The sequence below is a fragment of the Oceanobacillus bengalensis genome, from assembly GCF_003628445.1.
GTDB classification, from domain to species: domain Bacteria; phylum Bacillota; class Bacilli; order Bacillales; family Amphibacillaceae; genus Oceanobacillus; species Oceanobacillus bengalensis.
The window spans coordinates 57672-110230 of record NZ_RBZO01000012.1; the positions used below are offsets into that span (position 1 = coordinate 57672).

General features: G+C 35.2%; 38 protein-coding genes and 2 pseudogenes (1 of these 40 only partly in view). 11 read left to right on the forward strand and 29 right to left on the reverse strand.

What is annotated here, in order from left to right:
* The 8 genes from D8M05_RS09360 to D8M05_RS09400 form a co-directional block, all read right to left on the reverse strand.
* Positions 1 to 148: the start of an extracellular solute-binding protein gene (locus D8M05_RS09360; RefSeq protein ID WP_147405170.1), read on the reverse strand. It extends 1430 nt beyond the left edge of the window; the window shows 148 of its 1578 coding nt (coding positions 1-148); its start codon is at positions 146 to 148; its stop codon lies beyond the left edge, outside the window.
* A gap of 117 nt (positions 149 to 265) precedes the next feature.
* A complete protein-coding gene (locus D8M05_RS09365; RefSeq protein WP_121131093.1) occupies positions 266 to 1162 on the reverse strand; it encodes a carbohydrate ABC transporter permease in 897 nt (298 codons plus the stop codon).
* 13 nt (positions 1163 to 1175) lie between these two features.
* Positions 1176 to 2054 carry an ABC transporter permease gene (locus tag D8M05_RS09370; RefSeq protein ID WP_245985274.1) on the reverse strand — a complete coding sequence of 293 codons (879 nt, stop codon included), beginning with the start codon at positions 2052 to 2054 and terminating at the stop codon, positions 1176 to 1178.
* Between the two features lie 123 nt (positions 2055 to 2177).
* Positions 2178 to 3764: a beta-N-acetylhexosaminidase gene (nagZ, locus tag D8M05_RS09375; RefSeq protein WP_121131098.1), complete on the reverse strand. Its 1587-nt coding sequence runs from the start codon at positions 3762 to 3764 to the stop codon at positions 2178 to 2180.
* A 29-nt stretch (positions 3765 to 3793) separates the two neighbouring features.
* Positions 3794 to 4513: a PIG-L deacetylase family protein gene (locus tag D8M05_RS09380; protein WP_245985276.1), complete on the reverse strand. Its 720-nt coding sequence runs from the start codon at positions 4511 to 4513 to the stop codon at positions 3794 to 3796.
* A 739-nt stretch (positions 4514 to 5252) separates the two neighbouring features.
* Entirely contained in the window at positions 5253 to 6614 is a 1362-nt protein-coding gene (locus tag D8M05_RS09385) for an FAD-binding oxidoreductase (protein ID WP_121131101.1), read from the reverse strand.
* An 804-nt stretch (positions 6615 to 7418) separates the two neighbouring features.
* Positions 7419 to 8582, reverse strand: a complete 1164-nt coding sequence (gene nagA / locus D8M05_RS09395) for an N-acetylglucosamine-6-phosphate deacetylase (RefSeq protein WP_121131104.1) — start codon at positions 8580 to 8582, stop codon at positions 7419 to 7421.
* 16 nt (positions 8583 to 8598) lie between these two features.
* Entirely contained in the window at positions 8599 to 9435 is an 837-nt protein-coding gene (locus tag D8M05_RS09400; RefSeq protein ID WP_121131106.1) for a MurR/RpiR family transcriptional regulator, read from the reverse strand.
* A gap of 262 nt (positions 9436 to 9697) precedes the next feature.
* On the opposite strand from D8M05_RS09400, the gene D8M05_RS09405 reads away from it, so the two are divergent.
* Entirely contained in the window at positions 9698 to 12580 is a 2883-nt protein-coding gene (locus D8M05_RS09405) for a peptidoglycan-binding protein (RefSeq protein ID WP_183072747.1), read from the forward strand.
* A 48-nt stretch (positions 12581 to 12628) separates the two neighbouring features.
* Here the strand turns inward: D8M05_RS09405 and D8M05_RS09410 are convergent, their stop codons facing one another.
* The 7 genes from D8M05_RS09410 to D8M05_RS09440 all read right to left on the reverse strand — a co-directional run bounded on the left by D8M05_RS09410 (position 12629) and on the right by D8M05_RS09440 (position 20518).
* Positions 12629 to 13717, reverse strand: coding sequence for a glycosyltransferase family 4 protein (locus D8M05_RS09410; protein WP_121131112.1), 1089 nt, complete (start codon positions 13715 to 13717; stop codon positions 12629 to 12631).
* An 18-nt stretch (positions 13718 to 13735) separates the two neighbouring features.
* Positions 13736 to 14854 (reverse strand): non-hydrolyzing UDP-N-acetylglucosamine 2-epimerase, encoded by a 1119-nt coding sequence (gene wecB, locus D8M05_RS09415; RefSeq protein WP_121131115.1) that lies wholly within the window; start codon positions 14852 to 14854, stop codon positions 13736 to 13738.
* 118 nt (positions 14855 to 14972) lie between these two features.
* A complete protein-coding gene (locus tag D8M05_RS09420; RefSeq protein ID WP_121131118.1) occupies positions 14973 to 15425 on the reverse strand; it encodes a hypothetical protein in 453 nt (150 codons plus the stop codon).
* A 112-nt stretch (positions 15426 to 15537) separates the two neighbouring features.
* Positions 15538 to 16809, reverse strand: a complete 1272-nt coding sequence (locus D8M05_RS09425) for a hypothetical protein (RefSeq protein ID WP_121131120.1) — start codon at positions 16807 to 16809, stop codon at positions 15538 to 15540.
* Between the two features lie 18 nt (positions 16810 to 16827).
* Complete coding sequence (locus D8M05_RS09430; RefSeq protein ID WP_183072748.1) at positions 16828 to 18387, reverse strand: oligosaccharide flippase family protein; 1560 nt, start codon at positions 18385 to 18387, stop codon at positions 16828 to 16830.
* Between the two features lie 35 nt (positions 18388 to 18422).
* Positions 18423 to 19478, reverse strand: a complete 1056-nt coding sequence (locus D8M05_RS09435) for a polysaccharide pyruvyl transferase family protein (protein WP_183072749.1) — start codon at positions 19476 to 19478, stop codon at positions 18423 to 18425.
* Positions 19475 to 20518 (reverse strand): glycosyltransferase, encoded by a 1044-nt coding sequence (locus tag D8M05_RS09440; protein WP_183072750.1) that lies wholly within the window; start codon positions 20516 to 20518, stop codon positions 19475 to 19477. The genes D8M05_RS09435 and D8M05_RS09440 overlap by 4 nt, the downstream gene beginning before the upstream one ends.
* A gap of 382 nt (positions 20519 to 20900) precedes the next feature.
* Here D8M05_RS09440 and D8M05_RS09445 point away from each other — a divergent pair, with 382 nt between their 5' ends.
* On the forward strand, positions 20901 to 21944 hold the full coding sequence (locus D8M05_RS09445) for an LCP family protein (protein ID WP_121131132.1): 1044 nt from the start codon (positions 20901 to 20903) through the stop codon (positions 21942 to 21944).
* A 46-nt stretch (positions 21945 to 21990) separates the two neighbouring features.
* On the opposite strand, the gene D8M05_RS09450 is transcribed toward D8M05_RS09445, so the two are convergent.
* Positions 21991 to 23046, reverse strand: coding sequence for a glycosyltransferase family 4 protein (locus D8M05_RS09450; RefSeq protein ID WP_245985277.1), 1056 nt, complete (start codon positions 23044 to 23046; stop codon positions 21991 to 21993).
* 221 nt (positions 23047 to 23267) lie between these two features.
* Here D8M05_RS09450 and D8M05_RS09455 point away from each other — a divergent pair, with 221 nt between their 5' ends.
* On the forward strand, positions 23268 to 23381 hold the full coding sequence (locus D8M05_RS09455; RefSeq protein WP_121131135.1) for a glycerophosphodiester phosphodiesterase family protein: 114 nt from the start codon (positions 23268 to 23270) through the stop codon (positions 23379 to 23381).
* Between the two features lie 202 nt (positions 23382 to 23583).
* On the opposite strand, the gene tagH is transcribed toward D8M05_RS09455, so the two are convergent.
* From tagH to D8M05_RS09510, 11 genes are all read right to left on the reverse strand, one after another.
* The gene (tagH, locus tag D8M05_RS09460; RefSeq protein WP_121131138.1) at positions 23584 to 24387 is read right to left on the reverse strand and encodes a teichoic acids export ABC transporter ATP-binding subunit TagH; all 804 of its coding nucleotides are present in this window, start codon (positions 24385 to 24387) and stop codon (positions 23584 to 23586) included.
* A gap of 15 nt (positions 24388 to 24402) precedes the next feature.
* Positions 24403 to 25227: an ABC transporter permease gene (locus tag D8M05_RS09465; protein WP_121131141.1), complete on the reverse strand. Its 825-nt coding sequence runs from the start codon at positions 25225 to 25227 to the stop codon at positions 24403 to 24405.
* A 246-nt stretch (positions 25228 to 25473) separates the two neighbouring features.
* On the reverse strand, positions 25474 to 27381 hold the full coding sequence (locus tag D8M05_RS09470) for a CDP-glycerol glycerophosphotransferase family protein (protein ID WP_121131144.1): 1908 nt from the start codon (positions 27379 to 27381) through the stop codon (positions 25474 to 25476).
* A gap of 15 nt (positions 27382 to 27396) precedes the next feature.
* Positions 27397 to 28539, reverse strand: a complete 1143-nt coding sequence (locus D8M05_RS09475) for a CDP-glycerol glycerophosphotransferase family protein (RefSeq protein ID WP_121131147.1) — start codon at positions 28537 to 28539, stop codon at positions 27397 to 27399.
* A gap of 1 nt (position 28540) precedes the next feature.
* Positions 28541 to 29566: a ribitol-5-phosphate dehydrogenase gene (locus tag D8M05_RS09480; RefSeq protein ID WP_121131150.1), complete on the reverse strand. Its 1026-nt coding sequence runs from the start codon at positions 29564 to 29566 to the stop codon at positions 28541 to 28543.
* Entirely contained in the window at positions 29563 to 30276 is a 714-nt protein-coding gene (locus D8M05_RS09485; protein ID WP_121131153.1) for an IspD/TarI family cytidylyltransferase, read from the reverse strand. Before D8M05_RS09485 ends, D8M05_RS09480 begins: the two co-directional genes overlap by 4 nt.
* Positions 30277 to 30530: 254 nt before the next feature.
* Entirely contained in the window at positions 30531 to 31556 is a 1026-nt protein-coding gene (gene rfbB / locus D8M05_RS09490; protein ID WP_121131156.1) for a dTDP-glucose 4,6-dehydratase, read from the reverse strand.
* 3 nt (positions 31557 to 31559) lie between these two features.
* Entirely contained in the window at positions 31560 to 32414 is an 855-nt protein-coding gene (gene rfbD / locus D8M05_RS09495) for a dTDP-4-dehydrorhamnose reductase (RefSeq protein WP_121131159.1), read from the reverse strand.
* A gap of 4 nt (positions 32415 to 32418) precedes the next feature.
* Positions 32419 to 32985, reverse strand: coding sequence for a dTDP-4-dehydrorhamnose 3,5-epimerase (gene rfbC / locus D8M05_RS09500; protein ID WP_121131162.1), 567 nt, complete (start codon positions 32983 to 32985; stop codon positions 32419 to 32421).
* A gap of 11 nt (positions 32986 to 32996) precedes the next feature.
* Entirely contained in the window at positions 32997 to 33875 is an 879-nt protein-coding gene (gene rfbA, locus D8M05_RS09505) for a glucose-1-phosphate thymidylyltransferase RfbA (protein ID WP_121131165.1), read from the reverse strand.
* 294 nt (positions 33876 to 34169) lie between these two features.
* Positions 34170 to 37484 carry an SH3 domain-containing protein gene (locus D8M05_RS09510; RefSeq protein ID WP_183072752.1) on the reverse strand — a complete coding sequence of 1105 codons (3315 nt, stop codon included), beginning with the start codon at positions 37482 to 37484 and terminating at the stop codon, positions 34170 to 34172.
* A 569-nt stretch (positions 37485 to 38053) separates the two neighbouring features.
* Here D8M05_RS09510 and D8M05_RS09515 point away from each other — a divergent pair.
* Entirely contained in the window at positions 38054 to 40723 is a 2670-nt protein-coding gene (locus D8M05_RS09515) for an N-acetylmuramoyl-L-alanine amidase (RefSeq protein WP_183072753.1), read from the forward strand.
* Between the two features lie 187 nt (positions 40724 to 40910).
* Here D8M05_RS09515 and D8M05_RS09520 read toward each other — a convergent pair whose 3' ends face one another.
* Both D8M05_RS09520 and D8M05_RS09525 read right to left on the reverse strand, forming a co-directional pair.
* Positions 40911 to 41126 (reverse strand): hypothetical protein, encoded by a 216-nt coding sequence (locus D8M05_RS09520; RefSeq protein ID WP_121131174.1) that lies wholly within the window; start codon positions 41124 to 41126, stop codon positions 40911 to 40913.
* 12 nt (positions 41127 to 41138) lie between these two features.
* Positions 41139 to 42728 carry a glycosyltransferase gene (locus tag D8M05_RS09525; RefSeq protein WP_121131177.1) on the reverse strand — a complete coding sequence of 530 codons (1590 nt, stop codon included), beginning with the start codon at positions 42726 to 42728 and terminating at the stop codon, positions 41139 to 41141.
* Between the two features lie 511 nt (positions 42729 to 43239).
* Here D8M05_RS09525 and tagD point away from each other — a divergent pair.
* From tagD to D8M05_RS20175, 7 genes and pseudogenes are all read left to right on the forward strand, one after another.
* Positions 43240 to 43638 carry a glycerol-3-phosphate cytidylyltransferase gene (gene tagD / locus D8M05_RS09530; RefSeq protein WP_121131180.1) on the forward strand — a complete coding sequence of 133 codons (399 nt, stop codon included), beginning with the start codon at positions 43240 to 43242 and terminating at the stop codon, positions 43636 to 43638.
* A 112-nt stretch (positions 43639 to 43750) separates the two neighbouring features.
* A complete protein-coding gene (locus D8M05_RS09535) occupies positions 43751 to 44815 on the forward strand; it encodes a CDP-glycerol glycerophosphotransferase family protein (RefSeq protein WP_245985278.1) in 1065 nt (354 codons plus the stop codon).
* A 383-nt stretch (positions 44816 to 45198) separates the two neighbouring features.
* The gene (locus tag D8M05_RS09540; RefSeq protein ID WP_121131183.1) at positions 45199 to 45933 is read left to right on the forward strand and encodes a WecB/TagA/CpsF family glycosyltransferase; all 735 of its coding nucleotides are present in this window, start codon (positions 45199 to 45201) and stop codon (positions 45931 to 45933) included.
* A pseudogene (locus D8M05_RS20910) lies at positions 45930 to 47468 on the forward strand (putative polysaccharide biosynthesis protein); the annotation flags it as partial. The gene D8M05_RS09540 and the pseudogene D8M05_RS20910, both read left to right, overlap by 4 nt.
* A 150-nt stretch (positions 47469 to 47618) precedes the next feature.
* Positions 47619 to 49385, forward strand: a pseudogene (locus D8M05_RS20915) (DUF5693 family protein); the annotation flags it as partial.
* Entirely contained in the window at positions 49385 to 50482 is a 1098-nt protein-coding gene (gene csaB / locus D8M05_RS09550) for a polysaccharide pyruvyl transferase CsaB (protein WP_121131190.1), read from the forward strand. The pseudogene D8M05_RS20915 and the gene csaB, both read left to right, overlap by 1 nt.
* A complete protein-coding gene (locus D8M05_RS20175) occupies positions 50458 to 52188 on the forward strand; it encodes a glycosyl hydrolase (RefSeq protein ID WP_183072754.1) in 1731 nt (576 codons plus the stop codon). The genes csaB and D8M05_RS20175 overlap by 25 nt, the downstream gene beginning before the upstream one ends.
* Positions 52189 to 52559: the final 371 nt, after the last annotated feature.

Consider the following 52559-nt stretch of genomic DNA (forward strand, 5'->3'; position numbering starts at 1 on the left):
TAGGCTCATCAACAACTGGATAACCTGTCGCATTAAAATTATCTGATGGTTCACTATCTTCTTGACTATTCTTCTCATCGTTCGAACATGCTGCAATGACAACTGCAGTGATTAGCAATACAATTAATCCTAATAAACGCTTTTTCATCCTCACTCTAATTCTCCCCTTTTAAAGTAAATTGATTAGAAAATGTAAAGCTAGTAGTGAATTCTCCACCTCCATCGTAGGATAAATCGGTAGGTAAACCAACTTATCCTATTGTCTTTATTCTTTAATCGATCCAATCATAACGCCTTTAAGAAAGAAGCGTTGTAGGAATGGATAAACTATAAGTAAAGGTGCAGCAGATATAATCATAACAGCATATTTAATGATGTCAGCAATTCTAGCGTGTTCACTCAATGCCTCTACAGCTCCACTTTGTTGCATCAGTTCAGTTGTAAGTTGCTGTTGTACAAGTATTTCCCTTAGGAATAATTGCAATGGGAATAGTTCTCTATCTTGCAAGTAAATTAATGCATTAAAGTATTGATTCCAGTGACCAACACCGTAGAATAGAGCCATAACTGCTATGATTGGCGCAGATAATGGTAAAACAATTTGGAGAAATGTCCTTATCTGTGAAGCACCATCTATTTCAGCAGCTTCTTCCAATCCTCTTGGAATCGTTACTTTAAAGAATGTCATCGTAACAATAATATTCCACATCGCTGCCGCATTCGGTAGCACCATTGCCCAAATTGTATCAATCATGCCAAGGTCACGAATTAATAAATAGGTAGGAATTAAACCACCCTCGAAAAACATGGTAAATACTAGCATAGCCATTATGACTTTTTTCCCTACTAGTTGCTGTCTTGATAGTGCATATGCCATTGGCAATGTTACGAATAGGTTAATAAACGTTCCAAACAATGTGTAAAAAATGGTATTGCGGTAGCCAAGCCAGATTTCACTATTCTGGAAAACCCTTTCATAACCTTCAAATGTAATTCCTTGTGGAAAAAGCCACATCTTACCCGAATTCACATATTCAGGATCACTTATAGAAGCACTGACGATGTAAATCAATGGGTACGAAATAATAATGATGAAAAACCATACTAATAGTTTGTTACAAATATCAAATACTTTATCAGACTTCGTTTGTTTTATGCTCATTATGGATACTCCTTTACCATAAGCTTGTACCCGTCCTTCTAGCTAATCGGTTGAAGAATATTAATATTAAGAAATTTATAACTGAATTAAATAACCCTACTGCTGTTGAATAACTATATTGTCCATGTAACAAACCAGATTCATATACATATGTTTGAATTACTTGTGATGATTCTAAATTCAACTCATTTTGTAGTAATAAGATTTTTTCAAATCCAATTGACATCATATTACCCATATTTAATATTAGAAGGATAATAATCGTTGGTAGTATACTTGGTATATTGATGTACCATATTCGTTGAAGCCTTGTGGCTCCATCAATTTTAGCCGCTTCATGTAACTGTGGATCAACCCCTGCTAATGCAGCCAAATAGATAATTGCTCCCCATCCAAGATTTTGCCACTCATTCGACCAAACAAAGATGGATTTAAACCAACCAGGTTCTGTCATGAAGTTAATAGGTTCAAAGCCTAGAAGCTGGATAAAATTATTGATAATCCCTGTTGCTGGGTCCAAAAAGGCAATAATCATCCCTGAAAATACAACAATGGATATAAAGTGTGGTGCATATGTAATCGTTTGAGCGGTTTTTTTGAATTTACTATCTCTTAACTCATTAAGCGCCAATGCAACGATTATAGAGATTGGAAATAACGCTAAACCATATAAGTTTATTCCTAAGGTATTTTTTATTAAATCCCAAAAGTAGTAGGAATCAAAAAAGCGAATAAAGTGATCAAAACCAACCCACGCACTACCAAATATTCCATCAATTGCTCGGAAATCCTTAAATGCTATTTGCACACCATACATTGGATAATATTTAAAAACTAGAAAGTAAATAATACCCGGAGCTAATAGTAAATATAGCTGCCAATTTAGTTTCATTTTCCTCCAATTATATTTTCTTTTTTTAGGAGGACTACTAGAAATGGTGTTTTCCGCCATTTATGATACAACCCCTTTCTTGGAGGTTAAGATTAAACAAATTCTTTTCTTATCCCATGAAATCTATACAATCTTAATCGGAAGCCTTCCACTTACAATTTCTTTCCCAAAGATGGCACCCGCAGCTACTTTTAATGCTGGATAAGTAAATTCATACGTATTGATGTATGCTGGTACATTAGGGAAATATTTCAGATCATAAGGACTCCTCATCGCGATAACAATAACCGGTTTACCTGTTTCAAGTAATTTTTCAACTAGGATAATCTGCTTGCTTCCCGGAGAAACAGTTAATGTACCAACAATGAATGCGTCGTAGTCTTGTGACCGATTAATAATTGACTCAACTTCTTCTAACGTTGCCGCATTTGTTATTTGTAGTACATCTGCATCTTGGTCATGTTCTTGAATAGCTGCCCCTAAGGACAAATTAGCATATCTCTTGTCTTCTACTTGCATCGTTGTTCCATTATTCGGATGGATGACAAGAATACGTTGATTACCGACAAGTGGAAATACATCTTCATTTTTCACAATGGTTACACTTTCTCTATAAATCTCATAAGCAAGTTCTTTATGTTCATTGCTACCAACTATTGTTGAAACGCTTTGATTCTCGTCTAAAGAAATATTATTCCAGTTTACATATTTGTCTTTAAGGTCATTTATCCGTTGATTAGATTGATTAATTCTTTCCTCTGATATTTCTCCTTTAGTGATGGATTCTAAGATTTCCTTGATCGTCCCAACTTGTTTCTTATGTGTATGTGAAATCATAACTAAATCAACGCCTGCCTTGATTGCAGCAACTCCGCCCTTTTCGGTTCCAATTCCATTAGCAATCGCATTCATTTCCATGCAATCCGTTGTAACAACACCATCAAATCCAAGTTCTTCTCTTAATAGCCCTGTTATAACTTTTTTAGAAAGTGTCGCAGGTACATCTGCTTCATTTTCAATAGAAGGGAAGTATACATGTGCAGACATAACTGTATCGGCACCAGCATTGATACTCTCTTTGAACGGGAGTAATTCAATTTTATCTAGTCTTTCTTTTTCATGAGAGATAACTGGAAGGTCTAAATGAGAGTCTACGCTTGTATCCCCATGACCTGGAAAGTGCTTTAATGTAGTAATAACTCCAGCATCTTGCATTCCCTTCATGGCAGCCTGTCCAAACCTAGTAACTTTTTCAGGAGATTCTCCGAATGACCGAACGCCAATTACAGGATTATTGGGATTATTATTTACATCAAGAACTGGTGCTAGATTCCAATTTATTCCTAATGCTTTTAGTTCTTTTCCAGTTGCTAGACCAATTTTATAAGCATTGTCTGGATTATCTGTTGCACCTAATGTCATTGCACCCGGAAAAATTGTCGCCCCATCTCCTAATCGTCTTACAACACCATTTTCCTGATCCATACAGATTAAGAGAGGGTATTTATACCCCGCTTCTTTCGCCTCACGTTGTAATGATGTTGTTAAGTGAAGGATTTCTAAAGGTGTTCCTATATTACGACCGAATAAAATTATTCCACCTACATGATAATTATGTATCATGTCCTTTATCTCCTCAGGAACGGTCTTTCCATCAAAACCAACGACTAATAATTGCCCTACTTTTTTCGCTAGATTACTAGATTCCATGTCTATCCTCCCTTCTAATTAGAAACATTTTAGATTTCATACCCTGGGATGAACCCGCCTCTTCGTACATTTCCTCCGGTTGGGAATTTAAGTGTTTGCGCATATTGTACACGACTTACACAACCTCTTACTGTACCCAATGCCTTATAATAATCATAGTAACGGAAGGATGAAGAGTTCATGATAAACCAATAATTGGATAACGCTTCTAAATATGTATCAAATTCTTCTGATACATCAACGAAAATATCAGGATTATAGCCTTCCATATCTTCCCAATTTTCACTATGATAGAACGGATAATAATGAGGTGCTAATCCTTCTAAATCAAATCCTGGAAGACCAGCCTTTAACTGAGCAGCTTCTACCAATCTTGGGCAAAGTGCGTGATCAGGATGAATACTGTTTACCCAGTGTGTAATAACTACAGTCGGTCTTAATTTACGCATTAATGTTGCAATATGTGTAATAATTTCATCATTAAATTCTAATTCAGCATCTTTGTAGTCTAATGTAATACTTTTAGCCCCTAAAATTTCTGCAACTTTTTCAGATTCCTGAATTTTTTGCTTCGTATAATCCTCTACTGAAATATGTGGCGGGTTTCCTTTTTCCCCTGCTGTTAAATGTAAGAATGTTACATCCCATCCTGCTTTTGCATATTTATGTGCAATTGCTCCTGCTTGAATTTCTGCATCACCACAGTGAGCTCCGACAACAACTAAATGTTTTTTCTTATCCATTTTCATTACACCTCTCCTAAGAAATAATCTCATGCTAACTATCACTTATTTAATTTGGGTAAAATATTTAAATTAAGCGTTTTCTTTTTTTGAAAGCGATTAATTAATAAGCATGATGTTACTGAATAATATAACACAGAATATTTTGATTTGAAATATAAATTTAAAAATATTATCAATAAATTGTAATTTAATTTCAATTCATATCAGATTACCTTACTCGGCATCTATGATAAGTTAATTTGCCGTCACATTTCTATGATAAATTGGATAACCTACATTACTTTCCAATTCATCTTAATCAATTTCAATCCTTCGATTAATTCCCTATATAACCTATGAAATTTAATTTCACTAAATCCCCCCTCCTTTATATTATTGTTAGCGTTTTCATTATTGTTCGTAGAAACGCCATTCTATTTTCATTTACTGCTATAAATGATTATTCTATACTATCTTCTAAAAAGCATTTAGAATTTATAGAAACAATATAACATAAATAGACTAAAATTGAAATATAATTTCGTTAATTTATAAAATATATTGTATTTATATTTTAAAACCTATATGCTAATCATTTATGAATGCCTTGTTATTTGCATGAAAAGGTTTATTTACATGTGAATATAAAAGAAGAAGGCATAACTAACTAGATAAAATCTGTTAGTTATGCCTTTTTTAGCAAAACTTCTTATTGCCCTTAAACTTTCCATTGGACATGGTTCACATCCCCATTGAATGTGCGCTAGAATAATTTTCCTGGATTCAAACGATTGTTGGGGTCGATGGCGTTTTTTATTTTCTTCATTAATTCTATTTCAATATTATCGCTCATTTTTTCGAAATAGGATTTCTTAATGATTCCAATTCCGTGTTCTGCAGAAGGTCGGCCACCTAGTTCGGCAACTTTTTGATATAAATCATCTAATAATGCTTCACGTTTCGCTTGCCATGTTTCTTCATCTAAATTTTCTTTCATCAGCACCGTATGAATGTTTCCATCACCTGCATGTCCAAAATTAATTACTGAAAGTCCATGTATCTCTTGTAATTCTTTTGTGTATTCAATCATTTCAGCGAATCTATTAATTGGTACAACTTCATCCAACATTTCATATTCCGTAAACTCCATAAGTGCTACTAATATATTATCTCGTAATTTCCAAACCTTATCTTCCTCTTCTGGTGTTGTTAGTGGAACGATTTCCAAAACTTTGGTTTCTAAAATACTATTTAAGGTTTCAACCTTGTTCGAAATTGCCCCTTCATCATTGCTATCAATGGTCATTAATACATACGCGTGTCCCTTCTGACTTTGTAATTTGTAACCTGAAAATTTTTCACTATATTCAATGGTACTTTTCTCAAACATTTCTAAAGCTGTTGGACCTATGCCGCTCTTTAATATAGTTAATACACCGTCTGTCGCTTCAGCTAAAGTATCAAAGGCTAACAAAACAGATTGCTTATATTTAGGTAATGGTAAAATTTTTAATTTTATTTTTGTCGTAATTCCTAATGTACCTTCAGAACCAATAAAGAGATCTTTTAGGTCATATCCAGAACTATTTTTTATGTTAAGACTACCTAAATTCACCACTTCACCAGTTGGAAGTACAATTTCTAATTCACGAATATAATCTCTTGTCGTTCCATATTTAACTGCACGCATCCCACCTGCATTCGTGGCAACGTTTCCACCAATGGTCGAATGTTTAGAACCTGGATCCGGTGGATAGAAATATCCTTTACTTTCTACAAACTCCTGAATCTCTTGTAGTTGTACACCCGGTTCCAAAGATAATGTCATTGTCTCTTCATCTAACTCAAGGATATGATTCATTAAATGAACATCAATAATTAATTCATTTCCTGTAATCGGAACTTGAGCTCCAGCTACACCTGTTCCCCCTCCACGGGCAATAATAGAAAGTTCTTTCTCATTTGCATAGTGAACCAATGCCACTACTTCTTCTGTTGTTTCCGGTAATACTACTGCATGTACTTTTGCAACACCTTTAACAAATAAGTCAGTTTCATAAACTTCTGGTACCTCACTACCGAAAAAAAGACGTTCCTTTTCTTGAATAATATTTTGTAATTGCATTATAAAATCCTCCTCTAATAGTAGCGGGATTTTTCCGCTTATGATAATGGTGCTAAAAACATTAATTCTCCGTTATAGTTTTTCGATAATACACTAATCTACTAACTTTTTGAAATCTGCTATCTAACTAATGAATTCTATTCACAGGAACTACTGAACTGAATTGAAGCGAGAGACTCGTCCACACGCTCCAGTTCTGCCTTACTCTCTCCAGAAACCAGCAACACAATCTCCTTGCTATCCATGATGGTCTCAATCCCATAGTAATTGCCCTTGTCGGAGCCTCATCGATGGAAGGGAAAAATCTTGCATTGGCTTTTCCGGTGGAATCATCTAATGCGACAACATCGGTTCTACTTGTAAAAGCTGTACCAGGCTTATTAAATCCAATGTGCATTCAATCCTAATCCTAAAATTTGCACATCCACATGGCCTGCTTCCAGAACTAACCTCTCGTAGATACGGCATTCTTCCTCCAGGTCCTCTGCAATCCCTTTGGGCAGATGGGCATTCCCTTCAAGATATCGATATGACGGAACAATTTATCATACATATAAAATTGATAGCCAATAGGATTTCCCCTAGACAAACCAACATACTCATCTAGATTAAAGCTTGAAACATCTTTAAAAGATACTTTTTCTTTGTTATATTTTTCAATCAAACGTTTGTACAAACACTCTGGAGTTAACCCTCTGGCTAGTCCTCAGCACAAGATGACTCAATTTCTGAAGCTAATTAAAAAATCACATGCATGTTCACTTATCGCTTCATAGTCTCTTAATCTGATACTCTCCATTTGAGCTACTCTCCTCTAAACGCAATATCACCACGGCAAATGGTGTATTTTATATTCAAATCATTATCAACAAGTAAAATATCTGCGTCTTTCCCTATCGCAATGCTTCCCTTTCTGTCATACATCCCCATTTGCTTTGCAGGGTTTACGGATGCCATTTGCAGGATATCCTCCATTGTTACTCCTTCTAAACCAAGCATTCTGCGTGCGCCATCATCCATTTTTAAAATACTCCCAGCAAGTGTCCCGTCTTCAAGAACTGCACGACCATCAGCTACCTTTACTGGTTGGCCCCCAAGTTCATAATCACCTGTAGGTAAGCCTTTCGCCCGCATTGCATCGGTGATTAAGATGATTCTTTCACTTCCCATATTATTGTATATAAGTTGTAGCATTTCAGGAGCGACGTGTACCCCGTCAGCTATCAGTTCCGCTCCCAATTCCTTCAGCACGAACGCAGCTCCGACCGCCCCGATGTCACGGTGATGAATCCCGTTCATCGCATTACATAGATGCGTTAATTGGCGCACACCTTTTGCGACCGCCTTTTTCATTCCAGTAAAATCAACATCAGTATGCCCAGCAGATACGTTGACACCGTTTTCAATTAAGTATGGAATAAAAGATCCATCTTCATCATGTTCTGGTGCCATTGTAATGGTCCTGATGTTATTTCCAGATAATTTCTGCCACTTGCTAAATTGCTCGATATTCGGCTTCGTTATGTATGGAACAGGTTGTGCACCAGCCTTCAATTTTTCAACATAAGGCCCCTCTAAGTGCACACCGATTATTTGTGCATGCCTCGGTTTATTTTCATAGGCTGCAACATTTTCTAGTGCCTTCTCAATGCTCTCAGGTGACTGGGTAATCGTTGTTGCCAAAAAACTTGTCGTGCCCTCCTTTGGCAAAATACTCGCTACTCGATCAAGCGCTTCTTCTGTAGCATCCATCGTGTCTGCACCGTTTGCACCATGAATATGTCCATCAATGAATCCTGGGATAGCGTTCAAATTTGTAGCGTCAATTACATCTACATCTTTAGGCAACTCAGGTAATTCATCTGCATATATTGCTGAGATTCTTCCATCTTCTAATAGTAGTGATCCCCTTACAAGTTGATTTTCTGTATATATATTGGCATTTTTTATGAAAAGTGACCTGCCCATGGGCCTTCCTTCCTCCCTAATACAATTTACTTGCTGTGTTTTTAATTATCTCCATTTTGGTTTTCTCTGCTTGCTCGTTATTTTTTATTGTAATCCCTGTACAAATTAAATCGATGAGAAATAGTTGCGAAATTTTCGATACCAACAAACCTCTGTCAATCGGACTCTCCTTTGCAGATGAAAGTAAGACGTGATCCGCGAACTTCGTTAAAGGCGATTTTATGTAATTCGTTAAAACAACTACCTGCGCATTTTTACCCTTTGCAATGCTTACGGAATCAACGATATCCTTCGTGCTTCCCGTTAAACTAATCGCAATCACTACTGTATTGTGATCAGATGTTGTTGCCCGCATAATCTGGGCATGTGAATCCGTTACAACTTGAACATTCTTCCCAATACGCATAAGCCTGTTCTGCATATCTAAAGCCGCTATCCCAGAAGCCCCGATTCCAAATATAACAACATCACTCGAAGCATTGATCACATCAATTACTTTTTGCAATTCTTCTAAATCAACCAATTCATAGGATTCTTCTAGCGCTTGCATCACATTATCCTTTACCTTCTCAACAAATGTCGCTTCATTTTCAGGTTTGGCTTCACGTGTTACCTCTTGTGCAAATGAAAGCTTGAAATCCTGAAATCCTTTATATCCTAGCTTCCGAAAAAAGCGTAATGCCGTTGCTTCTGCCACCTCACTCGCATCGGATAACTCTGTTAAGGAATGATAAATCACCTGATCTTTATGATGTTGAATATAATCGAATATCTTATGCTCCGATTTCGTTAAACTTTGTTTGTTTTGTTGCATACGAAGTGTTGGCTTTACTGCGTTTGCTTGCTTTTCCATCTTTTGTCCCTTTCGAATGTTTCCTTTATTCTGTAATTTTACTATAGCATTTTGATAATTGATAATCAATTGGTTTTTATGTCTGATAGTTATTAATCATTTAAACTTGAGGGAGCGAAAGTAAATGGTGCACTGGTCGTTGAAGTCAGACTAACTGATTTGTCTTCACGCATCGTTCATAGACATAATTGTTTATCCCCCACAGAATGAACCAGCAAAAATTACAAATACTATCCGTAAAGTTATGCTTAGGAGTGTCTGTATGAGCTTATTTATTAACCATTCCATTGAGGAAAAAAATAATGAAATAATTGTGACTTTATATGTGGATAAACGCTATGGAACCGAGGAATTCAGTGGGGAATTCCTCGCGAAAAGTAAAAAATGGCTGCTTGAAAATGAAGCTAGAAGCTATGTTTCATCCCACCTACCTAGCGTAAAAGGCGGGCTTGTGAAAGTAGCATTTGGTAGCCTTATTCTTACGACTATACCATTGCAAGTATTTGCCGAGGAAGATCAGCAAGAACAAGTAGAAGTCAGTGCATATACGGTTCAAGCTGGTGATACACTTTCACAGATTGCGAATAAATTTAATGTTGGGATAGACGCAATTAAAGATGCTAACGGACTGACTAGCGATATGATCTATGTTAATCAAAAATTATTGATACCGAGTACTAATCCAGTAAATCAAGACCCGGAAATGGAATCTCCCACTGATGAGAATCAAGCAACAGGGAACGAAACGTCAGAACCTGCAACTGAGCCTAGTCAAGCACCTGTAGTGGATAGAAGCACATATACGGTCCAGGCTGGTGATACGCTATCTCAAATTGCGAATGCATTTAATGTAACTGTAGATCAAATAAAATCAGCTAATGGGCTTACAGGTGATACGATTTATGTTGGGCAGGAGTTGGAAGTACTCGGAACTGCAGTGACTCAAGATACAGTTAACTTTCGTGTTGGCGATTACAAAAAAGAGGTAATTCAGCTTAAAAAAGACTTAGAGAAGGTTGGTTTTAAGGTTTCTGATAACCCAACGGATTATTATGGGCCAGTTACAGCAGACAAAGTAAAGCAATTTCAAAAAGCCTATCATCTTAATCAAACTGGCGTCGTCAATCAAACAACACTGCAAACACTTCAGGAGGCTGTTCGTGAAACAGAATCATCTACTATCCTTCGGGAAGGGACATACCATCGGTCGGTAATCCAGTTAAAAATGGACCTTGAAAAAGCTGGGTTCAACGTTTCAGATAACCCAACCGATTACTACGGGCCAGTTACAGCAGATGCCGTTAAAGCATTTCAAAAGCGGTATGGACTAGTAGCTGATGGGATAGCAGGTCCTAATACATTAGAAAAATTAGGAGAAGTGATCTCTGTTTTGAAAGTTGGAGATTACCGTCCAGAGGTAATCGAGCTCAAGATGAATCTTGAGAAAGTAGGATTGAAAGTATCCAACAATCCAACCGATTATTATGGGCAGATTACAGCGGAAAAAGTAAAGGAATTCCAACGAAAATACGGGCTCACAGTCACTGGTATGGCTGATAGTAATACAATTAATACATTAAAGGGCATTGTTGCTGGAAATGCGGAAACCGATAATCAGACAGATATTGTTTTAAAAGATGGTGTATACCACGATAAGGTGATCCAACTCAAAATAGATTTAGAATCGATTGGAATAAAGGTATCCGATAATCCAACAGACTTCTATGGCCCAGTTACGGCGAGTAAAGTAAAGGAATTCCAACGGAGATATAATTTAACAGTTGATGGGATTGCTGGTAAGGAAACACTCGATAAATTACAGGAAGTTATGGGTGAAGCGATTCCAGCTCCTTTCAAGCGTATCATGCAACTAGAAACAACAGGTGAAGATGTCAGACTACTGCAAACCTATTTAAATGAAGCTGGTTTTAAGGTGGTAGATCAGCCAACAACTTATTACGGAACACAAACAGCAAATAAGGTAAAAGAATTTCAACAACAAAATGGGCTTACGCCAAATGGAGTTGCTGATGCAAGAACACTGCAAAAACTTATTACAGCACGTGAAGGTGTAGTCGAAAAGATAAGCAGTTTTCGAATAACTGTTAAAGGATACGGTCACTCCGTCGGTATGACACAATGGGGTGCTTATGGAATGGCTGCGAGTGGGCACACGTATGAAGATATTTTAAAGTACTATTACACAGGAACTGGAATAGGTATGCGAGATACAAGCAACCAAAACGTTCGAGTGTTATTAGCCGAGAAGAAGGACGTTCTATCCATTTCAAGTAATCAGCCTTATCAAGTAGGTGACAAGGAATTCTTACCACAAACTACTACTACGATTAAATATCTAAATGGCAAATTTGTCATTGAAAATAGTGGAAAAACCTATCAACTAACAACCCCTTTCCAGATTTCTCAAGCGAAAGAGGGCGTGTTATATTTTAACAATAAGCAATATGAGGGTACATTCTCCATTTCTACCACAGATAATAAACTTAATCTTGTTAACCATTTAAATGTAGAGAATTACCTTAAAGGCGTTGTACCATATGAGATCATTCCAAGCTGGGATAATCTTAATTTATTTAAAGTACAGACATTAGCAGCGAGAACGTATGTATTAAAGGAAATCCAAAGAAATCAAAGCAAGCATTTCGATGTATATGACACGGTTAGATCACAAGTATATAACGGCGTTCCAAACAGCATACCAGAAAGATATGTCACTAAAATAAACCAAGCAATCTCAGATACCAAAGGAGAAGTTGTCTTATACAACGGAGCATTAATTGATGCCGTATATTCTGCATCTGCAGGAGGTCATACCGTTGATGCAGTAGATGTATGGGGGAATCATGTGCCATATTTAATCGGAAAAGAAGATCCATATGATCAATCTAACTATGCCAGTAATTGGTATAGCTACTCTATCTCGAAAGCAGAATTAGAAAAGCTATTTCCTACGGTTGGGAAGGTTATTCATGTTAGTGTCATGGAGACAAAATACAATCGACCGACCAAAATTAAAATTGCTGGTGAGAAAGCAGAAATAATCGTATCCGGAACAACATTCAGGCAAAAAATAGGAACAGATAAAATTGCTTCATCAACATTTACGATTGAGGGGATGCAGTAAAAATCAAATTTCACCATATATAGAGGGCTTAAAACATAATGAAAGGTTTTAAGCCCTAAATATATCCACTAAAATAGGTTTTATATTGCCTAATTCATACTTTTCTGCAGTATTTATTGCTTGAATAGACATTTCTCCCTTTTCCTTATCACTTAGCTTCATAAACTTTTCTATTTTGTTTTTCAAATCGCTAGGATCACCAGGCCTAAACAAGAAACCATTTAGATCATTTACCGTATAGTCCAAGATGCCACCCATCTCACTTCCAATGACAGGCCTCGCACAAGCCATAGCCTCTAAACCAACTAGTCCAAGACTCTCTCCTTCTCTCATTGTAGGAAAACAAAACACATCGATTGCATTATATGCATATTTTAAGTCATTCTGGTTCATAAAATCAAAATAGACTATCTTATCATCTAATCCACTTTTATTAATCAGTTCATGGAGTTTCTGAATTTGCAATCCATTCCCTATCATAATTGCTTTTGTATTTTTCAACTTGCCTTCATCATTTAACATTTTAAGAGCTTGTAGAAAGATATCCCATCCTTTTAACACATCAATTCTCCCCACATAACCAATGTAGTTAACATCATGTGAAAGGCCTAACTTATTCATAGCCTTACGCTTATCCAATGGATGGAACGTATTAAAATCAATTCCCCCTGAGGGAAACACCCTTATCTTTTGTGGATCAATATTATACTTTTTCGTAACGACCTCTTTGTAATAGTTGGAAGGAGTGATAATTCTATCTGAATGGTTTAATAGGGTATGAACATGTTTCTGCAATTTCTCACGCTTACGGAATTCAGGAACCACATCACTTCCATGTACATTCGTAAATATCCTAACAGGCTTTATCTTATACAAGAAATTTAACGCTAAGGAGTTATGCGCCGCATAATGTACATAGATAATATCGTATGTTGAAAACAAACCCTTCCAAATAATTTTTATATAATAAATGATATATAAAAGTAATTTTTTCAAATGACCCTTTTGCTTAAAAAACACAACTTTATCTACTTCAAAGCCTTCGTCGAGAAGTATATTTTCCGTATTTTTAACGAATACACCATAATTTGGGTTATCCTTATCGGGATACATATTTGATATTAATAATAGTTTCAATATACTTCCCACTTTCAGCTATTTTTTATTAAAATACTCCACAACCGCATCAGCAATTCTTCTGGAAGCTTCCCCGTCTCCATAAGGATTAGATGCTTTTGCCATTTTAGCATGAGCTTCTTTATTACTTAGCAACTCGTTCGCTAGATTAAAAATCGTATCTTCATCTGTACCTGCTAATTTTAATGTTCCTGCCTCAAGTCCTTCTGGGCGTTCGGTTGTATCACGTAAAACTAATACAGGCACTCCTAGTGAAGGGGCTTCCTCCTGTACGCCACCTGAATCCGTTAAAATGAGATGTGCACGTGCAGCAAAGTTATGGAAGTCCACTACATCAAGTGGTTCAATTAATTTAATGCGATTGTCATTACCAAGAATCGTGTTAGCTGTCTCCCGAACAACGGGATTCAAGTGCACAGGATAGATAACCTGTAGATCATCATGAGATTCAACCAACCGCTTCACTGCCCGAAACATCTGCTCCATATTGGATCCTATATTTTCACGGCGATGTGCGGTCATTAAAACAAGTCTGTCATCCCCTAGGCTATCAAGAATAGGACTGGAGTAATTCTCATCCACCGTTGTTTTCAAAGCGTCTATTGCTGTATTCCCTGTGACAAAAATACGCTCTTCCAACTTATTTTCACGTATCAGGTTTTGTTTGGACTTCTCCGTGGGTGCAAAATGAAGATCGGCAATCACACCTGTTAATTGACGGTTCATTTCTTCTGGGTATGGGGAGTACTTATTCCATGTACGCAATCCTGCTTCCACATGCCCTACAGCAATTTTGTGATAATAGGCGGCAATAGATGCTGCAAAAGTCGTACTTGTATCTCCATGTACTAAAACGATATCTGGTTTTGTTTTGTTTAATACTTCATCCAAGCCTTCTAGTGCCCGGGTAGTAATTTGTATTAAAGATTGTTGCTTTTTCATAATGTTTAAATCAAAATCTGGGGTGATCCTAAAAATATCAAGAACTTGATCTAACATTTCCCGATGTTGTGCCGTTACCGTGACTAATGATTCAAATTCCGATGAACGTTTGTTTAACTCCTGGATAAGCGGTGCCATTTTAATAGCCTCTGGCCTTGTACCAAAAACAGTCATCACTTTAATTGGTTTATTCACTCTTTTTCACTCCATTTTTGTTATCATACTAAATCTAGTATAGAGGAAAAACATAATTAGTTGTAGAATATTTAGTTTAAGAAATCGTTAAGTTTCCTTTTAACGAAAGCTCTTTTCCTCAACTTTGTTGCTTTTTAAACATCGCAGTTGATAGAAACTGTGAGCTAACAATAATTTGGGAAATTTTCTTGAGAGAGCTTATCAAGTTCATTTGAAGAGAATTTTGCTCTATTTTAATCTTGAGAAGGCTTATCAAGTTCATTTGAAGAGAATTTTGCTCTATTTCAATCTTGAGAAGGCTTATCAAGTTCATTTCATGAGAATTTTGCTCTATTTCAATCTTGAGAAGGCTTATCAAGTTCATTTCATGAGAATTTTGCTCTATTTCAATCTTGAGAAGGCTTATCAAGTTCATTTCATGAGAATTTTGCTCAATTTTAATCTTGAGAGAGCTTATCAAGTTCATTTGAAGAGAATTTTGCTCTATTTTAATCTTGAGAGAGCTTATCAAGTTCATTTCATGAGAATCTTGCTCTATTTCATTCTTGATAGCTCCGTTGAGTATTGGCATTCATAATTCTTTATTAATCTTGAGAGTACAAGCAAGATATTTTTTTAAGTTCGATGTTACCTCGCAGTTTATATCTATTATGACAATAACAACAATCCTTTAGAAAAGAGACTTAACGAAAGACCTCTTTGCCTACTCTTACTGCCTTGCGTTTTATACGTTGCACGCCATCTAAAAATTTACCAAAAGTCTCGAGCAAAAATTCAGTTGGTGTACCAACACGCTGATGAATATCATATTGATAAAACCACCTGAGTTGCTGGTCCATTTCTGCTAAGGAATAATTTCTTCTAAATGCATCTTGTACGGACTGATATCTAAAATTAGAGCGTATCGGCATTCTCGTTCTCATATGAAATATCATTTTCGAAAAATCCTTTTCATTATACTGAAATCCAAATGTATGGGGGTTCCCTTTTTCAGCAAGAATCCCTAGAATGGTGCGATAACATTTATCACACTGACAACAATTAGAGCCTCCACTGGACTGCCAGCAGACTCTGAGTTGTATCGTATTTCCTGTATCTGTTACATACGAGCAAATTCGTTTTATTTTCGCTTGGCGGTTAAATTCATAGCCGTCATGCATAACCTGACACCCATTGTATCTGACAAAATTATCAATTGTTGGATCAGATGCTAATGTATATTTCCCTTTCTCTTCCTGTGAGAAAGAAGAGGCAATATAGATGTTTTTGATATTATATTGGAAAGCATATGGTGCGAGCTGTCCAATTAAACCAATCCCATGTTGGAATCCCCGCCACCACCCATCTCCCACTTTACGATATGTAAATTGACTTAAATTATCTTCATGTAAAAATGTACGGAAGGATGACCTGATACTTACAAAATCGAGATGGTTATCTGTTGCCGCTTGGATGGTATGACTTTGAACCTTTTTCCAGCCCTTCGTATCTTCTAATGGAACGTCCGCTCCCCATATCGTTACTAAGGTTGGCTTCTCTTCCAAATGTGTTAGTAATGTCTGATAAGCATCGACGCCACCACTAAAAAACACTGCTGATTGCTCTTTTCCCTCCACCTTATTCGTCTTTATATTATTTACCGTTATTTTCCCCATAAACTCCATACCTGGATACATATTGATATATCCTTGTTTAAATTCATCTATACTCTCATAAAAATCCTTGTCCAGTTCCTCTACTATCACTTCTGCATCAAATACCCATGCAACCGGGAGGATATTACATAAGAAGGGGATCACCATTATGCCTTTAGGAACTTGGTCTACTGTTTTGGAGTACTCCACGAAGAAATTCTCTTCGGGATGGAAATATCTTTTCCATTCCCCGTGAATGGTGTAATCCACCTCTATCCGATTGTTAATTATCCTCACTTCGTTGATTATCATTTTATTCATAATGATGAAACCCTCACATTAGTCTTGTTTTTTATTCAGTCTTCTAGTAATTGCTTTATATAGGTACTGCCTTTCCTTTTTGTTTAACACAACATATACATTTAGGGCTAATCCAATAATTGCCGTAATTATTGCTGCAACAGATAATAAGAACCAGGAATCAATCACAAAGAATTGCTTTACACCAAGTCCTATCAACACGGAGAGTATCGAACAAATGACAGAATAAATGACCTCTGGAAAAAACGTATGCCACTTTAGGTTTAAATACTTCGCACCATATGGCACGGTGAACAATATATTACGAAAAAAATTAACAACTGTACTAACCGCCGCTACCGCATAAATACCTAAATTCGTTGTTAGTAGTAATACGAGAACGATGACTACATTCACAATACCAGCCAGAACCATTAACAGTGCATGTACCCGAAGTCGATTAACTACCGTAAAAATGTTATAAAGTGTTTGAATACCGCTTGTAAAAATCATGCCAAAAATGGTTAAGACAGATAGTACTTGTAATACTTGTGCATCCTCTGTAGGTACCCATAACGTATAAAATTCCTCGCCGAACACAAACAAAATCGATAACGGAATTGTTAATATGACTCCTAAAAACTTCATGCTTTTCTTTAAATCATTCTTTAATTCGTCCAAATTACCTTTCGCAAACTGTATCGTTAACGTCGGCGCAAATACAGAAGCCAAGGTTCCAGCCAAATGGGTTAAGGCAAACGGGACAGTCTTCGCTAAAGCTAACATTCCCATTTCATTCGATCCAATAAAGAGATTGGCAATAATTAAATCTAACCCACTTAACAATAGCTGTCCTGCCTTAAGAATAGTTTGCCAAATACCTGAGGAAACTAATTCCCTTAAGTAAGAGAATTCAATATCTCTTTTTCTAATTTGTAGTTCAGGTAGTAGCCTTCTTTTATAATAGAGGGAATATAAGGTTAAATAGATTGTCCCTATTAGTGTTCCAACACCTACATAATAAACAGATGGCTGAAATAAGGCGAATAACCAAACAATCACAATGACACGGAGTAACTGTGAGAGCATTCTTCTAATCGACTGCAAGTATAGCCTGTTGCTAACAAAGGTTGCTGTATGCCAACTAGAAAAGGCAGTGCTTAATAAAAAGTTGATAAATACGAAACTAAAGAGTAACTTCACATCCCACAATAAATTTGTAGAGATATTTATTATATGTTCCAAATAATTTACAGTAGCTATCGCTGGTATGAGCATTACTGATGCAAAGGCAATATTCGCTACCGTAACGGAGGCATAATATTTATTTGCTCCCTCTAAGTCAGCCTGATGCACCTTTATCGTAATAAATCTCCCAGCCATCGAATTAAGAGCAATCGCAACAAGAGAAGCATAGCTTATGAAGTTATTGGCTAATGTGATGAATCCATTCGCCTCTACTCCTAGTTCTCTCACGATATAAGGTGACAAGAAGAAGTTAATAATTAAATTAGTGCCAAAAGCAACAACACTACTTATCAAGTTGATTGCAAGCTGCCCATTCTTTGTTTCTACATTTTTCTCTATAAAAGCTAGCAAATACATCACCTTATCATTAAGCTAAATCAATTTTTTTATTTTTTATCGATAAACTTTCTTATCTCTTCATAGTGGGGCATGGCAAAATGATGATTATATTCTTGTTCTACCTCTAGTTGTTCCAACAATTTATCGGTGAATTGAAAAACCTCCTCTTCCTTCTCCACAAATGTAATAAAGGAAAATTGGCTAATCCATTTATAGGTACCCTTCACCTTGTAGTTATAATTACTAAAAGCAATACATGGAGTTGATGTGATGAGGGCAAACAGCATCCCATGTAATCGATCTGTTACGATAAGTCTCGACTTTCTAAACATCGACCAAATCTGATTTAGTTCTTTCTCTCTGGTTTCTTTATTAACTCGATAGGGAACAACCGTATCAGTAGCTTTTATCGTGTAATCGCGCGATAAAAGCTTATATAGCTCGTCCTCTATCCGCCCGCTAACAACCTTCTCCTTATCCTTCCGAAAGCAAAAAAGGATATCTTTTCTTTCTTCTTTCGGTCTACTTTTATTCACATACATCACGATATCTGGCGTTAAGAATACGCTATTGTTATAAAAGGTCCTTTTCATCATTTCAAAGGACTTCTCTTCCCGTGCAACAACAGCCAGGTTTGGGTGGGCGTTATAAATCTCCTGTGTCCGCTTTAACTCCCTCCTCCCTTCATCCGTTGAACCAAAATCAATCGTTTGCGGCATAATAAGTACCTTTTGCTCCGTAAAGGTACGAATAATCTTTCTTCTTAGCTGTTCCTCTTTAAAGTACTCTACCCCTAAATTCCCGCCGCCTTGAAGCATGATGATATCTTCCTTGTTCATACGTTTCGTTAATTGCTTGATATAATGCTTCACATCATTAAAATGTATTTCAAAAAGATCGATGTCTTTACATTGATCTTTTATAAACTGTATTTGTGCATAAGTAATTGCTTGGTCCCCGAGATTACCGTGATTTGGAGTCCCAATTAGGTATAGTTTTCGAGAGTTACCTTTCTTTGTGAATTTATTCAAAGCTACATTGACTTCTACTATCTTCCACGGCTTGAGAATTACATGCTTTACCTTAGAAAGGATGGCTTTCAATATCTTGCCCCCCTTCTCACAACATTTCCAGTTGGTCTATCTCTAACAATCTGAACTCCTATAGATTTTATGTCTAATAGCGCACAAAGTATTTTAATAACAAAATCGGGACTATAATTACAAACGTACATTAAAGGCTTTCTTCTTACTGTCCCACTCCCTAGTTCATCCCGAAACAAGTGGAAAGAATCCTTATAACACTTTCTTAGATCTTGAAAGAGTTCTTCTTTGTTTTCTTTATCCGACTTTATGACATCTCTCATTAGACCAGTTAATTTGGTCTCCAGTCTGATAATTGCCTTATCTTTTAATTTGTATAAATTCCTCTGATCAAAAAAACGAATCTGTTCCTTGGATGCCTCTAATGTTGCTAGACGCTTTTCATTGAACTTCCCACCAGTGATACTGTTCGTTCTTTGTAAATAATAGTACATCGGCTTAGAAGTGGTTACTATTCTTCCAGCTTTGTATAATATCCTGTATGTAGTAAATTCATCCTCATGAATCTTTCCCTTTGGAAATTGAATATCCGATAATAATTCTCTTTTATATAATTTGTTCCAAACCACAACTTTTACGATGTTTTTATATAGTCGATCCAAAGCCTCTATATTACTGTATGTGGCAGTTTTTTCGTCAACATCTGTACTTCTTATGGCGTTATCTTCCTCATATACCTTCAAGAAATTACATTGTGCAATATCAGCCTTATTTGATACAATTAAATTCATCAATGTTTCATAAAAGACTTCATGAATGAAATCATCCGAATCTATAAAGCTAATATATTCACCTGTTGCATGTTCCAAGCCTTTGTTTCTTGCATCAGAAAGGCCGCCATTTTCTTTATGAATGACCCTAATTCTATGATCTTTCTCCCCATAAAGGTCACATAACATTCCACTCTCATCCGTAGATCCATCGTTAATTAATAAAATTTCTAAATGCTTATAGGTTTGATTTATAATACTTTCGATACATTTCGCGACATATTTTTTTACATTATAAACTGGAACAATAACACTAATTACACTATCCATAGTTCCACTCCTATCTATTTTCATCTATTTCCATTTTGTATGGAATTTATACTTTTCCTAGACAGTAGGAACACCACAACCCCTTCATTGCAAAATTTCGCAAAATCTAAGATAAAGATACAAAAATAGACAACTTTCTAGTAAGATGTATATAGGAATAAAGAAAAGCGAAATAGCAATTTGAAATATCCAAGGAATACTTGAATATAATGACTATGAAACTGCTTCATATGAATCTATTAAATTACAAATCTCAAAGTTCCCTACATCTTCTGGTTAATTGGTAACAAATTTACATTTACGCGGACATAGATTCATAGTAAAATATTATTTAGGTTTTTATTTATAATTACAAAACCTATTCATAAAAGGGGATTAGAAAATGTCTAAAGATAAAACAAATCATTCACGTTTGGTTAAAACCAAAAAACGTAAGCTGCGTAAACGTGTATACCTTATATTAATTCCTTTAGTCATAGCATTTGTTGGCATATTATCGTATGCATCTTATCTATATATCAAAGCTGACTCCGTCTTAAGTGAATCTTATGAGGATGATGGAAGAGAAAAATCAGAGTTGAGACAAACCGTCGTTGACCCAACCGAAGATAATGTTTCTGTCTTAATCATGGGTATCGATGCAAGTGACGTGAGAAAGAACGCGGATAATTCTAGGACAGATACGCTAATGGTTGCAACATTGAATAAGAAGGAAAATAGCGTGAAGCTTGTCAGCATCCCACGTGATTCATTGGTTTATATACCGGAACTGGGATATGAAGATAAAATTAACCATGCACATGCATTTGGTGGTACCAAATTAACCATTGAAACAGTAGAAAACCTTTTGGAAATTCCAATTGATTACTATGTAAAACTTAATTTTGAAGCATTTATTGATGTTGTAGATGCTGTAGGTGGAATTACTGTTGATGTTCCTTACGAATTCACCGAGCAAAATTCAAAAGATAAAGCAGGAGCAATTCACTTACTCGCAGGTGAACAACAATTAAATGGTGAAGAAGCACTTGCCTTAGCACGGACAAGAAAGTTAGATAGTGATATCGAACGCGGTAAACGGCAACAAGAAATCATAAAAGCTGTTGTAGCTAAATCGGTTTCAGTAAACTCATTATTAAATATTGATGATGTTATTGAAGCTGTAGGTAGTAATATGACAACGAATATGACATTCAGCGAAATGAAAAGCTTTGTCTCTTATGGTACTTCAGGAAAAAATCTAGACTTTGAAACAATTACGTTGGAAGGGGAAAACTATCGTCCCGGTTCCATTTATTATTGGAAATTGAATGAACTTGTACTAAGCGAAACGAAAAGCACGTTACAAGATCATCTTGACTTAACGGAAACAACTACCGTGGGTAGCCCAACAACAGAAACAACAAGCGAAAGCATACCCTATTAATAAAAAAGAAGCTGCAGACAGTTCTGCAGCTTCTTTTTTATTATGGTTATGGTTTATGCCGTATCGCCCGATATAAATTGGTTAATGGTTTATACTGACTACTGATTAATTCTAGGTTTTCAATTAATACTTGCACTACAAATAATACGACAAAAAAGATAAGAAACGATCCCCAAACAGTCGTCATCGAAAATAATATTGCAGCTGAACTGAACATTGCACTTAATGTGTAAATGACCAATACCGTTTGCTTATGTGTAAATCCACTTTTTAATAATCGATGGTGTAAATGTGAACTATCCGGCTTAGACATTGGTTGTCCGTTAATAAATCTGCGTGCCATAGCAATTAAGGTATCCGAAATTGGTACCCCCAATATAAAAATTGGAATAACAAATGAGAAAAATGTAATATTTTTAAATCCCAGTAGCGCTAGCACGGAGATCATATATCCTAAAAATAATGCACCCGTATCTCCCATAAAAATCTTGGCTGGATGAAAATTATAACGAAGAAAGCCAAGGGTACTAAAAAACAAAATAAGTGCCATCGTCGTTACATAGATATCTCCCATAATAATAGCCATTCCTGCAATGGTTATAAGAGCAATGGAAGATACCCCTGCTGCAAGACCATCCAATCCGTCAATCAAATTAATCGCATTGGTTACTCCAACGATCCACAATATGGTAATGATAGGACTCACGAAACCAAAATCGATTTCTCCACCAAATGGTAAGTTAATAAATTCAATTTGCAACCCACCCCAAAAAACAACGAGTGAAGCAACCATTATTTGCGTGATGAATTTTACTCTTGGAGACAAATCATATTTATCATCGAAAATTCCTAAAGCAACTATAATAAGTGAACCTATTACAATGGAAAGGTGATATTCCTCCGTTGGCTGAAGAATTAGTAATCCGATGATAAAACTGACAAAAATCGCCAATCCTCCGAGTGTTGGGATTGGATTTAAATGCACTTTTCGATTATTCGGCTTGTCCGTAATATTAAATTTTTTAGCAACTTTTATAAGTATTGGCGTAATAATGAGAGAAACGATTAAACATAACGATGCCAATAGTATTATTTTAAGCAATTAGCCCACCTCTTTTTATCATGGGTCGTACTCTTTCTCATTCCTCATTAAATTATAGCTCTTTTATATAAAAATCACCATCATAAAATGAAATTTAACGCATAAAGATTCCCTATAATATTTAATGTTCCCAAATTTTTATAAAACATGTAATTGAATATAAGCTAAAATCCGAAGTATGTTATACTGTTTCTACATTTATCATTGGGGAGCTGATTATATTGACTTTAAACTTCGCCCATCGCGGTTCATTAACAGAGGCACCTGAGAATACCCTTCCTGCGTTTCAAAAGGCAATTGTACAAGGTGCAAAGGCCATAGAGTTAGACATGTAGCTCACAAGGAGTTTGGAGTAGATGATGTATTTTCAAATAATTCAGGGGAATTTGTAACATCGTGAATGTACGAGTATACCTAGCAAATGAATAGAAGCTAACAAAGTAAAAGTTGTTAGCTTCTATTTAAATTATCACGTTAACTCTTTAACTGATGTTTATCTATTTTTTTCATTTATAACATTATTCGTTTTATATTTATTTAAACAATACTCAAAGCTTCTTGTTGTTTTTGTAAGGCTTCTAATTTGTATGCATCTTTTTCCTTCTTTGACATACTCTTCCATTTGTTTAAAAACGACTCATACTTAGGAATCACTTCTTCGACTTTACCAAAGTCTCTAACCATCCCATATTCCAACCATAAGATTTTTTCACAAAACTCCTTCATCTGTCCAATCGAATGACTAACAAAAATCATGGTTTTCCCTTTGGCTTTGAATTCCCTCATTTTATTTAAGCTTTTCTCAGCAAATGCTTTATCTCCAACGGATAATGCCTCGTCAATAATCAAAATATCTGGGTCAACATTAACGGAAATAGCGAATCCCAAACGTGATTTCATTCCACTAGAATATGATTTTACTGGTTGGTCGATAAACTTCTCTAGTTCTGCAAACTCAATGATATCTGGCTCTAACCTTTTAATTTCCTCTTTATTAAACCCAAGCATTAAAAGTTTCAATTCAATATTGTCTCTACCAGACAAATCTCCTTTTAAACCAGCAGAAACAGCGATTAAAGACGCTTGACCATTTACTTGGACACTTCCAGCCGTTTCAGGGACAATTCCAGCTACAATGTTTGATAAGGTTGATTTCCCTGACCCATTAATTCCTATGAATCCAATGATGTCACCCTTCTCTGCTTCAAAACTTACATCAGCTAGTGCATAGAAATCTTCACCAAAACTTTTAGGTGTAATCAAATCCAATAAACGTTCTTTCGTGCCATGATATAACTTATACTTTTTTGTAATATTTCTTGCGACAATTGCTTTATCCATTATATTCACAAACCTTTACAAGTAATCAATGAAATGTCTTCTAAATTTCACATGTAGCATTGAACCGAATAAGAATAATACAACCACAACACCCCAGAAATATAGGGTATATTCCCAGTTTGTAATGAAATACCATTCTGACCCAAAGAATGCGGCTCTATAACCTTCAATTAAATAGTATAGAGGGTTTAACTTCATTATAGTCGTTATAATCGGTGGATATTGTTCCAAGATCGTTATTGGCCATAATATTCCAGATAAATACAATAACATTCTCAATACTGAATTTAATAGCATATGAACATCTCTTATTATTGTTGATAATGTTGAAGTAATAAGAGATATAGCAAATATTAAGCATAAAGTAGCAAAGATAAAATAAATAAACTGTAAATAATATATGTTTACATAGTGCCCTGTGAACTGAAAGATGACCATTGTACCGATTACTAAAACTAAATGTACATAGAATTGAGAGAAGATAACATAGCTAGGTATAATGCTCATTGGAAAATTCATTTTTGATAACATTTGAAGCCTTGAATAAATTGATTTGGAACTTTGAATGGTTGCTTGATAAAAGAATATCCACAAAAAGAACCCAGCTAACATCCAACTAAAAAAGGATATATCTTGACCACCTACATTTATTGGTTCTCTCTCTCTAAGCGTTCCAAACACAAACCAATAAATTAAGATTTGTATAGCTGGATTTATTATTTCCCATACCATCCCAAGATAGTTATTTTTATTTTGACTTTTTAATTCAAAAAACGATATTCTTCGCACTAAATAAAAATGGCTAATTTGCTCATTTATTACTTTTATAGCAGATTTCATAGATAGTTCCTTTCTTTCTGTCTAACCATCAATGCAGAATTAATATTAGTAAATCTCCAACTAAAAGCGTTACGGATTTCTCTTAAAGGTTCCCTTAATAATAATAAACTATTTATGTTTTATCATCAATTAATAGTTAATATATACATAAGGTGCTAAAATAAACAGATTCCAAAGCTGATGGAATCTGTTTATTTTAACTTAAACATAATTAAGGAATAACAAAGATGAAATTACTATACAATATTATTTATTATCTTCTTCTAATGACTGTTCAAAAAGATCAATTCTGGAAGCAGGAGGAACTAATACTGCTTTTTCTCTCTCATTATCATCATTCAAGTTATCTTCCAAACTAGGTATTATCACTTGGTCTACAACATTTTTCGAGGCTTTACCAAGCGTATCATTAAAGAAGTAATCAACAAATGGTTTAATCTTTTCCTGCTCAAAGTTTTGATTTATTATTGCAGTTGTTAATTCATCTGTTGTTTTAACTAAAGGACCAGGAATAAAGTCGAAATAATTATAATAAAAATCACGTTCCTCTATATACCGTTCTACATCAAATGCAAAAAATAACATTGGTTTATCTAATAAAGCAAACTCAAAACAAACAGATGAATAATCTGTTACAAGAATATCAGTAATGAGTAATAAATCATTTACTTCACGATAACTGCTAAAGTCATAAAAGAAATCATTATATTCATAAGGAATTGTAAGCGTGTTTTTTACAAATGGATGTATTTTAAAGAGAAATACATATTCCTCATGTAGCTCCTCATATAACTTCTTAAGGTTCAATATTTCAAATGGATAGAAGGCAGAAGTTTGCCCATTCCCACGAAATGTAGGTGCAAAAAGAATAACCTTCTTATTTTTTAAAAACGGATATTTGCTATGTAAAGTATTCGTAACGTATGATTTGTATTCCTCGTCAAAGAAAATATCAGATCGAGGGACACCTGTAGAATATACTTTATCAATTGTTATACCAAAACCCTCGGCATAGTTTTTTCGAACTCCTTCACTACTTACCACTGCCTTTGTGTAATTTCTGTGGTTTCTCGAACGAGGTGAAGGACCACCTGGGCGGCCAATACGACTATATCCAAATGTTTTAAAAGCACCAGCTGCATGCCATACTTGAATCAAATCTGCATTCTTTCTAATATTTAAGGGATATATTAGAGGATAAAAGTCATCTAACAAGATAATTTTTGAAGTAGCAAACTGATAAGCTAATTTTACTAAATCAAATATAGTTTTTTTATCGTTTATTCTTTCCTTAAACATAAACTTAATATCTAATCCTAGACCTCTTTTATATAATTCCTCATAAACAAAGTATAAATTCCCATTAAGTTGTGACCGACTATCAGAAGCAAAAACAACTTTCTTTTTATTGATAGGAAATATACAAAAAATCATATATAGTAGCTTAAAAAATCTTCTTTTAAATGCTTTAGTATTTTTCCCTTCTTTCGCAGAAGGCGCAACCATATCTTCAGGATTATATGATTGTAATAGTGTATTCTTTAACTTCAATGTCTTACTATGCTCATTAAAGGAAATAACTAAGTTATATTTCAATACCTTCTTTGCAGAAAAATTCTCTAGTTTGGTATTAAGAATATTGTTCTTCATAAACTGTTTTACGTTCGATATCGGAAAAATCTTCTCATATTTGATATTATCTCTATCATTGGGAAGCTGTTCTAATTTAATATAGACATTATACTCCCCGGATAATAAGGGTCTGCCATTATGTATGGTTGATAAATCAACGATTCCACGGAACCCACTTAATAAGTCTAAATCTTCCTTAATAAACTCCTCTTGGTTGTATGTCATGTTTAATAGCTTACAGTTCTCTAACGGAACCTCAATTGTATTTAGTTTAATAATTTCCTCATCGGATAGCTCACTGCTCTCCTCATTTTTTTTTCGATATTCATTAATATCTATTCCAGATACAATTAATAATGTTTTTCTAATTCTATCTTCAGCAAAAGTTCTTATACCATGAAATGAAGCGTATCCTTCTACTTCAAGGTAAGGGCCATTTAGAGTTAGATTCGTTATATCACTTTTGACAATATCATGCGATATGACTTCAATGTCTCTTTGATCAATTGGTGATATAAACATAGATACCGCCCCTTTCTATTTACTAATAAAATGAGTTACTATTCGTTTAGATACATCTTCTGTGTAATCAAAATTGTATTTAATCATTCGAGTTGAATCAAAGAAATCATATTTCTCTATTGAATTTATCCATTGAATTAATTCATTACTACTCAATAAAACTTCACCATCTGATATTTTATGTATATCCTGATAAAACCCACGATTATGGAGGTATTCTTTAATATCAGGTATATAATGAGCCATCGGTCTTTTTAACAGTGCAAATTCAAATATTGAAGAGGAGTAATCAGTAATAAAAGCATCTGAAACAAGCATCCATTCATTGATAGAATACTCAGAGGCAATGATGATATTCGGGCATTCTTTAAGTTTTCCAAGCTCCTTTTTATCCATATAGGGATGTGCCTTAAAGATAATATATATATTATTATTTATTAATTTCGATATTTTTATTATGGTATTTGTCAATTCATCCTTCGACTCACTTTGTGTCCCTTTCGCCCTATACGTAGGAGCTATTAATATATTTACATTTTCCTCCTTTAGAAACGAGAAATCCCTATACATATACTCTACCACTTCTTCTGACTTATCCTTATTATTAAATAAATCAACTCTTGGAATTCCTAAAGGGAAAATTCTATTTTGAGACATATTAAATGCCTCTGCATAGAATGGGACAATATGTTTTGAGGTAACATAAACGTGTGTATAGTTGGAATGAATTGGTACCATTTTTATGTAATCCTTAGTGGGTCCAAATTTAGTTCCTACTGTGCTATGACCAAACTTTTTAAAAGCACCAGCAGCATGCCATAATTGGATGACCTTTAAGTCAATTCTTGGATGAACAAGATAAATAGGAAGATAGTAATCATCAACAATTAAATAACGTGCATTAGATAATCGTACTATCTCTTTGAACAGTCGAAGATTCATCTTGTTTTCACCAACAACAAGATGAATCTTAGCATTAGGCATCTGTTTAATCAGTTCCTCATATATATATTCTAAATTTCCCTCTAATTCTTTTGTACGATATAAAGCAATTATCACTTTATTACTATCATGTTTTCTAAAAAACGAAAGAAAATTATAAATGCATCTGACTATAAATTTATATACATTAATATACAATTTCTTAAGAAGATGCATTCTAAATCATCCACCTCATAATGGTCTTTCCCCAAGAATTAGACAAGTCACTTTCAAAAGCATTCGTCACATCAGATAATTTCTTCACATCATATACTTCACCGATCAACGTACTTAAATAATTAACAACTTCTGGTTGTTCTTTGTATATATTGACAGTTCTTTGGAAGTCATCAGCCCCGCTACGACTACTACCTAACAATGTTAGTCCTTTCTCAAGTACCATTCTTGTATTCACTTCTATCGGGTATTCGCTAACTCCTAACAAACAAACCATGCCCTCTGGATTAATATGATCAATAATTTGTTCCACTGCATATTGACTACCTTTTCCACCAGCACATTCAATTGCATGGTCAATTGTTAAATCCTCAGGTATATTATCAATTTTTATTGCCTCATCAACAAATGAAAACTGATTTAGTTTATAGCCCGTTTTCCCAAAAATATATACTTTGCTATCTGGATACAATTTTTTCAATAACAGACATACAATATAACCTAAATTACCGTCACCCCATACACCAAATGTTTCTCTTCTTAAATGAGCTTTTTTCTCAAATCTCGTCAGACAATGAACTGCAATGGTCACCAATTCCGTAAACGCTGCCACTTCCATTGTCATATCTTTAGGAAGCTTTATTATTCGATCGTGTGGTAAAAACACATAATCCTGCATAAATCCATCATAACCGCTAGATCTAAATTTAGATGACCTCAAATAATTTTCACCAATGAATGGATCTGTTTCTGTCGGCGCATTTGGAACCATTACTACTTTTGTACCTATATCTAATTTCCCTGTTGGGTCAAATACAACCTCTCCAACACCTTCATGAATCAGGGACATAGGTAGCTTAGCCTTCATCGCTTCTTCGCCTCGTGTCCCAGTATAGTAACGTTGGTCAGCAGCACAAATTGAAAGATGTGTCGGGCGAATGACAACCTCTTCAGATATAATAGATTTATCTTTATAACTAATTTCGAATTGTCTTGCAGAAACTAGTCGATAAACTTGATTTATCATTTATCTAAACTCCCTTTAATAATTGCATTTGCAACCTTTAAATCGTACGGGGTAGTAACTTTGATATTAAAGATTTCACCCTGTACCAATTTGACTGCTTCACCTTTTATTGAAAAGATTTTGCATGCATCGGTTAAAATTTCCTTTTCTTCTTCTGACAATTGAGAGTACAATTCTTTTAATTTATTCATGTTAAATGTTTGTGGCGTTTGACCTTGATACATGAAGTCACGTCTAGGTATATGAGAAATAAATTCATTATCTTCTGACTCAACAATCGTATCGATGGCAGGGATTACAGTATCCACTGCACTATGAACTTGTCCTTGTTCAATATTATCTTGGATGATACGGTGGGTTAGAAACGGACGTACAGCATCATGTGTAACAAGAACATCATCCTCTGTTAAATCATGACTATCCTCAATAAATTCAATAATATTCATAATCGTTTCATTACGATTGCTTCCACCTTCAACAACTACAACTTTTGGTAGATCTACATTATATTTTTGCAAAATATCATTCGTATAATTTATCCATTCTTTAGGAGTACCAATAATAATTTTTTCAAATCGATTATTTAGGATAAACTTTTCTACTGTATGAATGAGAATTGGTTTTTCGTTTAACAAAAGGAATTGCTTTGGCATCGGGACGTTTCCCATACGTGTACCTTTCCCACCAGCCAGAATACCTGCATATATCATATTTCGACACCTCTCTATTTTAAATCCTAATAGATATTATACCATCAGTATAATTATTTGTTAAACCTTTGTAAAAGCAATTGTAGAAAAATGTTAAATTATGTCTCAATTTGTATATATTGTGAAATAGGGCCTAAGTTTGCTTTTAGTATCCACTTTTTTGCCGTTCATATACTTAACTATATTTATTCCCATCAAAATAAGAGGCTGTCGACCTAAATGATTAGGGACACCCTCAATTTTAATATATAATATTATTTCTTAAACGAATATTGTTTCTCAAAGTATTCTTGGTATTCCCCACTAAGAATATGTTTCCACCAGTCTTTATTTTCTAAATACCACTCAATTGTTTGAGCAATTCCAGTTTCAAAATTATATGCCGGTTTCCAACCTAACTCTTCCAGTTTAGTCGGGTCAATTGCATATCTTTTATCATGACCTAAGCGATCTTCAACAAATTCTATCAAGTCTTCAGATTTACCTAATGTACTAATAATAGTTTTCACCACTTCTAGATTTGTTCTTTCATTGTGACCACCTACATTGTATACTTCACCGTCAACACCATTATGTAAAACTAAGTCTATAGCTGAACAATGGTCATATACGTGTAGCCAATCTCTGATATTTTTACCATCACCATATACAGGTACACTTTCATTATTTAATACTCTGGATATTGTAAGTGGGATTAGTTTCTCAGGAAAATGATATGGCCCATAATTATTCGAACAACGAGTAATATTAATAGGTAAACCATATGTTTCATGATATGCACGAACTAAAAGATCAGAAGATGCCTTACTTGCACTGTATGGACTATTTGGTTGAAGAGGTGTTTCCTCTGTAAAGAACTGTGAAGGATCAAAATCCAATTCACCATAAACTTCATCAGTAGACACATGTAAGAATTTAGTTACACCAATTTGCTTAGCTGCATCTAATAATACTTGTGTTCCTAATACGTTTGTTTTAATGAAAATTTCAGGGTCAGTTATAGAACGGTCCACATGACTTTCTGCTGCAAAATGAATAACGTAATCAAATTTTTCCTTTTCAAAATGATTCATGATTGCTTCTCTATCTGCAATATCCGCTTTAATGAAATGGTAATTATCATTAGTTTCTATTTCTTTATGTTTAGTTAAATCACCAGCATAGGTTAATAAGTCTAAATTGTAAATATCATAATCCGGATATTTGTTCACCATATACTGAACAAAATTCCCTCCGATAAAACCAGCTCCACCTGTAACTACTACTTTCTTTTTCGCCATCTTTTATTTCACCTCGAAGTTTAATTCATTTAAATAATGTGCTAAAGAATCTTGCCATTTTGGTAACAGAGTGAACCCCTTGTTTTGTAGTTTTGATTTAGATAGTCGAGAATTATTCGGTCTTTTAGCCCGAGTTGGATACTCTTCTGTAGAAATCGCATTGACTGTAACATTTTTGCCACTTTGCTTAAATATTTCCTCAGCAAAATCTGCCCAACTACAATATCCTTCATTTGAAGCGTGATATACACCATATTTTTCACTCTGTATCATTTCAATTAATAGTTTTGCTAAATCATACGTATAAGTTGGAGATCCAAATTGGTCGCCTACGACATTTAATTCATCATGTGACTCCGACAGTCTTAGCATTGTTTTCACAAAATTATTGCCGTTCTTACCAAATACCCAAGAAATTCTAACAATAAATGAATCATTCAGCGTATCTCGAACAATTTTTTCCCCTTCAAATTTTGTTAAACCATAATAATTAATAGGATTTGCTTCGTCTGTTTCCTCAAACGGGGTATTACCTTTCCCATCAAACACATAGTCTGTACTAGTATATAAAAACTTTGCACCAAGTTCCTTTGCAACTTCAGCTAAGTTTTTTGTTCCGTCTACATTCACATTCCAGCAAGCTTCTCTTTCGTCCTCCGCTTTATCTACAGCTGTGTATGCTGCACAATGAATAATTGCATCCGGTTTTAACTTCTCAACATAATTATTGACTGCATCTCTATCCGTAATATCGAGTTCTTTACTTCCAACTCCGAACATTTCTAAGTTATGCTTCATGCCTTCTTGTACTACATCAAATCCAAGCTGACCTGTATAACCTGTTACTAATATTTTCATACATTTACTCCCCATCCCCATACACGAAATTATTCTTTGCCTTATCTAATGTTAGGGCATTTTTATCTTTTTCGGATAAAATGGGTTCAATATCTATCGGCCATTTAACACCGATTGTTGAATCATTCCAAAGGATTCCACTATCGCATTCTGGTGCATAGTCATTGTCGACTTTATATTGGACTTCGACGTCTTCTGTTATTGTCATAAAACCATGTGCAAATCCTCTTGGTATTAACAATTGCTTTTTATTTTCTGCAGAAAGCTCAATTCCATACCACTCGCCATAAGTAGGGCTACCCTTTCTAATATCAACTGCTACATCAAAGATTGTACCTCTTGTACATCTTACAAGTTTTGTTTGTGCTTTAGGATTAAGTTGATAGTGCAATCCCCTTAATGTTCCTTTCGCTGCTGAGTATGATTGGTTATCTTGAACAAAGTTTATATCAATTCCTGCTTCTCTTAAGTTCGTATCACTATGTGTTTCCATAAACCAACCACGATGGTCCCCAAATACACTCGGTTCAATTACTTTAACTCCTGGTAAACTTGTTTCTACAATTTTCATTAGATTCACCCCTAGTATTTAATGTCTCCTCTTGCAACTTTTAATAAGTATTGACCATATCCTGTTTTAGAGAATATCTCTCCTGAATGAAGTAACTTTTCTTGTGTAATCCATCCATTCACATATGCTATTTCCTCTGGAGCAGAAATCTTAATTCCTTGATGTTCTTCAATCGTCCTCACAAAGTTTGTAGCATCGACTAAGCTTTCATGTGTGCCTGTGTCTAACCATGTATAACCACGTCCCAATAATTCAACATGAAGTTCGCCTAATTCTAAATATGCTTCATTGATAGAGGTTATTTCCAGCTCTCCACGTTTTGAAGGCTTAACGTTTTTAGCAATGTCTACAACACGATTATCATAAAAGTATAACCCTGTAATCGCATAATTTGATTTAGGCATAGATGGCTTTTCTTCGACACTCATAACTTTGCCATCCTCGTCAAACTCAACAACTCCAAACCGTTCTGGATCTGGTACATGGTATCCGAAAACTGTCGCACCAGTTTCCTTTTGGCTAGCACTAATAAGTTTGCTTCGCAAGCCGCTTCCATAATAAATATTGTCACCTAAAACCATTGCAACATTATCATCACCAATAAATTCTTCACCTAGTATAAATGCTTGCGCTAATCCCTCTGGTTTTTCCTGAACTTTAAATTGCAAATTCACACCAAATTGGGAGCCATCTCCTAATAATGCATTAAAACGTGGAATATCTTCTGGTGTAGAAATAATTAGTATATCCTTAATCCCAGCTAACATTAATGTAGATAAAGGATAGTAGATCATTGGCTTATCGTATACAGGGAGTAATTGTTTACTCGTTACCATAGTTAATGGATAGAGCCTTGTACCACTTCCGCCTGCTAAAATTATACCTTTCACAAAAATCATCTCCTACTTTATTTGCTTTAAGAATGGGCTTTTGTGTTATCAGTCCATTCACTTTTGTCTATCGGCATATAGACTTTTCACTAAATCTACGGTATCTATGCGTGTCTAATTTAGTTTCTTTTATGGAAAACTATACCAGCATTATAATTCTTAGGTTATTATATCAAAAATGTATATAGCATGCATAACTTATCCTTCTTTGAATTTACTTATGTACAAAAGGTGCATTTCGAGTGAACTCAAAATGCACCTTTTTTCTTTACAATAACAATTTAGTTTTTACTTTTAATCCATAAATCGATAAAATTCATTTCTAAACAAATTTCCCTCTTTTATTACTGTTTCTCCATTAGTTACCTTTTCCTCTTCACTAGTAGAAGGTTGTGGTTCTGTTAGAATCGAAAATACACTCATTTTCATGTTCTTTTTAAGCTGAATGTAATCCCCAGAAACCCAACCAGTATCTCCATCAACATGAACCTTATACCATCCACCATTCTTACCAATAATAGTTACTTGCGAACTTATAGGAAGTGTCTTGACAACACTATAAGATGTCTTCGGCCCGGATCTAAAGTTAAGTCTTGCCGTCGTAATGCCGATTTCACCTTCCAGTGTACGATCAAGGTCATATTGAGCATCACCTGTTGGCTTAGAAGATGCAGCTGGTTGATTTTTAAATTTAGGTACATCAAAGTTTAATACATAGGCGTCAAGTAGATTGTATATTTCCGCCATTCGATTAGTTTGTGATTCAGCCCAAGCTACATGGGTTGCATATTGATGTGTTGCTGGACTTGTTGGATTCCAGCGCATTTTATAAAGGGTGTTTTGCCCTTGATTAATATAACCATTAGCAATAAACTGGGAGCCACCAATAATAGCGTCACTCACATTAAACCAGTTTTCTCGATAAGCTCTTACAGAACCTAGAATATTAGGGTCCTTATCAACCGCGCCTATACCAAAAACATTATAAGTCTTTTTAATGTTCTTAGCTTCATCTCTATTAAACGTTTTATCTTCGGTTACTTTCCATGTACATCCACCACTACTAGTTGGTTTACATTCTACAATAAACGTACCATTTGGTTGGAATGATACCCATTTATTGGAGCTCACCTCACCCACCTCTATCGTTCCATTCGATAAAATCGACGAACCGTTACCTGTTTCATGAAGGGCGTGGGAAATTAGGTACACTTCATTTATATTATATTTTTTACTAGCATCAATAAATGCCTGTGCTTTTCCAGAAAAAACACCTTTATCATTAAGAACCTTATTATTTAGATTTGTAGCACTTGATCCAGCAGGCTTGGATAGATTAAGAAATTGCAGATAACTACTGGAATCTTGTGAAAAATTATTGGGATTGGCATAATACGCAACGAATTCCCTACTTGCAAACAAGAGGCCAGCACCATCAGCCTTAGGTCTATCTGAGATTGGCGTTATGGACATTTGCTTATTAATCATATTAGAGAAATCAGTAGCATAATTCGTATAGTTTACAACTGTAGCTATTTTTTTGAATGCATCGTCTTTATTTACTGTTGCACCTTTATCCTTGTTAACTAACTTAATTTCAATAGATTCTAAGCGTTTCGATAGGCCTTGAGAACCTGCTTCCATTCCGTTCTTTGCCCAACCTAACCAACCAAAGCTTTGAACATGCACACGATAATAAACATCATAGTGTTTGGCAATTTCACCAGTTAGATTGATTTTAATTGCCTCCATTCGTTTACTTTCTCCACTTGTTCCAGATGGTGCACCATTGGATACATTGTTCAACCAGCCCTTACTTTGCACGTGTGTGGAATATGAAATACCACCACTATAAGGAGCATCTTCTAAATCAATCTTAATCGCTTCTAATCGTTTTGCTTTACCAGTTGTTCCACTCATTTCCCCATCTGCAACAAAATCCATCCAACCATAAGTTTGAACATGTGTTGAATAATTTACAGATAGACCTGTAACAAACGGTTCAGCTGTTGACCCAGGAGCTTTTCCACCTTTTTTGACTAAAACAATTTCTATGGCTTCCAAACGCTTGGATAATCCCGCTGTTCCAGCTTCTTCACCATTTCTAGCCCAGTCTAACCAACCAAATGTTTGTGCGTGGGCGCGATAATAGATATCGTAATGTTTTGCAATATCACCAGTTAAGCTTATTTTAATGGCTTCCATTCTTTTACCTTGTCCAGTAGTACCAGATGGATCATTATTGGACACACTTGGCAACCACCCTTTGCCTTGAACGTGAGTTGAATATGTGATATCCCCACTATAAGGGCTATCTTGTATATCAATTTTAATGGATTCTAAACGTTTGGCTTCTCCTTTAGTACCACTCATTGCCCCATTTTTAACTAGATCCATCCAGCCATGTGATTGTACATGGGTTGAGTAGGATACAGATGGTGCTGTAAGAAATGGCTCATCTGTAGAACCTGGAGCTTTTTCGCCTTTTTTAACTAACTTAATTTCAATGGCTTCCAAACGCTTAGCTAGTCCCTCTGTCCCAGCTTCTTGTCCATTTTTCGCCCAGTCTAACCAACCGAATGTTTGAGAGTGAACACGATAATACACATCATAATGTTTTGCAATATCACCAGTTAAGTCTATTTTAATGGCTTCCATTCGCTTGCCTTTTCCAGTTGTACCAGATTGGATACCATTGGATACACTATTAAGCCATCCTTTACTTTGGATATGTGTTGAATATGTGATACCTCCACTAAAAGGAGAATTTTCTAAATCAATTTTGATTGATTCTAAACGTTTTCCTTTTCCTGTCGAACCAGAAGGTTCCCCATTAGAAACAGGGTCAATCCAACCACTTCCTTGCACATGGGTAGTGTAAGTAATAGAAGGATTAGCTACATTCATCGCCATAGAACTTCTTGCCATTACTTTCGTAGAGTCTTTATCCGCTTTATCCTCAGAATCCTTTTCCACTTCAGTGGACTCTTCTATTTCTTGCATATCTTCAGAAGAAGGTTTATCAATATCTTGTTTGTCTTCAACGGAATTTAAGTTATCATACTCTTCTTTTGTACTCTCTTTCTTTTTGCCATTTTCATCCGTTGAGTAGTAAGTTAATTCTTTATTGATTACGGTAGCATATTCATCCGTTGTTTTAACCTCTTCAATAGAAGTCCCGTTTTCATTTTCAGCCACAACTGTGACCTGATTATTTAGCTCAACAGGCTCTACTTCTTCAACTTCGAACGAATCAGATATGGCTAATCGATAATGAATACTTTCATTATCTGTTAAACCAATTTGATTCAATTCGTCGGTAATATCCAATATGATATCTTTTTGGGGTTCAGACATATCATTTTGAAATTCAATTTTACCATTAGCAGACGACTTCGATTCATCTGTCCAACCTGCTAAAATTAATTTAGCATTTTCATTAATGACTATTTCCTGTTCTGTACCATCATAATGAATGAAATAGTAACTAATACTTTCCTCATTATTTTCTGTACTTGAGCTATCTAATGCATAGGCAAAATTCCCTTGAGAAAAAAAAGCAGAAAACATTAATAATATACAACTTAATAAACTTATCTTTCTTTGCATCCTCATTCTCCCTATTAATAAAATTTAATGCACAAAAAGGAATAATATCTTAGTTATAAAACCAACAATATCCTTACTATTATACTAATATTCTAGCACCAAAAGACCGAAGCATCTGAGAGTCATCCGTGCTTTGTCAAGGTGCCCCTTTTTACCTATAAAATATAATCACCTCCAATTGACAAACGCTTGACGTTATAAGCAAGAGACCGTTTATCCTCTAGTTTTTCCTCTTAGAAAATCGGATAAAATCACTAGCACGATCCGATTAATCCTTGCTCCACAATTCTATCAATCTAAGTTACGTATGTCTGTTTGAAGTGTTATTTACTAGTTGTAACTTATGATTATAGTCTAATTATGTCTTATATTAACATATTTTGTAACTTTACTCTATCCGATATTAATAGAAGAATAGACCTATAAATCTATCCATAATTAACAATATTCCATTCAACTAGTAACTTTTTCCTAATTTTATGCTAGAATGGTAGGGGAAATACGAATTTTGTCGAATTCTAAGGCGTTTTGGTATTTTTAGTAATAATTTATTTGTAGGGAGAATGACAATGCATAAGAAGATTTTTTTAATAACTAGTATGTTAATGATTCTTGTTTATCCTTTTACAGGAAACATTGCCTATGCAACAGAGTATTACAGTCAAGGAAATTTAGACGAAGGATCTAATTACTATTTCATTCATTACGATGGTGAAGAACAAAAAGTAACCATCGAAAAGAACATTATATTGTTTTTAACAGGATGGACAGATGAAACGAATTCAGCCGTTAATGGTAAAATAGAAATCCAAGATGATTCGTCTAATCTTACGAAAGATATTATCCTTAAAGTTACCAATGAACGAAGTGAAATGGTGGTTATCTCGGAAGACGAAACTATTCATTATAGATTAGCAGAGTCTGATTCATTCAAATTTGAGGAAATTCAACCACTCGAGTTGAATAATCAAATTACGGTTGTGGCTGAAAATGAAAACGGCACATCTATAGAAGAAGTTAAAACAGTAGATGAATATGACACCGTGATTAATCAAGGATTGGCTTACTACTCAATAGATGAAAATAATGAAAAAATAAAGATTACCGAAGAAGAATATGATTCTTTAAATGCTGTTGTAGAGGAAGAATCAAAAGATAACTTTTCAGAACAAAAATCTTCAGAAAATGAAGAGAAGTCCTCAGAAGAAAAACCTACAAAGGAAACTCTAACCGCTTCCGAAGACCATCCTGAGGAATTATTAATGAAAAAAAGCTTAAAGGTATCATTAGAAGAAAATCCTTCTATTAATTATGCCACGCATGTACAAGGAGACAGTTGGCAAGACCCTGTTTCTAACGGAGAAACATCAGGTACAAAAGGACAAGCCAAACGATTAGAGGCAATAAAGATTTCAATTGGCAATATACAAGATTTAGGTGTGAAATATGCTACACATGTACAAAGTGATGGATGGTTAGACTACGTTCCTGGTGGAGAGATTAGCGGAACTACTGGGAAACACAAACGTCTAGAAGCGATTAAAATTGAATTAACTGGTAAAAAGGCTAAGGATTACGATATTTATTATCGGGTTCATGCTCAAACATTTGGATGGTTAGACTGGGCTAAAAATGGTGAACCCGCAGGAACGGAGGGTCTATCGAAACGACTTGAAGCTATAGAAATTAAGTTAGTAAAAAAGGGTGGGAATGCTCCCGGTCCAACAGCTGAACCATTTCTTACAGAACCATCTATAGTTTATTCAACGCATGTTCAAACTTCTGGTTGGATAGATTTTGTAGCAGATGGAGCTATAAGCGGAACAAAGGGACAAGCAAAACGTTTAGAATCCATAAAAATTGATTTAAAAGATACCCCTTATAGTGGAGGTGTCACTTATTCAACTCACGTTCAAAGTAAAGGATGGCTAAATAATGCATCCAATGGTAACCAATCTGGTACAACTGGAGAAAGTAAACGGATGGAAGCAATTAAAATAAGCTTAACGGGTGATATTGCAAAACATTATGATATATATTATCGCGTTCACTCTCAAACATTTGGTTGGTTAGATTGGGCTAAAAATGGAGAGAAGGCTGGAACTGAAGGACTCTCAAAACGGTTAGAAGCAATTGAAATTGAGTTAGTTGAGAAAGACGGGAAAGCCCCTGGTTCTACTTCGAAGCCATTCCTTACCAATCCATCTGTTGTTTATTCAACACATGTACAATCACATGGTTGGATGGATTTTGTAGCAGATGGGGCTATGAGTGGAACCAAAGGACAAGCGAAACGTCTAGAAGCTATTAATATCAATCTAGAACATGCGCCATATAGCGGTGACATTGTATATTCCACCCATGTTCAGAGCCGTGGGTGGTTAAGTAACGTTTCCGACGGTGATATTTCTGGTACCTCAGGACAGTCGAAACGAATGGAAGCAATTAAAATCAACCTAACAGGTGAAATCTCGAAATATTATGATGTATATTATCGCGTGCATATTCAAGGATATGGTTGGTTAGGTTGGGCTAAAAATGGGATGAGAGCGGGATCAGAAGGTCAATCAAAACGTTTAGAAGCAATTGAAATCAAGTTAGTAACTAAAGGGAAAGGTGCAACAGTAAATGAAGGTGAGGCATTTAAACAACCGAAAACTGTATTTTTAGATCCTGGTCATGGCGGATCTGATTCTGGTGCAACTGCTGGAGGATTTCATGAAGCTGACCTGAATTTATCTGTTGCGAAAAAAGTCCAGAAATTATTGCAAGATAGAGGATTTAATGTATATATGTCCCGTACTAACGATTCTTACCTATCATTGTTAGAACGTTCGAAAAAGGCTAATGCTCTTAATGCGGATATTTTTGTAAGTATCCATCATAACTCAGGTGTATCAACAGCAAATGGAATCGAATCTTATTACTATAAATACGACAAAAATTACCCTTCTAAAATTAATAAGGATATGCATAATAATCCGAAAAGAGTCTTAAATAGTATGAGTCTTACAAACTTAATAAATCGCAATATGGTAAGTTATACTGGTGCTTACAATCGCGGAACATATGGGAAAACTTTTGCAGTTTTACGTGAATCCGCTATGCCAGCAACTTTATTAGAACTTGGTTTCATTAGTAATCCTAGTGAACGTCGGAAATTAGTAGTAGATGCCTATCAAAATAAGCTAGCCAAAGCAATTGCTGACGGAATCGATGAATACTTTAAAATTAACTAATTTTAACGGGTTAACAAATGAATAGAAATATAAAAAGGACTAGAAATGAGTTAATATTTCTGGTCCTTTTTTATTAGATTGGTGGTTTTAGGAAATTTTCCGATTATATCCTTTATAAGCTTAATAAGTCAGTAAAGAAGAGTCATCTATTTTATAATTTTAAGTTAGCAATTGCCTTTAATAAATCTTAATTAAACTTAATTTCACTTTCCTCAATAAACTCAGTATTCATAATACCATCTACATCTACCGGGCGAAGTTCATACCATCCTTTAATTATCGGATATACCGTTAACTGAACTCCTTTATCATAATGTTTTACTATAATCGCCTTTTTTGAAGGTCTTGCATAAGTACAGACTTCTTTATTTCTAACTGTTGCCTTCCTACTTGAATTCGCCAAAATTATCACCCTCTATTTATTCAATTTAATATCAAATGAAAGATTATCATGACCTTTAGTGAAATATGCTTTAACTATATATTTTTTTCCAAATGAAAGAACATGATCAAAACTTATTTCCTTTTCAGTATTAACTTCCTCTTTAGTGGAGTTAGTAAGCCTTGGTAAAATTCCTTTATGGTCCATATTTACCCTTTTAACTAAATCCGTTCGCCTAGCTTGTCCTAGTCTCCGCCTTTTCCTATAGCCTCCAATAGTTCCTTCAATAAAGACATCCCATGGTCCGACAGAATTCTCATCTATCACGAACTCCTGATAATTAAATTTAAATTTAAATTGACCAGAATTACTTACTAAATTATCCACTACTCTTTTTTCAATTCCTGATTTTCTGTGGACTAAAACTAACTCGTTGTTTACATTCATATTTATTAACAAACTTTGATAAAACTGTCCAGATATTTCACAATGTGTTTCGTCCAAGACAATATTGTCTACAAATACATCTGATTTATTAACATGATTGACCGTATGTTCCTCATCATAGGCTAAGTACTTTTTTGTATTCTTAAACCTTGCATATATCCAACCGTTTTCAACCCTTGTAATCTGATTTGGACTAACAGATTCCATTCGTTTATGAACCATCAATAATTTCTGCAAATCGTTTTCACGTGCAATTAATACAAAATAGTGGAATCTTGATGGAAGTAAATTAATTAATTCATCACTTACATGATTGTCAATAAACTTTTTCGTTTCATTCAACCAATCAATTTTTTGTTCCGTTGTTAGAAGATTGGAAAAAATATGCCCTCTCAATCGACTTGCATGAAGAAATCTGTTTAAAAATGCTGCGCTTAATTTCGTTTTATATAACGAGCTTAAATCTGACTCCTCTATAGTCTTCATTATATTATTAAAAGAGTAAAAGAAGTTTTTAGCAGGGAAATACTTCAAACTTAGATTTTCATCCCCTCTTTTAACAACATAGTAGTATTCATAATCGGATAAAACAGTAATGACCTTAGCCTTAACAAAACATTGCATGACAAATAATTGATCTTCTCCAACAACTGCTTCTTTATGAAAACGAATATTATGTTCTCTTATAAGGTCTACTTTGAACATTTTATGTGGTGCTAAAGAGAAGACTAAATTATGGTCTAAAATTTCTGCATTTGGCAAGTTCCCATATTTAAACATGGATTGCGGAACAACTCTCCCATTTACACCTATATATTTCCCAAAAATAACATCAGAGTTATATTCCTTAGCAGATTTATAAAATCTCTCTAGCGTCTCTTCACCAATAAAATCATCATTATCTAAAAAAAGAATGTATTCCCCTTTAGCTTCATTAATTGCATCATTCCGTGGTAGCATTGGGCCACCAGAGTTTTCAGTTCTATTAATTAATTTTATATTATTTTGTTTTTCCATGTATGTTTCTACAACCTTAACGCTATTATCTGTAGAGACATCATTTACACAGATAACCTCGTAATCATTACTATCCATTGTTTGATTTATTAAAGAATCTAATGTAACATTTAAATGCCTTTCTGCATTATAGATTGGAATAGCTACAGTAATTTTCATTCCACTCAACTCCTATAACCTTTAGTTTACAATTCACATAGATATTGAATATGATGTATATTGTACCACTAAGGAAGTATAAAAAATAATTTTTAGTCAAACATTACGTTATTGAAAAAGTGACTCCTGAATATTTGTGTTTTATATAATAGTATATCATATATTTTTCTCTCAATGGTCTCGTGCTATTCCTATATTGGGTTTAAAAAATGTATCATTGGCCTGTCCTCTTATTTCTTCCATATACACATTTAATAATAATATATAGTTTACTAGTATAACTAATTTCTACACCTCCGTATTTATAATTAATTCCTACTAAATTGTTACGAAGGGTCATTGCAAAAGTTGACACAAATTTGCAATAAATACTTATTTATACACCCAGATTCATTGTATAATAGCATGTAGTCACCTAATTGTTAATCTAATGTAAAAACAAACTAAAAATAACGTAAACCACTATGTTATAATACAATAAAAGTGGTTGCCAGATTGGAGGTCATTACTTATGAAAAAAGTAATCACATATGGGACATTCGATTTACTTCATATAGGCCATATTAATTTACTTAAACGCGCAAAGGAATATGGCGACTATCTAGTTGTTGCTATTTCTACAGATGAATTTAATATGGATAAAGGTAAAGATGCCTATTATTCATTTGAGCAAAGGAAAGCGATTTTAGAATCTATCCGTTATGTCGACGAAGTCATTCCTGAACATTCATGGGAACAAAAAGCTAATGATATTAAAAACTACGACATAGATGTATTTATCATGGGTGATGACTGGAAAGGTAAATTTGACTTTTTAGTAGAGTACTGCGAGGTTATTTATCTACCGCGCACCATTGGAATCTCTACAACAAAAACAAAGACAGATTTAAACAGGGTGGACCATGATTAGAGAATTAAATATTACATTATACCTTTTCATCTTCCGCATCATCTTCAATACTCTTAAACTATTTCCCCAAAAGAAGAAAACAGTTGGTGTGGCTTCGTTTGGGGATAATATAATGTATACAGCACAAGCGCTCAAACAAGTATCTGAAGAGGAAATTATTATTTTGAAAGATAAGAAGTGTAAATATGACTTTGGGGATAAAGTTGATAAAACCTTAAGTATTGAAATCAAAAGTCCAATCGAGTTTATCAAATCTATTTATCACTTAGCAACCGCTTCAACTATATTAGTAGATAACTATCAGGGGTTTCTTGCTGTGACAAACTTCCGTCCGAATGTAATATGCATCCAGCTATGGCATGCTGCTGGTGCGATTAAACGTTTCGGGTTAGAAGACCCAAGCAATGAAGTTAGAACGGAAAAGGCTATCGGTCGCTTCCAAAGTGTGTACGATCATTTTGACTACACAGTGGTTGGGTCTGAACAAATGGCGAATACATTTCGGAAAAGCTTCGGCATAGATGATGATGATCGGTTTATCTATACAGGAATACCACGAACAGATATGTTATTTGACGAACATAAGAAACAAAGTATGGTTCGTGAAATCAATCATCGTTTCCCTACAATTAATGGAAGGAAAATTATCCTTTATGCCCCAACCTTTCGAAACGAGCAGTTAAGTAATTACCAATTAGAATTAGATATCCATCAGCTATATCAGGAGCTTTCCGATGAATATGTACTTTTTATTAAACTCCATCCTGCCGTTTCAAATGCTATCAACATGGATGCATACGATGATTTTGTATACGATGTTTCTGAATTCAGGGAAATTAATGCCTTACTACTAATTACAGATATTCTCATTTCTGATTATTCTTCTATCCCCTTTGAATATGCATTACTGGAAAAACCAATGATTTTCTTCGCATATGATATGGATGAATATCAGATTACGAGCGGTTTAATAGAAGATTATGAGCAACAGATGCCTGGACCAGTTGTATTTTCGACGTATGCAATCGTACAAAAGATTCACGATAATAACTTTGATCTACATCAGGTTAAACAATTTGCAGAACAATGGAATGAGTATTCCAATGGTAATGCAAGTCTAAATTTAGCACGATTTATTACTGGTTTAGAAGCAGAGCAAAGAGAAGTTCTCGTTTAATCCCTTTTCCGTAATGGAAAGGGATTTTTTGTTATATATTACTTTTAAGTAAACGCATTGTTAACTTTGTAAATCCTCCATAAACTTTTCATTTCTTCACGCACAAAACCAAAATTTTATATTACGATGTATCTTGTAATGTATGAAACCTTTGTCAAGAAAGTGAAAGGGAGTTGCGAATACATATAAAGAATCAGGAATCCATTGATTACCTGGCATTGGAAAAAAATCTCACTGTTAGCACTAGTTCTTTCAGAGGAAACTAGAAAATACAGTTCTTACGGAAAGTAATGGAAACCAAATCTAATGGGGATTTCTGAATCAAAATCCTTTATAATTATGAATAAAAACAGTCTTATCACAGAGAAGGAGTTACATTACATATGAAACATGTCACTATTATGGGGATCCCTTTTATACATACAAATCAAAAACAGTTTGTTTCGTTACTAGTCGAACGTATTGCACAAAGAAAGAAGACCTTCGTCATTACTGCAAATCCCGAAATTGTAATGAAGGCAAACGAAGAGCCAGAATTTATGGATTATGTGCAGCAGGCAGATTATGTTACTGCCGATGGTATAGGTATTGTCAAGGCTGCACAAATTTTAAATAATCCATTACCAGAACGAGTAACTGGTTTTGACACAATGATGCAACTCCTTTCCATTGCCAATGAAAGAAGGTACCGGATATTCTTGCTTGGTGCACAAACAGAGACCTTAGAACAAACGATTAAAACAATTAATGAGCAGTTTCCAGACGTTGAAATCGTTGGCTCTAATCATGGCTTCTTTGATTGGGATAACAATGATATTACCAATCAAATTCAACAGTTACAACCCGATATTACTTTTGTTGCATTAGGTGTACCACGTCAGGAAAAGTGGATTTCAGAAAACATCTCTACATTTGGGCATGGAATATTTATCGGTATTGGTGGATCATTCGATGTATTAGCTGGAACAGTGAAGCGTGCACCAGACACTTGGGTAAGGCTTAATCTCGAGTGGTTATACCGTTTAATTAATCAACCGAGCAGATGGAGAAGAATGCTTGCACTTCCTCGTTTTGCTTTTCGAGTTTATAAACAGAAATGGAGAGGTTCGTCCATATGAGTCGGTCCACCTTTATAAAAGGAACGATCATTTTAACGGTTGCAACTTTGCTTTCTAAACTTTTCGGAAGCATATTTCGTGTTCCTTTACAGAATATTGCAGGAGATGAGGTTCTTGGAATCTTTAGTTTAGTCTATCCCGTTTATATGGTTGCACTAATCTTATCGGTTGCAGGAATCCCAACTGCAATCTCCAAATTAATTGCAGAACAAAAGACAAATGGAGAAGAAGCAAATATACAGCCAATCTTTGTGACTGCTAGTATATTAGCACTTTCCTTTGGTGTTTTAAGCTTTGCTTTTATCTATTTGTTTTCTTCTCCCATTGCATATGCGTTAGGTGGTTCTAGTACGCAGTTAGCACTGATTGTAGTCGCTGCTACATTACTTATTGCACCATATATGGCAGTTTATCGAGGATTTTTTCAAGGGTTTGGAGATATGGGGCCAACTGCTGTATCACAAGTAATCGAACAGATTATTCGTGTTATATTTATTCTCGGTATTGCTTATTTTCTTGTTAGACAAAATTATTCTGATGACATTGTCGCTGGATGGATTATGATTGGCTCGGTTATAGGTGCAATTGCTTCTTTCCTTTATTTACGAATGAAATATCAGCATTCATCAATGAAACCCACTTCTAAGACTACATATACCTTTCAAACCTTTAAACGTTTTAGTAAAAGAATACTAATCCTATCTATTCCTATTGCAATCGGTTCAATTACTATGGCACTCATTAATTTTATTGATTCATTAACCATTCCCTTTGGACTTAGAACGTTTGGAATAGATACAAGTGAAATCACTTATTTCTATGGCATTTATGGACGTGGGCTTGCTTTGGTACAAATAGCAACGGTCTTCGCTACTTCCATTGTTCTACCATTAATCCCTTTACTAACAGAGAAATTAGCGAACAAAGATATGCTTGGCACGAAAGCGACCATTGAAAAGACTTTCCTCATGTCTCGCATGATATCTTGGCCAGCAGCTCTAGGGTTATTGGCATTAAGCCTACCGATTAATTTAGGGTTATTTTCAGACTTAGAAGGCAGTAGCTTAATTGCTATTCTTGGCTTAAGTTCTATATTCACTTCGCTTACCGTATTAAGTACAGGCATTTTACAAGGTCTTAATTTTGCCAAACAAGCAGCAATTATCATTTTGGCTGGCGTATTGCTGAAGGCTTTTTCTAACGTCTTTTTGGTTCAAGCTTTTGGTTTGATAGGGGCAGCAATCTCTACCTTACTGGTTTATCTCATCTTATATAGTATCAATAGTTTGGCCATATACAGGAAGGTATCCTTTACAATCATAAACTTAAATTCTATGAAAATCCTATTCTCTTCTATTATTATGGCTAGCATCATAGGATTGCCAACCCTTTTCATAGATTTCACGGAATGGTCGAGAGTGCAAGCATTACTGTATATCTTTATAGCTGTTTTATTCGGAATGACAGTCTACTTTATACTTTTGCTCTTGTGGAAAGTCATTGAAAAAGAGGATTTAAAGCGTATTCCAATAGTCAGCCATTTAATGGGTATTATTTTCAAGGAGAGGAAGAAAAAGATGAGTAAACAAAAGGGCATTTGGATCACGATCATATTATTAATCCTTGCTTCTTCCCCTGGACTATACGAGCGGTGGAATGCTGAAGCACAAAATAATACTTATGAAATGGTAGTACCCTATGAGGAAATTTATAATTCAACAGCAGATGGTGAGCAATCTGTTGATGAAGTACTATCACAATTGAAAGCTGCTGGACTCACGACAGTAAGTCTGAATCCTACCACTTTAAGTAGCTTGGAAAAACAAGGGATTATTCGTCTTTATACAGGATCAGAAATTGCCGAGATGTTATTTTTTTCAAATGAGGGAAATGCGTTTGAAATGGATGAGGATAACTATTATATCACCGTTCCAGAAAATGCTTATTACCGTAATTTCCTATTAGAAAGTCTTGATCTGGAGGAGATCAACATTGCAGGTGTCCCTTTTTATCATATTCCCGAGAATGCCGATATCACGCAGAACACTATGCTTGGTTACGATGAATTAATTCTCCAACAAATTAAGTCTAATAATCTCAACTATATTTTACGGGTTCCGAATGATAAAAGTATCACCCATTCTCATATGGAGCAATTAGTTGATCTAAATAACAGTGAAACGAATATTCTTTTTTCTGGTGAGGAAGTCGTCGGCTATCCAGATATCGAGCGAATGAATAGCTGGACTGCGCAGTTAACCGAGGCTGGTTTCCACTATTATATGATTGAATTTTCACACCAAAGGGGATTCCAAACGCTTGCTAGAAATACTGATTACAACATACTAAGACTGCATAGCATGAATTTAAATCAGAAATCACTGGACGAAAGTATTCATCAAGCCGTTCGGGCTGTGAAAGAACGGCATATTCGCTCCATCTTCTTTCACTTACAAACTGGTGATCCTGAAGAAAGCTTAGAAAATGCTACTGCTTTTGTCTCAGGAGTGAATGCACAGATGCCAGGTCACTTTGCACTAGGTTCTCCTGAGCCCTTTAAACAAATATCAGAGTCTAAATGGATACAAATTTGTGTTCTTCTAGCTGGAATCTTGTTTACCTATTTATCCTCAAGGATGATGAAAAGTAGAATGATTCAAGGTTTAGCTATACTGTTTATGGCTAGTTTAGCTGGATTGTACTTAACTTTAGACAAGCTCGTATTTCTACAAGCGTTCGCATTAATAATAGCAATCATCACACCAATTTTTGCAGTACTAGCAACTTCTCAATCACAGACGAATACGATAAGTAAGATTACAAGGCAATACATGAAAGCAATCGGAATAAGCTTTATAGGTATCGTAATTGTCGTTGGTCTGCTAAATGGAAATGCTTTTATTACAGGTGTGGAAGTATTTAGAGGCGTGAAATTAATTTATGTGGTTCCTATCCTTTTCGTTGGTTTGTATTTATTTGGAAGAAAGGCATTACATCTCGTGATGCAAACCAAGATACTACAGGCTGAAGTGAAATATTGGCATGTACTTGTAGGTATCCTTATCGCTGCCGCCTTCTTGTATTACGTCAGTCGAACTGGAAATGCTGGAATCGTTAGTGATCTCGAATTAGTGATTCGAAATAAACTGGAAGAATGGTTATATGTACGCCCTAGAACAAAGGAGTTTCTTATCGGTTTTCCACTCTATCTTTTAGCTTTATATATGATGAACAAGCAACAAATCATAGGAAAAGTATTATTGATTCCAGGTGTCATCGGGTTTTTATCCATGATGAATACTTTTACACATTTTCATATCCCTTTACATCTATCTTTATTAAGGAGCTTTTACAGTTTACTTTTTGGATACCTGATTGGCATTCTACTTATTTATCTAGTGAAAAGGTTCTCTCCCTATCTTTTAAAACTCTTTAAAACGAGGTGGTCATAATGCATGTGGTCCTTTCTGGATACTACGGCTTTGATAATGTTGGTGATGAGGCAATCTTGTATTCTATGATTCTAGCAATTAGAAAGGTTCAACCTGAAACAAAGATTACCGTATTATCCCAGGACCCTCTCTTAACAGAAAGATTATATGACGTTCACGCCGTCAAACGAAGTAATTTCCGAGAGGTTAGTCGAGTAATCAAGGCATCCGATGGTCTCATTAGCGGTGGCGGAAGTCTAATGCAGGATCAAACAAGTATGAAATCTATCCCCTATTATTGCGGAATTATCCAACTTGCCAAATGGCATAAAAAACCTGTCTTCATTTATGCACAGGGAGTCGGTCCGGTTAACCAAAAACTAGGAAAGTGGATTATACGACATACCTTTAATAAGACAAATTCCATTACTGTAAGGGATCCAGCATCACAGAACTTATTGGAGGAAATTGGTGTCGTGAAGCAAATTGAACTTATGCCTGACCCTGTATTAAGTATTCGACTCGAGCAGCTCCAGCGTAACGAAAGGGAAAGAACGATTGCTGTATCGGTACGAGAGTGGCCAACAGAGGTGAAATATAAGGAAATGATGGCTAATAGCTTGGACTCCCTCGTTCAATATGGATATGAAGTTATTTTTGTTCCAATGCACGGAAAGCAGGATAAGGAGACTTCTTTGGAAATTGCAAGACACATGACAGAAGAAAGCTCCATCTTCTCTCCCGATAGCTCATTAGAAGAAAAAATAGCCATTATCTCAGAAGCGAATTTATTAATCGGAATGCGCCTGCACTCTTTAATTTTTGCTGCAATCGGCAATACACCTTTTTTAGCTATTTCTTATGACCCAAAAATAGATGCCTTTATGGAGATGTTTCAACAACCTGTCACAGGTCATGTGGAAAAAGAAGATTGGGACGAAATGACTCTTTTAGATCATGCTAAGCATTTATTGCTAGATGAAACCAATGAGCGGAGGCGTTTGGAAACAATGGTCGGCAATTATCGAAGACTCGCTTTACAAACAGCCGAAATGGCATTACAAACATTTTCAGAAAAAAGGAAGGTAAAATCATGGCAAATAAAAAGGTACTCTTAATTGCAGTCATAGCTGTTTTCCTACTTATTGGTACTGGTGTTTTGTGGGGATTTGCCAATCATAATCAATCAAATCCTCCACCAGAAGGGAATTCATCATTCTCACGTGATATCGTGTTTGACGGTGACCATTATAAAACCAAACAAGAAATTTTTTCAGAAAACGGGTCAATTTATTTATCCTTACCTGATCTTACTGATGTTCTGAAATTGGATGTGGAGCAAACTAGTGAAAGTATCAATATTACCTATCAGAATAACCAGCTGAAATATGAAGATAACATCGTGCAGAACAATCAAGCGAAAGAAAATGAAGTGCGTGATTACGTGATAAAAAATGATATTGTTTATTTACCAGAATTGCACATTGAGAAGTATTTAGGAGTTAAGATTGATTATTATCTAGACAAGAAAACAAATACGGTGCAGTTATCGAGTCCGGAAGAACAACAAAAAGAAGATTACAATAAAGAAATTGGTACAACTATTTTTCTACATAAAAGTGATGTCCCACTTGCAAAATACGAACCTCAAGATGGTGTTTATCTTGGTGGATACGTTATCCAAGATGAGTTCATTGATACGAGCATGAACAAATTTAATGAAGTTACAGGTAAAAATCATGCCTCCTATTTTCGTTATGTCGGATATGGACAACCCTTCCCTACCGAATGGGTTAATCAAGTGAAGTCTGTCGGAGGATTCCCTCAAATCGCTTGGGAGCCAAATAATGGTTTGGAAGAGGTAAAGGATGATGCGTACTTACGAGCGTTTGCCAAAGAAGCCAAAGCATCCGATGTTCCCATTTTAATGCGGTATGCAAGCGAGATGAACGGAAACTGGACCGCCTATTCTGGAAATGCAGAGCTATACATAGAAAAATGGAAGGTCGTTCACGATGTGATGCAAGAAGAAGCCCCGAATGTTATGATGCTTTGGAATGTATTCACCATGCCAGAACATACCATTAGTGAATTTTACCCTGGAGATGAATATGTCGATTATGTTGGCGTAAATATTTATAACGTTTTTTATCACAATGACCGCTTAGAAGATAAGTCTGATTTCGAAGACCCCTTAAGACTGTTAGATTACGTCTACAACATGTACAGCGATACCAAGCCAATTGTAATTGGCGAGTTTGGTGCAACGAATTATACCGTTACAGACGGGCTATATCACGTTAATTTTGCTGAGGAAAAAATAAGCCGATTGTATAAACATTTGCCAAAGCTGTATCCAAGAGTGAAGGCTATTTATTATTTTGATGTAAACAACTTAGTCAATGCACCAGAAGGCAGGAAGATTAATAACTATGCTATTACAGAGAACAGTCGGATTACCGAAGCCTATTCTGCCCAAGTCCAAGGTGAAAGTTATTTGTCATCTGTAGAGATTCAAAACGAAGCATCAGCTAGTGAGATATTTTCCTACCGTGACTTTTTGTTCTACTATGAAGATGGTCTGTATGTTGATGTCCAATTTGCAGAAGAGTATTTAGGGATGGTAGTAGAAGATAATGATGAACATACCTTTGACGTAACGTTCAAGGAGAAGACAGCTCCCATTCAGAAGGAAATGCATACGATTGATAAGGCTGCATTCTTTGAAAAACGAGAGATAGAGGGAATTTTACTGGATGAATTATTGGATGTATTCGATATTGACTACGCCTATAAAGATGGGGATTTGCATATTTATCAATAGGATTAGCGCTTGCTGGTATTGTTGCCAGCGAGCGCTATTTTTATATTTAAACGGACGTTTGTATTAAAATCAGGCTGCTTTCGTAATGTTTGTTTTATTTTATTCTTCGCAGCAGTTGATATAAAATGCGCAGTAACCTGAGATAGTACTCTACCACCGTTCCGGCAATACACTTCGCTTTCCGTGGGCGGCTGGTGAGCCTCCTCCGTGCTAACGCACTACGTAGTCTCACCGATGCCTTTCCTCCCACAGGAGTTATCATGAACGAAACTAGCCCCTTAATCGTAATATCGTAGATTAATTTGGTAATACTGCATTACAAAACCCAAATACCAAATCAGAGCTATAATACGAAAGGAGCTAGTAATATG

Coding starts and splice junctions, on each gene's coding strand:
- D8M05_RS09365 (WP_121131093.1), bottom strand. CDS start 1,162: ATGAGCATAAAACAAACGAAGTCTGATAAAGTATTTGATATTTGTAAC.
- D8M05_RS09370 (WP_245985274.1), bottom strand. CDS start 2,054: ATGAAACTAAATTGGCAGCTATATTTACTATTAGCTCCGGGTATTATT.
- nagZ (WP_121131098.1), bottom strand. CDS start 3,764: ATGGAATCTAGTAATCTAGCGAAAAAAGTAGGGCAATTATTAGTCGTT.
- D8M05_RS09380 (WP_245985276.1), bottom strand. CDS start 4,513: ATGAAAATGGATAAGAAAAAACATTTAGTTGTTGTCGGAGCTCACTGT.
- D8M05_RS09385 (WP_121131101.1), bottom strand. CDS start 6,614: ATGCAATTACAAAATATTATTCAAGAAAAGGAACGTCTTTTTTTCGGT.
- nagA (WP_121131104.1), bottom strand. CDS start 8,582: ATGGGCAGGTCACTTTTCATAAAAAATGCCAATATATATACAGAAAAT.
- D8M05_RS09400 (WP_121131106.1), bottom strand. CDS start 9,435: ATGGAAAAGCAAGCAAACGCAGTAAAGCCAACACTTCGTATGCAACAA.
- D8M05_RS09405 (WP_183072747.1), top strand. CDS start 9,698: ATGAGCTTATTTATTAACCATTCCATTGAGGAAAAAAATAATGAAATA.
- D8M05_RS09420 (WP_121131118.1), bottom strand. CDS start 15,425: ATGCCAATACTCAACGGAGCTATCAAGAATGAAATAGAGCAAGATTCT.
- D8M05_RS09425 (WP_121131120.1), bottom strand. CDS start 16,809: ATGAATAAAATGATAATCAACGAAGTGAGGATAATTAACAATCGGATA.
- D8M05_RS09440 (WP_183072750.1), bottom strand. CDS start 20,518: ATGGATAGTGTAATTAGTGTTATTGTTCCAGTTTATAATGTAAAAAAA.
- D8M05_RS09445 (WP_121131132.1), top strand. CDS start 20,901: ATGTCTAAAGATAAAACAAATCATTCACGTTTGGTTAAAACCAAAAAA.
- tagH (WP_121131138.1), bottom strand. CDS start 24,387: ATGGATAAAGCAATTGTCGCAAGAAATATTACAAAAAAGTATAAGTTA.
- D8M05_RS09465 (WP_121131141.1), bottom strand. CDS start 25,227: ATGAAATCTGCTATAAAAGTAATAAATGAGCAAATTAGCCATTTTTAT.
- D8M05_RS09470 (WP_121131144.1), bottom strand. CDS start 27,381: ATGTTTATATCACCAATTGATCAAAGAGACATTGAAGTCATATCGCAT.
- D8M05_RS09475 (WP_121131147.1), bottom strand. CDS start 28,539: ATGCATCTTCTTAAGAAATTGTATATTAATGTATATAAATTTATAGTC.
- D8M05_RS09480 (WP_121131150.1), bottom strand. CDS start 29,566: ATGATAAATCAAGTTTATCGACTAGTTTCTGCAAGACAATTCGAAATT.
- D8M05_RS09485 (WP_121131153.1), bottom strand. CDS start 30,276: ATGATATATGCAGGTATTCTGGCTGGTGGGAAAGGTACACGTATGGGA.
- rfbB (WP_121131156.1), bottom strand. CDS start 31,556: ATGGCGAAAAAGAAAGTAGTAGTTACAGGTGGAGCTGGTTTTATCGGA.
- rfbD (WP_121131159.1), bottom strand. CDS start 32,414: ATGAAAATATTAGTAACAGGTTATACAGGTCAGCTTGGATTTGATGTA.
- rfbC (WP_121131162.1), bottom strand. CDS start 32,985: ATGAAAATTGTAGAAACAAGTTTACCAGGAGTTAAAGTAATTGAACCG.
- D8M05_RS09510 (WP_183072752.1), bottom strand. CDS start 37,484: ATGCAAAGAAAGATAAGTTTATTAAGTTGTATATTATTAATGTTTTCT.
- D8M05_RS09515 (WP_183072753.1), top strand. CDS start 38,054: ATGCATAAGAAGATTTTTTTAATAACTAGTATGTTAATGATTCTTGTT.
- D8M05_RS09525 (WP_121131177.1), bottom strand. CDS start 42,728: ATGAAAATTACTGTAGCTATTCCAATCTATAATGCAGAAAGGCATTTA.
- tagD (WP_121131180.1), top strand. CDS start 43,240: ATGAAAAAAGTAATCACATATGGGACATTCGATTTACTTCATATAGGC.
- D8M05_RS09535 (WP_245985278.1), top strand. CDS start 43,751: ATGTATACAGCACAAGCGCTCAAACAAGTATCTGAAGAGGAAATTATT.
- D8M05_RS09540 (WP_121131183.1), top strand. CDS start 45,199: ATGAAACATGTCACTATTATGGGGATCCCTTTTATACATACAAATCAA.
- csaB (WP_121131190.1), top strand. CDS start 49,385: ATGCATGTGGTCCTTTCTGGATACTACGGCTTTGATAATGTTGGTGAT.
- D8M05_RS20175 (WP_183072754.1), top strand. CDS start 50,458: ATGGCAAATAAAAAGGTACTCTTAATTGCAGTCATAGCTGTTTTCCTA.